53 protein-coding genes, 1 tRNA gene and 1 pseudogene (2 of these 55 running past the window's edge) are annotated in these 56,764 nt (G+C 69.6%); 30 read left to right on the forward strand and 25 right to left on the reverse strand.

What is annotated here, in order from left to right; translation table 11 throughout:
* The 8 genes from AB0C30_RS16240 to AB0C30_RS16275 form a co-directional block, all read left to right on the forward strand.
* Positions 1-12 carry the 3' portion of a uracil-DNA glycosylase gene (locus tag AB0C30_RS16240; protein ID WP_357943966.1) on the forward strand. Its footprint begins 783 nt before the window's first position, so 12 of the gene's 795 nt are visible here — the last part of the coding sequence; its start codon lies off the left edge, out of view; it ends in the stop codon at positions 10-12.
* Between the two features lie 95 nt (positions 13-107).
* Positions 108-1,424, forward strand: coding sequence for an NAD(P)/FAD-dependent oxidoreductase (locus AB0C30_RS16245; protein ID WP_357943968.1), 1,317 nt, complete (start codon positions 108-110; stop codon positions 1,422-1,424).
* Between the two features lie 79 nt (positions 1,425-1,503).
* Positions 1,504-2,016, forward strand: coding sequence for an ACT domain-containing protein (locus tag AB0C30_RS16250; protein ID WP_357943970.1), 513 nt, complete (start codon positions 1,504-1,506; stop codon positions 2,014-2,016).
* A 26-nt stretch (positions 2,017-2,042) separates the two neighbouring features.
* Positions 2,043-2,537, forward strand: coding sequence for a peptide deformylase (locus AB0C30_RS16255; RefSeq protein ID WP_357943972.1), 495 nt, complete (start codon positions 2,043-2,045; stop codon positions 2,535-2,537).
* 49 nt (positions 2,538-2,586) lie between these two features.
* Positions 2,587-2,659 (forward strand) — tRNA-Leu (locus tag AB0C30_RS16260).
* A 170-nt stretch (positions 2,660-2,829) separates the two neighbouring features.
* Positions 2,830-3,618, forward strand: a complete 789-nt coding sequence (locus tag AB0C30_RS16265; RefSeq protein ID WP_357943974.1) for a Bax inhibitor-1/YccA family protein — start codon at positions 2,830-2,832, stop codon at positions 3,616-3,618.
* Positions 3,619-3,785: 167 nt separating this feature from the next.
* A complete protein-coding gene (locus tag AB0C30_RS16270; RefSeq protein ID WP_357943976.1) occupies positions 3,786-4,019 on the forward strand; it encodes a DUF4287 domain-containing protein in 234 nt (77 codons plus the stop codon).
* Positions 4,020-4,080: 61 nt separating this feature from the next.
* Positions 4,081-4,491 (forward strand): PPOX class F420-dependent oxidoreductase, encoded by a 411-nt coding sequence (locus tag AB0C30_RS16275; protein WP_357943978.1) that lies wholly within the window; start codon positions 4,081-4,083, stop codon positions 4,489-4,491.
* A gap of 104 nt (positions 4,492-4,595) precedes the next feature.
* On the opposite strand, the gene AB0C30_RS16280 is transcribed toward AB0C30_RS16275, so the two are convergent.
* The 3 genes from AB0C30_RS16280 to AB0C30_RS16290 form a co-directional block, all read right to left on the reverse strand.
* A complete protein-coding gene (locus tag AB0C30_RS16280; protein WP_357943980.1) occupies positions 4,596-5,813 on the reverse strand; it encodes an acetyl-CoA C-acetyltransferase in 1,218 nt (405 codons plus the stop codon).
* Positions 5,814-5,882: 69 nt separating this feature from the next.
* Entirely contained in the window at positions 5,883-7,226 is a 1,344-nt protein-coding gene (locus tag AB0C30_RS16285) for a PQQ-binding-like beta-propeller repeat protein (protein WP_357943982.1), read from the reverse strand.
* 58 nt (positions 7,227-7,284) lie between these two features.
* Positions 7,285-8,268 (reverse strand): SGNH/GDSL hydrolase family protein, encoded by a 984-nt coding sequence (locus AB0C30_RS16290; RefSeq protein ID WP_357943984.1) that lies wholly within the window; start codon positions 8,266-8,268, stop codon positions 7,285-7,287.
* 129 nt (positions 8,269-8,397) lie between these two features.
* Here AB0C30_RS16290 and AB0C30_RS16295 point away from each other — a divergent pair, with 129 nt between their 5' ends.
* Positions 8,398-9,768 (forward strand): cystathionine beta-synthase, encoded by a 1,371-nt coding sequence (locus AB0C30_RS16295; RefSeq protein ID WP_357943986.1) that lies wholly within the window; start codon positions 8,398-8,400, stop codon positions 9,766-9,768.
* Positions 9,769-9,779: 11 nt separating this feature from the next.
* Here the strand turns inward: AB0C30_RS16295 and AB0C30_RS16300 are convergent, their stop codons facing one another.
* Positions 9,780-10,637, reverse strand: coding sequence for an NAD(P)-binding domain-containing protein (locus AB0C30_RS16300; protein ID WP_357943988.1), 858 nt, complete (start codon positions 10,635-10,637; stop codon positions 9,780-9,782).
* A gap of 66 nt (positions 10,638-10,703) precedes the next feature.
* Here AB0C30_RS16300 and AB0C30_RS16305 point away from each other — a divergent pair, with 66 nt between their 5' ends.
* Positions 10,704-14,327 carry a BTAD domain-containing putative transcriptional regulator gene (locus tag AB0C30_RS16305; protein WP_357943990.1) on the forward strand — a complete coding sequence of 1,208 codons (3,624 nt, stop codon included), beginning with the start codon at positions 10,704-10,706 and terminating at the stop codon, positions 14,325-14,327.
* Between the two features lie 276 nt (positions 14,328-14,603).
* Here the strand turns inward: AB0C30_RS16305 and AB0C30_RS16310 are convergent.
* Positions 14,604-15,437: pseudogene (locus AB0C30_RS16310) on the reverse strand (histidine kinase dimerization/phosphoacceptor domain-containing protein); the annotation flags it as partial.
* Positions 15,438-15,458: 21 nt separating this feature from the next.
* Here AB0C30_RS16310 and AB0C30_RS16315 point away from each other — a divergent pair.
* On the forward strand, positions 15,459-15,668 hold the full coding sequence (locus AB0C30_RS16315; protein WP_357943992.1) for a hypothetical protein: 210 nt from the start codon (positions 15,459-15,461) through the stop codon (positions 15,666-15,668).
* A 118-nt stretch (positions 15,669-15,786) separates the two neighbouring features.
* A complete protein-coding gene (locus tag AB0C30_RS16320; RefSeq protein ID WP_357943994.1) occupies positions 15,787-16,926 on the forward strand; it encodes a cystathionine gamma-synthase in 1,140 nt (379 codons plus the stop codon).
* Positions 16,927-16,955: 29 nt separating this feature from the next.
* Here AB0C30_RS16320 and AB0C30_RS16325 read toward each other — a convergent pair whose 3' ends face one another.
* Positions 16,956-17,390: a hypothetical protein gene (locus AB0C30_RS16325; protein ID WP_357943996.1), complete on the reverse strand. Its 435-nt coding sequence runs from the start codon at positions 17,388-17,390 to the stop codon at positions 16,956-16,958.
* 10 nt (positions 17,391-17,400) lie between these two features.
* Positions 17,401-17,526, reverse strand: coding sequence for a hypothetical protein (locus AB0C30_RS16330; RefSeq protein WP_357943998.1), 126 nt, complete (start codon positions 17,524-17,526; stop codon positions 17,401-17,403).
* A 140-nt stretch (positions 17,527-17,666) separates the two neighbouring features.
* Here AB0C30_RS16330 and AB0C30_RS16335 point away from each other — a divergent pair, with 140 nt between their 5' ends.
* The gene (locus AB0C30_RS16335) at positions 17,667-18,089 is read left to right on the forward strand and encodes a DUF6292 family protein (RefSeq protein ID WP_357944000.1); all 423 of its coding nucleotides are present in this window, start codon (positions 17,667-17,669) and stop codon (positions 18,087-18,089) included.
* Positions 18,090-18,197: 108 nt separating this feature from the next.
* Here AB0C30_RS16335 and AB0C30_RS16340 read toward each other — a convergent pair whose 3' ends face one another.
* The 3 genes from AB0C30_RS16340 to AB0C30_RS16350 form a co-directional block, all read right to left on the reverse strand.
* Positions 18,198-20,153, reverse strand: coding sequence for a hypothetical protein (locus AB0C30_RS16340; protein ID WP_357944604.1), 1,956 nt, complete (start codon positions 20,151-20,153; stop codon positions 18,198-18,200).
* Between the two features lie 30 nt (positions 20,154-20,183).
* Positions 20,184-20,918 carry a hypothetical protein gene (locus AB0C30_RS16345; protein WP_357944001.1) on the reverse strand — a complete coding sequence of 245 codons (735 nt, stop codon included), beginning with the start codon at positions 20,916-20,918 and terminating at the stop codon, positions 20,184-20,186.
* A 63-nt stretch (positions 20,919-20,981) separates the two neighbouring features.
* Positions 20,982-22,373, reverse strand: coding sequence for a sigma 54-interacting transcriptional regulator (locus AB0C30_RS16350; RefSeq protein WP_357944003.1), 1,392 nt, complete (start codon positions 22,371-22,373; stop codon positions 20,982-20,984).
* A 171-nt stretch (positions 22,374-22,544) separates the two neighbouring features.
* On the opposite strand from AB0C30_RS16350, the gene AB0C30_RS16355 reads away from it, so the two are divergent.
* Positions 22,545-23,729: an FIST N-terminal domain-containing protein gene (locus tag AB0C30_RS16355; RefSeq protein WP_357944607.1), complete on the forward strand. Its 1,185-nt coding sequence runs from the start codon at positions 22,545-22,547 to the stop codon at positions 23,727-23,729.
* 45 nt (positions 23,730-23,774) lie between these two features.
* On the opposite strand, the gene AB0C30_RS16360 is transcribed toward AB0C30_RS16355, so the two are convergent.
* Both AB0C30_RS16360 and hppD read right to left on the reverse strand, forming a co-directional pair.
* Complete coding sequence (locus tag AB0C30_RS16360) at positions 23,775-25,187, reverse strand: M1 family metallopeptidase (RefSeq protein WP_357944005.1); 1,413 nt, start codon at positions 25,185-25,187, stop codon at positions 23,775-23,777.
* A 168-nt stretch (positions 25,188-25,355) separates the two neighbouring features.
* Positions 25,356-26,465 (reverse strand): 4-hydroxyphenylpyruvate dioxygenase, encoded by a 1,110-nt coding sequence (hppD, locus tag AB0C30_RS16365; protein WP_357944007.1) that lies wholly within the window; start codon positions 26,463-26,465, stop codon positions 25,356-25,358.
* Positions 26,466-26,568: 103 nt separating this feature from the next.
* Here hppD and AB0C30_RS16370 point away from each other — a divergent pair, with 103 nt between their 5' ends.
* The gene (locus tag AB0C30_RS16370) at positions 26,569-27,048 is read left to right on the forward strand and encodes an Lrp/AsnC family transcriptional regulator (RefSeq protein ID WP_357944009.1); all 480 of its coding nucleotides are present in this window, start codon (positions 26,569-26,571) and stop codon (positions 27,046-27,048) included.
* A gap of 125 nt (positions 27,049-27,173) precedes the next feature.
* A complete protein-coding gene (locus tag AB0C30_RS16375) occupies positions 27,174-29,300 on the forward strand; it encodes a transglycosylase domain-containing protein (RefSeq protein WP_357944011.1) in 2,127 nt (708 codons plus the stop codon).
* Positions 29,301-29,356: 56 nt separating this feature from the next.
* Here the strand turns inward: AB0C30_RS16375 and AB0C30_RS16380 are convergent, their stop codons facing one another.
* A complete protein-coding gene (locus AB0C30_RS16380; protein WP_357944013.1) occupies positions 29,357-31,327 on the reverse strand; it encodes a thioredoxin domain-containing protein in 1,971 nt (656 codons plus the stop codon).
* A gap of 142 nt (positions 31,328-31,469) precedes the next feature.
* Here AB0C30_RS16380 and AB0C30_RS16385 point away from each other — a divergent pair, with 142 nt between their 5' ends.
* Positions 31,470-31,823: a Uma2 family endonuclease gene (locus tag AB0C30_RS16385; RefSeq protein ID WP_357944609.1), complete on the forward strand. Its 354-nt coding sequence runs from the start codon at positions 31,470-31,472 to the stop codon at positions 31,821-31,823.
* Positions 31,824-31,925: 102 nt separating this feature from the next.
* Entirely contained in the window at positions 31,926-33,077 is a 1,152-nt protein-coding gene (locus AB0C30_RS16390) for a hypothetical protein (protein WP_357944015.1), read from the forward strand.
* 9 nt (positions 33,078-33,086) lie between these two features.
* Here AB0C30_RS16390 and AB0C30_RS16395 read toward each other — a convergent pair whose 3' ends face one another.
* From AB0C30_RS16395 to mca, 3 genes are all read right to left on the reverse strand, one after another.
* Positions 33,087-33,380: a GNAT family N-acetyltransferase gene (locus AB0C30_RS16395; RefSeq protein ID WP_357944017.1), complete on the reverse strand. Its 294-nt coding sequence runs from the start codon at positions 33,378-33,380 to the stop codon at positions 33,087-33,089.
* Positions 33,381-33,545: a hypothetical protein gene (locus AB0C30_RS16400; protein ID WP_357944019.1), complete on the reverse strand. Its 165-nt coding sequence runs from the start codon at positions 33,543-33,545 to the stop codon at positions 33,381-33,383.
* A gap of 64 nt (positions 33,546-33,609) precedes the next feature.
* Complete coding sequence (gene mca / locus AB0C30_RS16405; protein WP_357944021.1) at positions 33,610-34,494, reverse strand: mycothiol conjugate amidase Mca; 885 nt, start codon at positions 34,492-34,494, stop codon at positions 33,610-33,612.
* A 134-nt stretch (positions 34,495-34,628) separates the two neighbouring features.
* Between mca and AB0C30_RS16410 the strand changes: the two genes are divergently transcribed.
* From AB0C30_RS16410 to AB0C30_RS16450, 9 genes are all read left to right on the forward strand, one after another.
* Positions 34,629-35,051, forward strand: coding sequence for a DUF4307 domain-containing protein (locus tag AB0C30_RS16410; protein ID WP_357944023.1), 423 nt, complete (start codon positions 34,629-34,631; stop codon positions 35,049-35,051).
* Between the two features lie 105 nt (positions 35,052-35,156).
* Positions 35,157-35,657 carry a transcription elongation factor GreA gene (gene greA, locus AB0C30_RS16415; protein ID WP_225296428.1) on the forward strand — a complete coding sequence of 167 codons (501 nt, stop codon included), beginning with the start codon at positions 35,157-35,159 and terminating at the stop codon, positions 35,655-35,657.
* 119 nt (positions 35,658-35,776) lie between these two features.
* Positions 35,777-36,925 carry a C40 family peptidase gene (locus tag AB0C30_RS16420; protein WP_357944025.1) on the forward strand — a complete coding sequence of 383 codons (1,149 nt, stop codon included), beginning with the start codon at positions 35,777-35,779 and terminating at the stop codon, positions 36,923-36,925.
* Between the two features lie 69 nt (positions 36,926-36,994).
* Positions 36,995-37,516 (forward strand): hypothetical protein, encoded by a 522-nt coding sequence (locus AB0C30_RS16425; RefSeq protein ID WP_357944027.1) that lies wholly within the window; start codon positions 36,995-36,997, stop codon positions 37,514-37,516.
* 249 nt (positions 37,517-37,765) lie between these two features.
* Positions 37,766-39,559 carry a phosphoenolpyruvate carboxykinase (GTP) gene (locus AB0C30_RS16430; protein WP_357944028.1) on the forward strand — a complete coding sequence of 598 codons (1,794 nt, stop codon included), beginning with the start codon at positions 37,766-37,768 and terminating at the stop codon, positions 39,557-39,559.
* A 335-nt stretch (positions 39,560-39,894) separates the two neighbouring features.
* On the forward strand, positions 39,895-40,728 hold the full coding sequence (locus tag AB0C30_RS16435; RefSeq protein WP_357944030.1) for an amidohydrolase family protein: 834 nt from the start codon (positions 39,895-39,897) through the stop codon (positions 40,726-40,728).
* Positions 40,729-40,747: 19 nt separating this feature from the next.
* Positions 40,748-41,263, forward strand: coding sequence for a hypothetical protein (locus tag AB0C30_RS16440; protein ID WP_357944032.1), 516 nt, complete (start codon positions 40,748-40,750; stop codon positions 41,261-41,263).
* An 82-nt stretch (positions 41,264-41,345) separates the two neighbouring features.
* Entirely contained in the window at positions 41,346-42,107 is a 762-nt protein-coding gene (locus tag AB0C30_RS16445; protein WP_214639665.1) for an isoprenyl transferase, read from the forward strand.
* Between the two features lie 207 nt (positions 42,108-42,314).
* On the forward strand, positions 42,315-43,634 hold the full coding sequence (locus AB0C30_RS16450; RefSeq protein WP_357944034.1) for a PhoH family protein: 1,320 nt from the start codon (positions 42,315-42,317) through the stop codon (positions 43,632-43,634).
* A gap of 15 nt (positions 43,635-43,649) precedes the next feature.
* Here the strand turns inward: AB0C30_RS16450 and AB0C30_RS16455 are convergent, their stop codons facing one another.
* The 3 genes from AB0C30_RS16455 to AB0C30_RS16465 are packed head-to-tail and all read right to left on the reverse strand — an operon-like array spanning position 43,650 to position 46,238.
* Positions 43,650-44,162 (reverse strand): hypothetical protein, encoded by a 513-nt coding sequence (locus AB0C30_RS16455; protein WP_357944036.1) that lies wholly within the window; start codon positions 44,160-44,162, stop codon positions 43,650-43,652.
* Positions 44,155-45,567, reverse strand: a complete 1,413-nt coding sequence (locus AB0C30_RS16460; RefSeq protein ID WP_357944038.1) for a HAMP domain-containing sensor histidine kinase — start codon at positions 45,565-45,567, stop codon at positions 44,155-44,157. The genes AB0C30_RS16455 and AB0C30_RS16460 overlap by 8 nt, the downstream gene beginning before the upstream one ends.
* A complete protein-coding gene (locus tag AB0C30_RS16465; protein ID WP_357944040.1) occupies positions 45,564-46,238 on the reverse strand; it encodes a response regulator transcription factor in 675 nt (224 codons plus the stop codon). The genes AB0C30_RS16460 and AB0C30_RS16465 overlap by 4 nt, the downstream gene beginning before the upstream one ends.
* 353 nt (positions 46,239-46,591) lie before the next feature.
* Here AB0C30_RS16465 and AB0C30_RS16470 point away from each other — a divergent pair, with 353 nt between their 5' ends.
* Positions 46,592-47,227: a lytic transglycosylase domain-containing protein gene (locus AB0C30_RS16470; protein WP_357944042.1), complete on the forward strand. Its 636-nt coding sequence runs from the start codon at positions 46,592-46,594 to the stop codon at positions 47,225-47,227.
* Between the two features lie 70 nt (positions 47,228-47,297).
* Complete coding sequence (locus AB0C30_RS16475) at positions 47,298-49,295, forward strand: glycosyltransferase family 2 protein (RefSeq protein WP_357944044.1); 1,998 nt, start codon at positions 47,298-47,300, stop codon at positions 49,293-49,295.
* Here the strand turns inward: AB0C30_RS16475 and AB0C30_RS16480 are convergent.
* The 5 genes from AB0C30_RS16480 to AB0C30_RS16500 are packed head-to-tail and all read right to left on the reverse strand — an operon-like array spanning position 49,285 to position 55,337.
* On the reverse strand, positions 49,285-50,418 hold the full coding sequence (locus tag AB0C30_RS16480) for a tannase/feruloyl esterase family alpha/beta hydrolase (RefSeq protein ID WP_357944046.1): 1,134 nt from the start codon (positions 50,416-50,418) through the stop codon (positions 49,285-49,287). The genes AB0C30_RS16475 and AB0C30_RS16480 overlap by 11 nt on opposite strands.
* A complete protein-coding gene (locus tag AB0C30_RS16485) occupies positions 50,418-51,416 on the reverse strand; it encodes an alpha/beta hydrolase (protein ID WP_357944048.1) in 999 nt (332 codons plus the stop codon). The genes AB0C30_RS16480 and AB0C30_RS16485 overlap by 1 nt, the downstream gene beginning before the upstream one ends.
* Positions 51,413-52,684 (reverse strand): MFS transporter, encoded by a 1,272-nt coding sequence (locus AB0C30_RS16490; RefSeq protein WP_357944050.1) that lies wholly within the window; start codon positions 52,682-52,684, stop codon positions 51,413-51,415. The genes AB0C30_RS16485 and AB0C30_RS16490 overlap by 4 nt, the downstream gene beginning before the upstream one ends.
* Before the next feature lie 30 nt (positions 52,685-52,714).
* A complete protein-coding gene (locus AB0C30_RS16495) occupies positions 52,715-54,577 on the reverse strand; it encodes a helix-turn-helix domain-containing protein (protein WP_357944052.1) in 1,863 nt (620 codons plus the stop codon).
* 7 nt (positions 54,578-54,584) lie between these two features.
* Positions 54,585-55,337: an SDR family NAD(P)-dependent oxidoreductase gene (locus tag AB0C30_RS16500; protein WP_357944054.1), complete on the reverse strand. Its 753-nt coding sequence runs from the start codon at positions 55,335-55,337 to the stop codon at positions 54,585-54,587.
* Between the two features lie 260 nt (positions 55,338-55,597).
* Here AB0C30_RS16500 and trpD point away from each other — a divergent pair, with 260 nt between their 5' ends.
* A complete protein-coding gene (gene trpD, locus AB0C30_RS16505; protein WP_357944056.1) occupies positions 55,598-56,635 on the forward strand; it encodes an anthranilate phosphoribosyltransferase in 1,038 nt (345 codons plus the stop codon).
* Between the two features lie 37 nt (positions 56,636-56,672).
* Here trpD and AB0C30_RS16510 read toward each other — a convergent pair whose 3' ends face one another.
* Positions 56,673-56,764 carry the 3' end of a class II fumarate hydratase gene (locus AB0C30_RS16510; protein ID WP_357651720.1) on the reverse strand. Its footprint extends 1,300 nt past the window's final position, so only the last 92 of its 1,392 coding nucleotides appear in the window; its start codon lies beyond the right edge, outside the window — the gene reads right to left on this strand; its stop codon occupies positions 56,673-56,675.

Below are 56,764 nucleotides of genomic sequence, written 5' to 3' on the forward strand. Positions count from 1 at the left end.
CTGGGGGTGTGACGCGTAGCACCACCTGGGGATTGGCTTTATGGGGTGCCCTTGACGTAGCCTTGTGAATAGTTTCACAAGCGCTCCCATGGGATGGGGAACCGAGGATGAACAAGCACATTCTGATCGTCGGCGGCGGTTACGTCGGCCTCTACACGGCATTGCGGCTACAGCGCACGCTCCGCTCGGAGCTGCGCGACGGCAACGTGCGCATCACCATCATCGACCCCCACTCGTACATGACCTACCAGCCGTTCCTGCCCGAGGCGGCGGCGGGCAACCTTTCCCCGCGGCACGTGGTCGCCCCGCTGCGCCGGGTTCTACCCAAGGTGCGCGTGCTCAACGGCAGCGTCACCGCCGTCGACCACGACGAGCGGTCCGTCACCTTCCAGCCGGTCGAGGGTGAGCCGCGCGAGATCGCCTACGACGTGATCGTGATGGCCGCCGGCTCGATCTCGCGGACGCTGCCGATCCCCGGCCTGACCGACATCGGCATCGGGTTCAAGAACGTGGGCGAGGCCATCGCGCTGCGCAACCGGGTCCTGCACCTGCTCGACGTCGCCGAGTCGACCGATGACCTGGAGGCGCGCCGCCGGGCGCTCACGTTTGTCGTCGTCGGCGCGGGCTTCGCGGGCGTCGAGGCGCTGGCCGAACTCGAGGACATGGCCAAGGACTCGACCCGCTACTACCGCAACATCAAGCCCTCCGACATCCGCTGGGTGCTGGTGGAGGCCACGAACCGGGTGCTGCCCGAGGTCGGCCCCGAGATGGGCAAGTGGACGCTGGAGCAGCTGCGCGAGCGCGGCATCGACGTGAAGCTCGACACGCGCCTGGAGTCCTGCGAGGGCGGCCACGTGGTGCTCTCCGACGGCTCGAAGTTCGACGCCGACACCCTCGTGTGGACCGCGGGCGTCAAGCCCAGCCCGGTGGTCAACGGCGGCGGCCTGCCCCTCGACGAGCGCGGCCGGATCAAGACCACGACGAAACTGACGGTCGCGGGCGTCACGGACGCCTTCGCCGCCGGTGACGCGGCGGGTGTCCCCGACGTGACCAACCCCGGCCAGTATTGCGCGCCCAACGCTCAGCACGCCGTACGTCAGGCCAAGGTGCTGGCCGACAACCTGGTCCGCCATCTCCGGGGTCAGGAACTGGTCGACTACCGCCACAAGTATGTCGGATCGGTCGCCGGTCTCGGCCTGCACCAGGGGGTCGCGAACGTCTATGGAGTCAAGCTTCGCGGATTCCCTGCGTGGTTCATGCACCGCACTTACCATCTGTCGCGGGTGCCGACGCTGAACCGCAAGGTCCGTGTCGTCGTCGACTGGACTCTGGCCCTGTTCTTCAAGCGGGAGACCATCTCACTGGGCGAGATGGAGCACCCGCGCGACGGGTTCAGAGCCGCCGTGGCGACGACCCGCCGCTAGCCCGCGTACAGCAGCGCCCCGGTGCGGCCGCATCGGGGCGTTTCGGCATTCTCGGTCTCAATCGAGAGGGGATCCACGAGTGGGGCTCTCAGCGGTGACGGTGCTCGGCGTGGACCGGCCCGGCGTGATCGCCGCGGTCACCGGCTCGCTCGCCGACTGCGGGGCGAACATCCAGGACTCGACCATGACGCTGCTCGGCGGCCATGTCGCGATGATGCTGCTGGTCTCGGGCGACCTGAGCGCCGACGAGCTCACCAAGCACCTGTGCGCGCCGGACCTGGTGGTGACCGCCTCGGCCGTCGAGGCCCGCCGCTACTTCGGCGGCCGGCCGACCGGGCTCGGCTATGTCCTGACCGTCCACGGGCCGGACCGGCCGGGCATCATCTCGGCCATCAGCGCCGAGCTCGCCTCGGTGGGCGGCAACATCACCGGCATGAGCACCCGGCTCACCGGCCGGCTGTACGTCCTCATCGCCGACGTCGAGCTGCCCGAGGAGGTCGACGTGGCCGGGCTGATGCGCGGGCTGGCCACGGTCGGCTCGGGCCTCGAGTCCGAGATCACCTTCCGGCCCGTTGAACCGGACCTGTTGTGACCCCGCCGGACGGGATCGCCCGCGGAGTGCTCGACGCTCCGCACCCGCTCCTGTCCGCCCGGGCCCGGCAAGTGGATCCCACCGACCCCCGCGTGGTGGCCGCGGCGGCCGATCTCCTCGCCACTCTGCGCGGCGAGCCGGGGACCGCGGGTCTGGCCGCCCCCCAGATCGGGCTGAGTTGGCGGCTGATCGCCTTCGACGCCGCCGGGCACCCAAGAGGTAGGTCGTGGGCCGGCGAGCTCGTGGTGGTCAATCCACGGCTCGCTGAGGCGTCTCACTGGTGCGTCGGGCGGGAGGGCTGCGCCTCGATCGCGGGTTTGACCGCTGACGTACGGCGAGCGACGCGTATCACAGTGCTCGGCAGCTTGCCTGGCACGGGAGATCCCGTCACCATCGAGGCGGATGCATTCGAAGCTAGGTGCATTCAGCATCAACTGGACCATCTCGACGGCGTTCTGTTCCTGGACAGAGTGTCAGGAGCCCTATCACTTCACCGCAGACTTCACAGTTGTGACGCCTGATACGAAGTTGTGCTCCTCGGAAGCATGGTCCGTTTCGTATGATTGCGGCGCCCCCGTAGCCCAAAGGCAGAGGCAAACCCCTTAAAAGGGTTGTAGTGCGGGTTCGAATCCCGCCGGGGGCACCCGCATCTACCAGAGGAAATGCCTCGCTAAACAACCCTCAGTAACCGCGGGAACTCAGGAACGGATCCGTTCGTTGTCCTCCTGCTGAAGTCTCGAAACCACATAGATCTGAGTGCGTGTTGACCTAGGTGACGCCGCGTCCAATAAGCTCGGCGCACAGGAGGCAGCGATGGAGAGCAAGAACCCCGTTTTCAACCGGTCCCGGCAGGCCGGCGGGTGGCAGGGCGCGACGCCCACCCCCGGGCAACTGCAGAACATGTACGACTCCCCGTCGTACGCGCCCCCGGCACCGTCCGCCTACCGGACGATGACGATCGACGACGTCGTGGTGCGCGGTTTCATGACCCTGGGCACGCTCGTCGTGGCCGCGGCCGCCGCCTGGTACCTCAACGTCCCCCTGGGCGTGGCCGTCGGCGCGGCCATCGTGGCGCTCGTCCTGGGGCTGATCGCCTCGTTCAGGATGAGCACCAACCCGGCGTTGATCCTCAGCTACGCCGCGTTCGAAGGGATCTTCCTCGGCGCGCTCAGCAGCGCCTACGAATCCCTCTACAACGGGATCGTCCTCCAGGCGGTGCTCGGCACCGCGTTCGCTTTCGGCGGAGTCCTGACCGTCTACGCGCTGCGCGTCGTCAGGGTGACACCGAAGTTCGTTCGGTTCGTGGTGGCCGCGGGCTTCGCGGCCATCGGTCTGGTGCTCGTCAACCTGATCGCCGGGATCTTCATCCCGGGCGGCCTCGGGCTGCGCACCGACTCCCCGATCGGGTGGATCTTCAGCGTCGCGATGATCCTGCTCGGCTGCTTCTTCCTGCTGCTCGACTTCAACTCGATCGAGGAGGGCGTCCAGCAGGGCGCTCCGGAGAAGTTCGCCTGGCAGTGCGCCTTCGGGCTAACGCTGAGCCTGGTGTGGATCTACCTCGAGGTGCTCCGGTTCATCAGTATTTTCACGCGTAGCGACTGACCGTTCGCCTCCCGGACCCCGTCTGGACCCCGCCGATCCGGCGGGGTCCTTCTCTTTGCGCGACCGAAAATCTACCCGCCGTTACAAAAACCTCGGAGGTTGGGGCTTGTCATTCGGGGGGACGTGTTGCAGTGTCGAGCAAAGGACCTTAATCCGTGGAGGTGCCCATGTCCTTGAACCACTCACCGGAGACGCAGACGAAGCTGATCGCAAGGGTCCCAACGATAACGGGACGCGAACTCCCCGAGTGGTTTCAAGCCATCGACAACGGCCCGTCCTTCCTGAGGTGTGACGAGCGGGCCAACTGGCTCGCCGACGAGCACGGGCTGTCCCATGGCTACGCCGCCGCCATCGTGCACGAACACGAGCGGTACCGCCATAACCGTATGGGCTTCCTGTAGAGCCCACACGCCGACCCGACCCGCGCCCGTGCCCTCGGTACGGGCGCGGAATCATGGGTGGATGGACCTAGACAAGGCACGCGACTTCCTGCGAGACAACCACCGCGCGGTGCTCCTCACCAAGCACGGCGACGGCCGCCCGCAGATGTCCCCGGTGACGGTGGGCGTGGACGACGAGGGCTACCTCGTCATCAGCACCAGGGAGACGGCCGCCAAGACACGCAACATCCGGCGCGACAACAAGGTGACGATCTGCGCCTTTACGGACGCCTTCTACGGAAACTGGATCCAGGTGGAGGGCGAGGCGGAGATCATCTCCCTCCCGGAGGCCATGGATCACCTGATCGCCTACTACCGGGGGATCTCGGGCGAGCACCCTGACTGGCCGGACTACGAGGCGGCGATGGTCCGCGACAAGCGGGTCCTGGTCCGCGTGACCCCGACCAAGGCGGGCCCGGACCGCCACGGCTGAGGCCGGTCCGCACTGCCCCGGCTGACGCGAGCTTCTGGGTGGGCGCCAACCCGTATGGCGGTTGGCGCCCACCGGCCCGGGCGTCGAACGCCCGGTCGTGAGACTTAGGAAAGGCGTTCGAGGACCATCGCCATGCCCTGCCCGCCGCCCACGCACATGGTCTCCAAGCCGATCGACTTGTCGTGGTGGCGGAGGCTGTTGATCAGCGTGGAGGTGATGCGCGCGCCCGTCATGCCGAAGGGATGCCCGACGGCGATCGCGCCGCCGTTGACGTTGAGGCGGTCGAGGTCGATGCCCAGATCCCGGTAGGACGGGATGACCTGCGCCGCGAACGCCTCGTTGATCTCCACCAGGTCGACGTCGTCGATCGCCATCCCCGCGCGGGACAGCGCCTGCTTCGACGCCTCGACCGGCCCGAGGCCCATGATCTCGGGGGACAGGCCGGTGACGCCGGTGGAGACGATGCGCGCCAGCGGCGTGATGCCCAGCTCGGCCGCCCGCGTGTCGCTCATCACGATGACGGCGGCGGCGCCGTCGTTCAGCGGGCAGCAGTTGCCGGCCGTGACCGTGCCGTCGGGGCGGAAGACCGGCTTCAACCCGGCCACCCCCTCGTACGTGGTCCCGGCCCGCGGCCCGTCGTCCTTGCTGACCACGGTGCCGTCGGGGAGCGTCACCGGGGTGATGTCCTTTTGCCAGAAGCCGTCGGCCAGCGCCTTCTCGGCCAGGTTCTGGGAGCGGACGCCGAACTCGTCCTGGTCGCGCCGGGTGACTCCCTTGATCTGGGCGAGGTTCTCGGCGGTCTGGCCCATCGCGATGTAGACGTCGGGGATCGTGTCGTCCTCGCGCGGGTCGTGCCAGCTGTGCCCGCCCTCGGCGGAGGCCTTGCTGCGCCCGATGGCGTCGTTGAAGACCGGGTTCTGGGTCTCGGGCAGCGAGTCGGAGTTGCCCTTCACGAACCGCGACACCATCTCCACGCCCGCGGACACGAACACGTCGCCCTCGCCCGCCTTGATCGCGTGGAAGGCCATCCGGGTGGTCTGCAGCGACGACGAACAGTAGCGGGTGACCGTGGTGCCCGGCACGTTGTCGAGGCCGAGCAGCACCGACACCACGCGGGCCATGTTGAAGCCCTGCTCACCACCGGGCAGGCCGCAGCCGAGCATGAGGTCGTCGATCGTCGTCGGGTCGAGCTGCGGCACCTTGGCGAGCGCGGCCTGGATCATCTGCACGGTGAGGTCGTCAGGGCGTATGTCCTTCATCGAACCCTTGAAGGCCCGCCCTATGGGCGAGCGAGCGGTAGCGACGATCACAGCTTCAGCCATCTTCATCCTCCTGTGTCGGCCTTTAGAACTATATTCCAGTCCTGGTGGCGGAGCACGGTGGGTGGGGCGTCAGCCGTACATGCCGGGCGCCGTGGCCGTGCCGTCGTTGACGGCGTGGACGGCGCCCTTCTCGTCACGCCAGAGGCGCCAGCCGCCCTGGCTGCCGGTGAACCAGGGGGGCGGGGTCGTCGTGGAGGCGAGCCGCTTGCCGGTCGCGAGGTCGTACTCGCAGGCGGCGGCTATCGAGTAGAAGCCGGGGGCCTGGCCGCGGAGCGGGAGCGGTTTGGGGTCCGTGACGCAGAAGGACCAGCCGCGCTGGTCCTCGACCGGGACCGGCTCGCCCGTCGTCAGGTCGAAGGCGGCGCCCTTGGCGTCGTGCTTGAGGAAGCCGAGCTTCTCCATGCGGTCGGGGAAGGCCAGCCACCAGCCGGAGCCGGGCACCTCGGAGGCGGGGATCTGGCCGATGACCCGGCCGCTCTCGGCGTCGAGCCGGGCGAAGCCGCCGTAGGTGCCCTGCCGGTCGACCGGGCGTACGACGGGAGCGTAGCCGGGGCTGCCGCTGGGGTAGACGCGGACGACCGAAGGACGCATCCAGTTGATCGTGCCGTCGCCGATCTTGATGGAGAACAGGCCGAAGGTGGAGGCCTTCTTCGTCCGCGGGTTGGTGTAGGGGGCGACGTAGCCGATCAGGTTGTCGCTGGTCGCGCCGAAGGCCCACCCGCCCGACATGTCGATGCCAGGGCCGAGCGCCTGCTCGATCGGCTGCTGCCACTGCAGCTTGCCGGTCTTGAGCTCGTACGACTCGATCATGGGGTTGGCGGCCAGGCGGAGCAGCAGCACCCGGTCGGGATCCGACCACTCGACCTCGGCGATGCCGGGCAGCTTCCACATCTGCTTGCCGCTGACCGGGTCGAGCACCACCACGCGGGCGGTGGAGAGCGCGGTGTGCTCCGGCAGGCAGATGTAGGGCCCGCAGCGCTGGGGGCCGAACGTCGAATGCACCGGCCGCGCCCACTTCTGCGCGCCGGTGCGCGCGTCGCGGGCGACGACGGTGGCGTTCCAGCGGCCCTTCTTGACCGGGTCGACCGCCACGACGACAGCCTGGCCGGGGGCCGTCTCGACGATGGCGGGCGCGGAGACCCCCATGCCGGGCAGGCGGCCCGCCATGGTGGCCGGCTGGGCCCAGAGTTTGTTGCCGTGGGTGAGGTCGACGGCGACGGTCTCCAGCGAGCCGTCGGGCTTCATGGAGGTGGTCGTGACGACCCCGCCAGCGGCGGACATCCGGCTGACCGCGTCGATCTCGTCGTTGTGCCAGGTCGGGAAGTGGACCGTGGCCGCGCCGCTGTCGGAACAGCCGGCCAGGGCCAGGATTCCGGCGAGAGTGAGGGCGGCGTTCGCGAGGGGCCGAAGCACGAGCAATCCACTCCAAAGGGACGAGGAGTGACGGCTTCGGTTCGGAGGGTGACCGGGATCAGGCGTCGTTGGGCGACTCTCCCAGCCGGCGGCGGAACAACGTCGCCCACTTGCCGTGGAGACCCGTCGCCCGCCCGGCGACCGTGGTCGCGGAGACCTCGGTGCCGGGCTCCTCCGCGGCCGTAGCCGCCGCGAGGTAAATCGGTTGCAGTCCTTCGCCGCGCGCGGGTCGAGGCTCTGGCCACAATCCCAACGCAGCGCATACAGAAGGTAGCACTGCGTAAGCTGCCTGTGCGTAACCTCGGGCAGATGGGTGAAAACGATCGGGTCCGAACATCTCGCCCGGATTTGTCGCGAAATCCGGCCCCAGGACGTCGGCGAACGAGACCGTACGTCCGCCCGCGTCGACCACCGCGACCGTCTGGGCCGCGGCCAGCTGGCGGCTCCAGCGCCGCGTCACCCAGCGCAGCGGCTGCGCGATGGGCCGTACGGTGCCAAGGTCGGGACAGGTGCCCACGACCACCTCGGCGCCCGCCTCGCGCAGCCGGCGCACGGCCTTGCTCAGGTGGCGTACGGCAACCGCGGGCGGGGTCTGGGTGGTGACGTCGTTCGCGCCGACGAAGATCACGGCCAGCTGGGGCTCCGCCGTCAGTGCCCGGTCGACCTGGTCGGCGAGTTCGGCCGACGGGGCTCCCGACTTGCCGACCACGCGGAGGCGTACGGGGCGCTCGGCGACGGAGGCCAGGCCGTGCGCGAGCAACACGCCCGGGGTTCCGGCCGGATCGGTCATCCCCAGGCCGACGGAGAGGGAATCGCCCAGCAGGACCATGGAGACCGGGGTGCCGGGGAAGTCGCCGTAGACGCCGTCGGACGGCGGCCCCTCCATGCCGTGCGGACGGCCGATCACCTTCCTGGCCAACAGGCTTTCGGCCATCAGCAGGCCGTACGCGGTGGCGCCGAGGGCCGTCAGCCCGCCACCGCCGAGTGCCGCCGCCGTCGCGATCTTGCGCGCTGCCCGCGCCGTGCCCGCTGCCCAGACCACGTGCGTGCTCCTCTCGGCCGAACACGGCGGTAGCGTTTGCCTTGAAAACTAGCCGAGTGCCCGCCACCCCCACGGGAGCTCGGCCCTCGGCAAGCTGACCAAGCTTCGGCAAAGAAGGTGAACACCTCGGTGCGCGTTTACGATTCCCTGGTCGAGCTCATGGGCAACACCCCGCTCGTCAGGATGCACAAGGTCTCCGCCGGCCTACCCGCCCAGGTGCTCGCCAAAGTCGAGTACTTCAACCCGGGCGGCTCGGTCAAGGACCGCATCGCGGTCCGCATGATCGACGCGGCGGAGGCGTCGGGGGAGCTCCGGCCCGGTGGCGTGATCGTCGAGCCGACGTCCGGCAACACGGGCGTGGGTCTGGCCATCGTGGCCCAGCAGCGTGGCTACAAGTGCCTGTTCGTGGTGCCCGACAAGGTGGCCCAGGACAAGATCGCCGTGCTGCGCGCCTATGGCGCCGACGTCGTGGTCTGCCCGACCGCCGTGTCGCCCGACCACCCCGACTCTTACTACTCGGTGTCCGACCGGCTGGCCCGTGAGGTGCCCAACGCCTGGAAGCCCGACCAATACTCCAACGTCAACAACCCCGACTCCCACTACTACTCGACCGGTCCCGAGGTGTGGGAGCAGACCGAGGGCCGGGTCACCCACTTCGTGGCGGGCATCGGCACCGGGGGCACGATCAGCGGCGCCGGCCGCTACCTCAAGGAGATCTCCGACGGCCGCGTGAAGATCATCGGGGCCGACCCCGAGGGTTCCGTCTACTCGGGCGGTTCGGGCCGTCCCTACCTGGTGGAGGGTGTCGGCGAGGACATCTGGCCGGCCACCTACGACACGAAGATCTGCGACGAGATCATCGCGGTGTCCGACAAGGACTCCTTCAACATGACCCGGCGGCTCGCCCGCGAAGAGGCCCTGCTGGTCGGCGGCTCGTGCGGGATGGCCGTGGTCGCGGCGCTGGAGGTGGCGGCCAAGGCGGGGCCCGAGGACGTGGTGGTCGTCCTCCTGCCCGACGGCGGGCGCGGCTACCTGTCCAAGATCTTCAACGACGACTGGATGGCCGACTACGGCTTCCTGACCACTTCGTCCGAGGAGGGGCTGGTCCGTGACGTACTGGCTCGTAAGGGGGCGGGCCTGCCGGAGTTCGTGCACGTGCACCCGCACGAGTCGGTCGGTACGGCCATCGCCATCATGCGCGAATACTCGGTGTCGCAGCTCCCGGTGATGAAGGAGGAGCCGCCGGTCATGGCGGCCGAGGTGGTCGGCTCCATCGTCGAGCGCGACCTGCTCGAAGCCCTCTACCGCGGCCGGCTCTCCTCCGAGGACACGATCGCCGAGCACATGTCGTCGCCGCTGCCGATGATCGGCAGCGGCGAGTCGGTGGCGCGCGCGGTGGAGGCGCTGGAGAAGGCGGACGCCGCGGTGGTGCTGGAAGAGGGCAAGCCGGCCGGGCTACTGACCCGCCAGGACCTGCTCGCCTTCCTCGCCAACCACTAGGGCCTTGACCACTAGGGCTTTTTGATCGACTCGATCACGGTGCCGAGCCCCTCCGAGCCGCGTCCCTCGGCGTCGGCGCGTTCGAACAGCTCCCTGAGGGCGTTCGGCACCGTGGTCTCCAGCCCGGCGTCCTTCAGCGCGTGGACGGCGTGGCCGATGCCGACCGCCTGCATATGCAGGGAGTTGAGTTCACCCGGATACACCCGGGCCTCGGCCTCCTCGGCCAGGATCTTGGCGAAGCCCATCGGCCCGTCGCCCCCGAGCTGCGTGAACGTCTCCCTGGCGAACGGCAGGAAGTCCCGGGGCGGCACCCCCGCCGTGCCGAGCAGCGCGAGCGCGTGCATGTAGCTGGTCAGGCTGGACCAGAAGATCAGCAGCTGCGCCTGGTAGTACATCATCGCCAGGCCCTGGTCCTCGCCCACATAGGTGATCGTGGCCAGCGCCTTGAGCGTCTCGGCGTGCCGGTCGACGGCCTCCTTCGGGCCGCTGTAGAAGGTGTACGCCATGGGCAGGCCGATGCCCGGCGGCGGCACCATGATCCCTCCGGTGACGAGCGTGCCGCCCCGCCCGGCCACCCACTCCGCCGCCGCGCGCAACTCCTCGGGCGTGCCCGAGCTGAGGTTGACCAACACCTTTCCGTCCAGCCGCGCGTCGCTCAGACTGTCGTACATGGCCTGGTAGCTCACCTGGCTGATGACCAGCAGCTCGCCTTCGGCCGCTTCGTCCGCTCGCCGGGCGCCTCTGGCCACGAGCGGGTCCGTCTTGCTCTTCGTACGGTTCCAGACGGTCACCTCGTGACCCGCCGCGAGGAACGTCTCCGCCATCTTCGACCCCATCGGGCCCATTCCGATCACTGTCACTCGACTCATGAGCCCCACCATCGAACGTCCCCCTACGGAAATCCTTCCGTCTCACTACGGGTTGTCTCTGACGTGGTGAGTTTCGGGGTGCTCGGGCCGCTGGCGGTCTGGACGGACGACGGCCGCCCGATCCAGGTGACGGAGCCCAGGATGCGGGCGTTGCTGGCCGACCTCCTGGCTCACGGGGGTGGGCCGGTCTCGATGGACCGGCTGATCAACGACCTGTGGGGGGAGCGGCCCTCCCGCAATCCCGTCGGCACCCTCCAGGCGCGCGTCTCCCAGCTCCGCCGCGCCCTGGGCGACCCCGGCTCGATCGTCCACACCCCGGCCGGCTACCGCCTGGCGTTCGCCGACCCTTCTCGGGCCGGGGGCCGACGGGAGGTGGGACACTCCGGTGCCGCGCTGGGTGAGGGGCGCTTCGGTGTCGCGCTGGACGCCGACCGGTTCCGTGAGCTCGTCGGCGAGCGTGCCGCGGATCCGCGTGAGCGGGCCGCCCAGCTTCACGAGGCGCTGAGCCTGTGGCGCGGTCCCGCGTACGCCGACCTCGCCGACGAGGAGTTCCTCCGTCCGGAGATCGCGCGTCTGGAGGAGCTGCGCCTGGCCGCCCTCGAAGAGCAGGCGGAGGTACGGCTAGCCCTGGGCGAGGACGTGGACCTGGCCGACCTGGTCTCCCGGCACCCGTTGCGCGAGCGTCTGCGCGCCCAGCACATGACGGCCCTGTACCGGGCCGGTCGGCAGAGCGAGGCCCTGGCCAGCTACGGGGAGCTGCGCGAGCGGCTGGCGGAGGAGCTGGGCCTGGACCCCACGCCCGAGCTGGCGGCACTTCAGGAGGCGATCCTTCGGCAGGATCCTTCGCTCGTCCGGCAGGACCCTCCGCCCGCTGCCCAGCCGCCCCGTTCCAACCTGCCGTCGCCGCTCACGGAGCTGATCGGCAGGGACGCGGAGGTCGCCCAGGCCCGCGACCTGCTGGACGTCGCCCGCCTGGTGACGCTCACCGGACCTGGCGGCGTCGGCAAGACCCGCCTCGCCTTGGAAACCGCCCGTTCCCTCCTCGACGAAAGCACCGCCTTCCCTGACGACAGCACCGTCTTCCCCGACGCAAGTGCTGCCCTCCCCGACGAGAGCTCCGCCTTCCCCGACGGGGTGTGGCTGGTCGAGCTGGGCGGGATCACGGACGTGGCCGCAGCGGTCGCGGACGTGCTCGGCGTACGCGACGACGACGCCGCGCCACTGCCGCCGAGGCTGGCGACCGCCCTGGCCACCAAGCGCGCGGTGCTCGTACTCGACAACTGCGAACACCTGGTGGAGGAAGCGGCGGAGCTGATCTCCGCACTGCTACGGGCCGCTCCAGGGCTGCGGATCCTGGCGACCAGCCGGGAACCGCTCCGGGTGACCGGTGAGCGCATACATGCCGTACCGCCGCTGACCGAGCCCGACGCCGTACGCCTCTTCACCATCCGCGCCGGAATCAAGCCGAACGAGCCGAACGCCACCCCCACAGACGCGACCAGCAGGTGGAGTGAGTCGAACGAGGTGGGTGAGGCGGTCGCGACCATTTGCCGGCGGCTCGACGGCCTTCCGCTGGCGTTGGAGCTGGCCGCGACACGCGTGCGGGCGTTGGGTGCGCGGGAGGTGGCCGAGCGGCTCGACGACCGGTTCCGCCTGCTCAGCTCTGGCATGCGTGACGCCCCCTCACGTCAGCGCACGCTTCGGGCGGTGATCGACTGGAGCTGGGACCTGCTGTCCGACCACGAGCGGGTCGTGCTGCGGCGGCTGGCCGTACACGCGGACGGGTGCGCGCTGGAGTCGGCCGAGGAGGTCTGCGCTGAGCCCGGCGTGGACGTGGTGGACGTGCTGGCTGGTCTGGTCGATCGCTCGCTGGTGGTGGTGTCCACCGGGCCCAGGTACCGGCTGCTGGAGTCCGTCGGGGTCTACTGCGCCGAGCGTCTCGCGGAGGCGGGTGAGCACGGGAGGATCGCCGCACGTCACGCCCGCTACTACACGGCGCTGGCCGAACGGGCGGACCTGCGCGGCCCGGGTCAGAGGCAGTGGCTCGAACGCCTGGACGCCGAGACCGCCAACCTGCGGCTCGCCTTGTCGGGTCCGGAGCCGCTCCGCCTGGTCAACGCGCTGGCCTGGTACTGGTTCCTACGCGGCCGCATGGGCGAGGCCCGCCGCTCCCTGTCCACCGCCCTGTCCAAAGCCGCCCCGGCGCCCAGTGCCGCTCTGGCGTCCAGAGTCCCCTCGACCTTCGGAGCCGCTCCGGCGTCTAGCGCCACCTCGGCGTCCGGGGTCGCCCCGATGTCCGGGGCCGCTCCGACGTCTAGCGCCGTGCCAGGGTCCGGGGTCGTGTCGGGGTCCGGAGCTATCTCGGGGTCCATAGCCACCTCGGCTGTGCCCGTCACGGATCTGACCGCCGGGCGGGCGGCTGTGGCGTCGGTGTGGTTGGCGGGGATGGCGTTGTCCGTCGGGGAGGTGGCGCCGCCGGTGCGGGTGGCCGGGCTCGACGCCCGAGGGCGGGCACTGGCCGACTGGTTTCTGACCCACGTGCGCTGGGCGTACGGCGATCATGGTGCGCACGAAGCGGCGGCGAGCCGGGCGCTGGCCGCGTACGAGGCGCTCGGCGACCGCTGGGGGATCGCCGCCGCGCTCAGCCTGCGCGCGAAGCTGGCCGTCGGGCGGGGGGACCTGGCCGCGATGGAGCGGGACGGGCGGCGGAGCCTCGAGCTGTTCGGCGAGCTGGGTGACGCGTGGGGGCGGTTGGAGGCCATGGACGCGCTCGACCGGCTGGCCGAGATACGGGGTGACTACGCCGAGGCCGCCAGGTTGCGCGAGGAGCAGTTGCGGCTGGCGGAGGAGCTCGGCTTCGAGGTCGCGTTCAAACTGGCCGGGCTGGGCCGTGTGGCGCTCCTGGCGGGCCGGTACGAGCGAGCCGACCACTACCACGAGCGGGCCAGACTGCTGGCCGTGGAGCAGTCCTACAAGGCCGCGGAGGAGCATGCCGTGCTCGGGCTGGCACTGAGCGCCAGGCGGCAGGGCGACTACGTACGGGCGGAAGGGCTCCTGACGCCGTGGCTCGGCTGGCTGCGTGAGGTGCGGGGGACGCCCGGCATCGCGTTCGTCCTGGCCGAGCTGGGGTTCGCCGCCGAGCAGCGCGGTGACGCCGCGACGGCGCTGGCCAGGCAGCGGCAGGGCTACGAGGCGGCCCAGGCCACCGGGGACCCGAGAGCGATCGCGCTCGCCCTGGAAGGGCTGGCGGGCGCGCTGTCACTCACGGCCGAGCAGACCGGGACGGGGCAATCGGCCGAGCGAACCGGGACGGGACAACCGGCTGAGCAGACCGGGAGGGGACGCCAGGCCCGATGGGGCCTTCCCGAGAGGCATCGGGAGCCCGAGGGGTACCGGGAGGCGGCCGGGATGCTCGGCGTGGCCGCCGCGCTCAGAGAGGCGGTGGGCGTGCCGCTGCCCGCCCCCGAGCGGGCCGACGTCGACCGGATCATCGCCAGGCTGCGCGCGGCGATGGGTGCCGAGTTCGACCCGGCGTACGCCTCAGGACGTGGGAAACTCCGCGACCACTTCCCAGGCCCCGTCGGAACCGGGCCCGGCGTACAGGCGGCCGCCCAGCGCCTCCACCCGCTCGGCCATCCCGACCAGCCCGAACCCGCCGCCCAGGCGCGAGAGCCGGGGGTCGGAGGCTGAGCCGAAGTTGCGGATGCGCAGCAGCACGAGCTGGTCGAAGCGGCGCAGCTCGGCCTCGACCCAGCTGGCGCCCGGCGCGTGCTTGCGGATGTTGGTGAGCGCCTCCCGCAGCACCCGGTGGACCGTCGTCATGACCTCCGGCGCCAGAGTGTGGTCGTCGATGCCGGACCCGATCTCGAACGCGACGCGCGGCCCGTTCTCCGAGAACCGTTCCGTCAGCAGCCGTAGATCGGCAAGCGACGTGCCGGGGGTCCTGGCGGCCTCGTCCTCGGCCCGCAGCACGGTGACCAGGCGTCGCATCGAGGTGAGCGCGTCCGTCCCGGCACTGGCGATGGCGTCGAGGGCGGGCAGCACGGCGTCGGGCTTCAGGTCGGCGACCGTGCGGGCGGCCTGGGCCTGTACGACGATGCCGGTGATGTGGTGGGCGACCAGGTCGTGCAGCTCTCTGGCCAGCTCCAGGCGCTCCGCACGCCGTACGGAATGGACGGCCTCCTTGCGGCGCTCCTGCTGGAAGCGGAGGTAGCCGCCGACGGCGGCGATCATCGTCCACGCGGTGAAGAGGATGAACGAGAAGGCCAGCTTGTTCTGGGGATCGCGCGAGGCGCCTTCCGCCATGAGGACGACCAGCGCGGTGCCCCCGAACACCGCGGCCCGCTTGACCGGCTCGACGTGGCGCAGCACGCCGATCGTCAGGATCATCAGCGCGCCGGTCTCCGCCGCGCCGGGCACGCCCACGAACCCGCTGATGGCGATCACCAGCGAGGAGACGAGCGAGAGGGCCAGCATGACGACGAACGTCTCGACCCGGAAACGGCGCCGCAGGATGGCGGCCGCGACGCCCACGACCCCGCAGATCGGCACGAGCCACTGGACGCCGCCCCTGGTGGCGGCAATGGCGAGGTCCATGAGGAGCATCATGGCCAGCCAGCCGATCGCCGCGATGTCGCTCAGCCGGCGGATCCAATAGACGACGTGCTTGGCTTCCCCCACCCCTAGGAGCCTAAGCCGCAAGTCGGATGGCAGGCATCGACCGTTCGGCTGAGGAGGCTCGCCGAGGACCGGCCCTTCAGTGGAGGCGGCGGCAGGGGGCCGTCGACGATGCTGGTACATGTCCGGAAGGGGGACGGGAAAATGATTGTCCTTGGATTCGTACTGCTGGGTATCGGGTTGGTCGTGGGTCTGCTGCTGGCGCTGGCCGACCCGGTGCTGCTCTCCCGCATCAACGGGGAGCACGCGGAGGGCGGCAGCGGCCGCCATATCCAGGTGCCCGTACGCGACGCCGACGTTATACCGCTGGCGTCGCGGGCAGGCGGCGACAGGAAGAAGCCTCAGGCAGCCTGAGACCGGCTCGCGCGGGGCATGACGCGCGAGCCGCGCGGGCGCGGTTGGGGACGGCGCCCGCTTCGGCCCGCGGTCCGTTGGGGAACGGACCGCGGGCCGCTTCCGTTACCGTGGGCCTATGACGAACGGTTTCGAAACCCTGGCGATCCACGCAGGTCAGGAGCCTGACCCGCTTACCGGCGCGGTCGTGCCGCCGATCTATGCGACGTCCACCTACAAGCAGGACGGTGTGGGTGGCCTGCGTTCCGGATATGAGTACAGTCGCTCGGCCAACCCGACCAGGACCGCGCTCGAAGAGGCGCTGGCCGCGGTCGAGGGCGGCGCGCGCGGGCTGGCGTTCGCGTCGGGCCTGGCGGCCGAGGACACCCTGCTGCGAGCTCTCTGCAAGCCGCAGGACCACGTCGTCATCCCCAACGACGCTTACGGGGGCACATACCGGCTGTTCGCGAAGGTCGGCGAGCGCTGGGGCCTGCACTACGACCCAGTGCCGCTCGGCGACCTCGACGCCGTGGCCGCGGCGATGACCCAGAAGACGCGGATCATCTGGGTGGAGACGCCGACGAACCCGCTGCTCGGCATCGCCGACCTCGCCGCGCTCGCCCAGCTGGCCCACGACAACGGGGCGCTGCTGGTCGTCGACAACACCTTCGCCTCGCCCTACCTGCAGCAGCCGCTCGCGCTGGGCGCGGACGTGGTCGTGCACTCCACCACCAAGTACGTCGGCGGCCACTCCGACGTGGTCGGCGGCGCGCTGATCGCGGCCGACGAGTCGGTCGGCGCGGAGCTGGCCTTCCACCAGAACGCGATGGGCGCGGTGGCCGGGCCGTTCGACGCCTGGCTGACGCTGCGCGGGCTCAAGACCCTGGGTGTACGGATGGACCGGCACTGCGACAACGCCGAACGGATCGTCGATCTGCTGCTCGCGCACCCGCGCGTGACGCAGGTGCTCTACCCGGGTATGGGCGACCACCCCGGGCACGAGGTGGCCGCCAAGCAGATGAAGCGGTTCGGCGGCATGGTGTCGTTCCGCGTCACGGGCGGCGAGGCCGAGGCCGTCGAGGTGTGCAACCGGGCGAAGCTGTTCACGCTGGGCGAGTCGCTGGGCGGCGTCGAGTCGCTCATCGAGCACCCGGGCAGGATGACGCACGCCTCGGCGGCCGGCTCGCCGCTGGAGGTGCCCGCCGACCTGGTGCGGCTGTCGGTCGGCATCGAGACGGTCGACGACCTGCTCGCCGACCTCACGCAGGCGCTCGGCTAGGAGCCCGGTACGACCATCAGGACGCTCGGTTAGGAACCCGGTACGACCATCAGGAACAGGATCACCAGCCAGATCAGGGACAGCAGCCCGCTGATGGCGGCGATCCTGCCGTTCTGCACCTTCGCGTCGTCGTCCGGGGTCTCGGTCTCGAGGACCTTGACGGCGGCGCGCAGGTCGCGGTCGATGATGACGAGCAGCACGACGGCCACGATGAACAGCGTCATCGAGGCCGTCATGTACCACTTGCCGAGCACGCCGCCGCCGATCGACATGCCGACGGCCAGCCCGAAGATCAGCACGCCCAGCGAACCGATGCTGTAGATCCGGGTGGTCCGCTGGATGTTCTGCAGGACGGGCACGTTCTTGCCGCGGATGGCTCGCGGAGCGGCCATGGTGGCCGCTGTGAGCGGGCCGATCGTGAAGATCGCGAAGCCGATGTGCAGCCAGAGAAGCAGGGGCGACATGCGTAGGAGACTAGTCCCCGACGATCTCGCCCGCGGACTCGACACTCTGTTTACCCTCTGAGGAGCAGCGCATGATCAGCTCGGTGGCCGCGATCGCGACCACCATGAGCACGATCAGAAGAATCATGGCAATCATGGAGCCCCCCTCCTTCCCCGTGTCGGACGTAAATATCGTCCGTAATGACTAGACGCTCTGGCAACGGAATAAGTTCAGCGCGGGTATGGTTGACCACCGTCGCTTTTTCCTTACCGTCTGGGCACAAGGGGGTGCCGTCCGTGGCCATCAGGCATGTCGAGCCGTATACCGACGAGTGGCTGCAGCAGCCGACCGGCTACGTGCAGCGGGTCGTCGACCTGCTCGGATCCGAGGTCGCCGACTGGTGGGAGGGCCCCTGCGAGCCGCGTGGCGCGACCGTCCGACTGACGGACGGCAGCGCGCTGGTGTGGGACGAGGAGAGCGGGTGGCGGCTGGGCGGCTTCGTCTCCGGCGGCCGCGGCGAGCACACCCAACTCGACGGCGTCCGTTACCTGGGCGGCGGCCTGCTGCCCCGGCCCGAGCGCGTGCCGTCGGCGCTGAGCGATGCCCGCACGGGTGTGGGCGCCAGCTCCGCCTGGCGCCCCTGTTACCGCTCGTACCGTAACTGCCGGGACGGCTTCGACGTCGCCCTCGACTTCTACGCGTCTCTCGTCGACGCCTGAGCGGCTGACCGCCTGAAGTCGCGGGCCGGTCGTAGGACATCAACGCCGTCGTACGACATCAAGCCCGCGTTCAGACAGCCAGGCCCCGTTCGGACCTTGAGCCCGCGTTCAGCGGGACCGGCGTACCCGTAGGAAGTCGCTCACCACATACTCGCCCAGCCGATCCGCGCTGGGGGAGAACACGCGACCGCCGTTGCGCCGCGCCACCTCGTCCACGAACTCCTTGAGGCGGTCGTCGCCGGCCAGCATGAAGATGTTGAGCGTCGCCCGCCGCCGGGTCATCTTGTCCACCTCGGCCAGCGTGAGCTCCAGCGTCTCGGGCGACGGCGGCCACTCGAAGGCCGAGTGCCCGTTGCGCATCAGGTGAGCCGTCGGCTCGCCGTCGGTGACCACGAGCACGACCGGCTCGAAGTCGGGATGGCGGTCCAGGTGCCGGCCCGCGATGAGCAGGGCGTGGTGCAGGTTCGTCCCCTGAACCATGTCCCAGTCGAGCCCGGCCAGCTCGTCCGGTTGCAGCACCCGAGCGTAGTTGGAGAACCCGATGATCTGCACCGCGTCCTGCGGGAACTTGGAGGCGACCAGCGCCTGAAGGGCGAGCGCGGTCTGCTTGGCCGCCGCCCAGGTCCCGCGTAGGGCCATCGAGTAGGACAGGTCGACCAGCAGGCAGACGGCCGCCGCGCTGCGCCGCTCGGTCTCGGCCACCTCGAAGTCGTCGACGGAGAGGTGTACGGCGCCTGATTCGGACTGGACGCCGCCGTTGCGGACGCCGTTGACCAGCGTGCGAACCACGTCGATCGGCTGCTCGTCGCCGAAGCGCCAGGGCCGCGACGAGCCGGTCAGCTCCCCGGCCGAGCCCGCGTCGCGCTGGTCGTGGTCGCCGCGCCGGCCCGCGTCGAGCGAGGCGAACACCCGGCGCAGCGCCGTCTCACCGAGCCTCCTGACGGCCTTGGGGGTGAGCTCCAGCTTGCCCCGGCGGCGCAGGAGGTAGCCCTGCTCCTCCAGCTCGCGTTCGATCCGCTTGAGTGCCTCCAGGTCGTCGACCGCCGAGCGGCCGAGCGCGCGGCGGACCGCGGACTCGTCGACGTCGTCGAGCCTGGCGCCCGGGTAGTCCTGCCGGAGCGAGGTCTCCAGCTGTGAGAGGTCGGCCAGCTCCTCCAGGGCGGTGACGGCGTCGCCCATGCCCAGCGGCTCCTCGCCGGTCAGCCGTTCGGGGGTGTCCCAGGCCAGGTCGGGCCGGCGGGCCTGGAGGGACTCGCCGAGCCGGCGCATCTCGTCGGACAGCCCCGCCTGGTCGAGCGTCTGGCTCATCAGGTTGGCCAGCTCCTCGCGCTGGGCCGGGGTCATCGAGGCGAGCATGCGCTGGGTCGCGGCGGCCCGCCGGGCCAGGACGTCGACCAGCTCGTCGAGGTCGCGCGGCTTCTCCGGGAAGAGATCGCCGTATTCCTTCATGAACGCATCGAAGTCCTGCTGGGTGTGCTGACCTCTGGCGTCCTTGTCGAGCATGTCGTTGAGGTCCGACATCATCTGCCGGACGCGCTCCATCGCCGCCGGGTCCGGCTGGGCCAGCGCGTCACGCAGCCCTCTGAACTGGCTGTCGAGCACTTCGCGGCGCAGCAGGTCGCGCAGCTCATCGAAGGTCTGCCTGGCGGCGGCCGAGCGCCACTCGTAGGGGGTCAGCTGCTGGATCGCGCTGGCCGTGTCGTCGGGCAGCGAGTCGAGCTCGCTCTCGCGCAGCCGCGCGTCGTCGGACGGGTCGGGGAACAGCTCGGCCCGCTCCTGGCCGATGGCCTTGTCGAGGAGCGCCCGCGCCCGCTCCAGCGTGCCGTCGAGCCGGCCGCTCTCGCGCAGGTCCCTGCGGCGCCGTCGTACCTCTCTGAGCATGTCGTCGAGACCCCGGCGGTCCTGGGCTCCGGGCAGCCCGCGCTTGAGCAGGTCGCGCAGGGCGTGCACGGGAGTGGAGCCGGACAGGATGGCGTCGCCCATCTCGTCGAGCGCGGCGCGCACGTCGTACGGCGGGGCGAGGGGGTCGGGGCCATCGTTGTACTCGCCATAGCGGTAGGCCATCACGAACACACGCTAACCCGAGAACGAGGGCTACGCGTCCCCGAAGACCTCACGCACACCGGAGAGTTCGTTGACGTCCGGCACGTAATCGACCTGTACGAGCACCGGATGCTTGACCGTCTTGAGGGCTTTGGTGAAGTCGCGGCTCTGGCACGCCTTCTTGCCGAGGCCGTGCTTGTCGGCGTTGACCGGCTTGCCGGCCAGCCAGCCGTCGCCGCAGCGCTTGGTGGTCCTGGCGAACGACATCAGGTTCGTGTAACCGAGCTTGAACGTCCTGCCCGCCCCGGTGAACAGGACCGTCGTGTCGTCGACCCGCTTGACCGTGCCTCGGGCCGTGCGCGGTGAGGGCCACTTGGCCAGCACTTCATTGATCTTAACGGCCTCGGCGCCGCGATACTCGACGCGGACCGGCGCGGGCCCGGCCGCCAGCTTGTCGGTCAGGGCGTCGGCCTGGCAGACGGTGGTGCCCAGACCCTTGCGGTCGATCGCCACGCGCCCCTCGGTCTCCTTGAGGTCGCAGGCGACGGTCACCCGCCGGAACGCCGCCTTGGCGTAGTCGAGCCGCAACTCCTTCGCGCCGGAGACGGCCTTGAACGTGTGGAGCGGCTTGCGGTACGTGGCGGTCATGGGCGTGATGCGGATTTCGGTCGCACCGGCCGCCCAGGCGTACCCGTACACGATCTTGGTGTCCGCGGCATCGGCGGGGACGGCGAGAGCGCACAAGGCGGTGGCGCTCAGGGCGGTGGCACAGACAAGCAGACGCATGGGCGGTCTCCCCCGACGGCGTGATCAATTCATCACGTTCGACGTGTGAGACCGCCCGAATGTTCACGTCCGGTAGACGGAGACCCCGTCCACGTCGTCCTTGGACAGGCGGCGCATGAGATACAGGCCCTCCAGGGCGAACTCCAGCGCGGCCGCCGCGTGTCCCGGCGACTCCTCGCCCTCGCCCATGCCCAGCCGCGACATGACCTTCGCCAGTCCGCTGACCGGGCCGATGCGGCGCAGCAGTTCGGCGGCCGGGATCAGCTCGCCGGACTCCACCTGGTTGCCCTCGGCGAACTTGTCCGTCAGCGGCGACAGGTCCATGCCGCCCAACCGGCTCCTGAACGTCTCGGCCGTGGCCCGGCGGAGCAGATGGGAGAGGATCTCGGTCTCCCTGCCCTCCTCGCTGACCTCGAACTCCACCTTGCCGCGCAGGCTGTGGACGACGCTGGTCAGGTCGCAGACGCGGGCGACGGCCTGCTCCTCGCCGGCGATCGCCCCCCTGCGTACGGCGGAGGCCATGGCGGTCTCGGCGGCCGCGATCGAGAACCGCGCCGACACGCCGGAGCGGGCGTCGACCGCGGTGGACTCGCGGACCAGGCGGGTGAACCGGGCGATCACCTCCACCAGGTGCTCGGGGAGGTCCGCCCCGATGTCCGGCATGGACTCCTGGCGGATGAGCACCAGCTCGTCCTCGACCGTCAACGGGTAATGGGTACGGATCTCGGCGCCGAAGCGGTCCTTCAGCGGGGTGATGATCCGGCCCCTGTTGGTGTAGTCCTCGGGGTTGGCGCTGGCGATGAGCAGGATGTCGAGCGGCAGGCGCAGGTTGTAGCCGCGCACCTGGATGTCGCGCTCCTCCAGCACGTTCAGCAGCGACACCTGGATGCGCTCGGCCAGGTCGGGCAGCTCGTTGACGGAGAACACGCCCCGGTTGGTGCGCGGCACCAGCCCGTAGTGGACGGTCTCCGGGTCGCCGAGCGTCCGGCCCTCGGCGATCTTGATCGGGTCCACGTCGCCGATCAGGTCGCCGACGGAGGTGTCGGGGGTAGCGAGCTTCTCGCCGTAGCGCTCGTCGCGATGCTTCCACGCCACGGGCAACTCGTCGCCCAACTCTCGCGCGAGCGTGATGCAGCGCGTACAGGCCGGTGCGTACGGATGGTCGTTGATCTCGCACCCGTCGACCACCGGGGTCCACTCGTCCAGCAGCCCGGTGACGGTGCGGATGAGTCGGGTCTTGCCCTGGCCCCGCTCACCGAGCAGGACGAGGTCGTGCCCGGCGAGTAGCGCCCGCTCCAAGTGGGGCAGGACGGAGTCGTCGAAGCCCACGATGCCTGGAAAACGGGGCTCACCTGCCCGCAACTTGGCCAGCAGGTTTTCGCGGACCTCTGCTTTCACGGTGCGATGAACGTGACCGCTCTCTCGCAGCTCGCGGATATTTAGAGGCTGATGCACGGGAACGAGACTACGTCCCCTGGGACCACTGCGGCAGACACTTTCGCATCTGGCGGAGATTTCGGATCTTGACTATTGCGTGACGGTTCGTGCGCGTGCTTGTTCCTTTTATGGGGAGAATCGGTTCCTAGGGAACTTCGACCCGCTGAGGAGGCGAGATCCGTGGCTGTGATGACGAGCCGCTTCGCCGACGGCCTCGCCGTGGGTTCCGACCTGGTGGAGGCCGCGGAGCGTGCTGTCGGTCAGGCCCTGTCGAGGCTCAGCGGCGAGGCGGACCTGGTGTGCTTCTTCATCTGCGGCGACGATCCGGACGAGGTCGCCAGGGCGGGGGAGTGCGCGATGAGGCTGGCCCCCGAGGCCCACGTGATCGGCTGCAGCGCCACCGGCGTGATCGGTGACGGGCAGGGGATCGAGCTGACGTCCGCCGTGAGCGCGTGGGCGGCCACGCTGGACGGGGCCGAGCTGACCACGTTCGCGCTGGAGACGCTGACCGCCGAGGACCGGTTCGTGGTGGTGGGGCTGCCGGAGCGGACACCTGATGATCACGTGGCGATCCTGCTGGCCGATCCGTACACCTTCCCCACGGACGCGTTCGTGGAGCGTTCCGTGGACGTGCTCGGTAATCTGCCGCTGATCGGCGGGCTGGCCAACGGGATGCGGGGCCGGGGGTCGGTCCGGCTCTTCGCCGACGGCGAGATCTACACCGAGGGCGCCATCGGCGTGCTGCTCAGCGGCTCCGTACGGGTCAGCACAGTGGTCAGCCAGGGCTGCCGGCCGATCGGCCCGACCATGGTCGTCACCCGCTCCGAGGAGAACCTGCTGCTGGAGCTGGCCGGCCAACCGGCCCTGGCCCGGCTGGAGGACATCGTCAGCGAGCTCGACGAGGACGACCGCGAACTGGTCGCCGCCGGCCTGCAGATCGGCGTGGCCATGGACGAGTACGCCGAACGGCACGAACGCGGCGACTTCCTCATCAGAGGCGTGATCGGCATCGACCCGGAACGCGAGGCCGTGGCCATCGGCGACGTCGTGGACGTCGGCAGGACCGTACGCTTCCACGTGCGCGACGCGGCCACGGCGGACGAGGACCTCTACGACCTGCTCGACGCGCACCGGGAGGAGCTCGGCCGGATCGACGGCGCGCTGCTGTTCTCCTGCAACGGCCGGGGGTCGGCGATGTTCGGCACCGCCGACCACGATCCGGTGGCGCTGCGCGACACGCTCGGGCCGATCGGGCTCGCGGGCTTCTTCGCCGCGGGCGAGGTCGGCCCGGTGGGCGGCCAGAACCACGTGCACGGCTTCACGGCGTCCGTCCTGGTCTTCTCAGCGCCCGCGGGCACGCCCGGCGCCCCGTGAGCCTCGCGCTCAGGCGATCGGGCAGTCAGGTGATCGGGCAGGCGGTCAGGCGGCGGGTTTGGTCGGCTGGAAGAGCCAGGCGTCGAACAGCGGCGTGAGATCCTTGCCGGAGAGCTTCTCCGCCAGCGCGATGAACTCGTCCGTCGTGACGTTGCCGTATTTGTGGTCGGCCGTCCATGTCTTCAGCAGCGTGAAGAAGGTCTCGTCGCCGATGGCCTTGCGCAGGGCGTGGAGGGTCAGTCCGCCCCGGGTGTAGACCGAGTCGTTGAACAGGTCTTTGGGCTGGGCCCGGCCCGGGGGATATTTCCACATCGGCTCGCTCGCGGCGCGGTTGTAGAAGGTCTGGAAGAGCCGGTCGGCGGTGTTGGTGCCCTTGTGCTCGGCCCAGAGCCACTCGGCATAGGTGGCGAAGCCCTCGTTGAGCCACAGGTCGCGCCAGCGCTTGATGCTCACGCTGTCGCCGAACCACTGGTGGGCCAGCTCGTGCGCGATGATGCTCTGGTCGGGCTCGAAGCCGCCGTAGAGCGGCTTGGTCTGGTTTTCCAGGGCGTAGCCGGCCGAGAAGTCGTCGACTATGCCGCCCGTGGAGGAGAACGGGTAGGGCCCGAAGACCTTGCTCCAGTAGTCGGTGACCTCGCCCGAGATGTTGTAGAGATCGTCGAGCGAGGCGCGGTGCTTGGGATCGACCGCCGCGAAGTTGGGGATGCCGCCCGGCGTGCGGCCCTTGCGCAGCTCGAACTTGCCGATCGTGGCCGTCGCGAGATAGCTCACCATCGGATGCCGCTCGCGCCACCGGAAAGTGGTCTTGCCGTCGGTGGTCGTGGGCTCGCCGACCTGCTCGCCGTTGGCCAGCGCGGTCACGCCGTCGGGCACGGTGATCGCGAAGTCGTAGGCCGCCTTGTCGGCTGGGTGGTCGTTGACCGGATACCAGGTCTTGGCGCCGTCGGGCTCACAGGCCACGAAGGCGCCGTCGGGCGTCGGCACGAAGCCGAACGTGCCGAGGTTGGTGGAGTCCTTGATCGGCTTGGGCACGCCGGAGTAGGTCACTTTGATGGTGAAGTCGGCCTTGTTGGCCAGCGGCGTGGTGGGCAGCACACCGAGTTCGGTGCCGTTGCGCGAGAAGATGGCCTTCTCCCCGTTGACCGTGACCTCGCTCACGTCGAGGCCGGACAGGTCGAGGTCGAACCGCGAGAGCGCCTGCGTGGTCGTGGCCTTGATCGTCGCCACGCCGTCGAGGTGCTTGCTGCTCGGCGTGTAGCCGAGCTCGAGGCTGTAGTGGGAGACGTCGTAGCCGCCGTTGCCGTCAAGGGGGAAGTCGGGGTCACCGATGCCGGACGCGCCCGTGTCTCCGCTCACCGGCCGGGCCGCTGTGGGCGCTATGGCGCCGTTGGACGGCGCGCAGGCGAGGATGCTCAGAAGCGCCACGAGCGAAGCGGCCCTGCGCTGGTCAAACCCCATAGGCTGCGCTCTTCCCTTCGCTAAGTGACAGGAATTCTACGCGGAGTCAGGCATGGACCACGACCGTCTTCGCGGCTTTGGCATGCGGAGCCTGCTGGCGCGGGCCGAACGAATCCAGCCTAGGTCGAGCAGACTCCCCCTGCGCCGTCAGGGCAACGGCGGCGCGAGCTAAAGGTTGCCCCTTCGCTCCTGCTCCCGCTCGATGGCCTCGAACAACGCCTTGAAATTGCCCTTGCCGAAGCCGAGCGAGCCGTGCCGCTCGATGAGCTCGAAGAAGACCGTGGGCCGGTCCTGCACCGGCTTGGTGAAGATTTGCAAAAGGTAGCCGTCCTCGTCGCGGTCGACGAGGATCTTGCGCTTCTTCAGCTCCTCGATCGGCGCCCTGACCCGCCCGATGCGCGAGCGCAACTCGGGGTCGTCGTAGTAGGAGTCGGGGGTGTCCAGGAAGCTCACTCCGGCCGCGCGCATGTGGTCGACCGTGGTCAGGATGTCGTTGGTGGCCAGCGCGACGTGCTGTACGCCCGGCCCGCGGTAGAACTCCAGATATTCGTCGATCTGCGATTTCTTGCGACTTACGGCCGGCTCGTTCAGCGGGAACTTGACCTTGCGGCTCCCGTCGGCCACGACCTTGGACATCAACGCCGAGTACTCGGTGGCGATGTCGTCGCCGACGAACTCCGCCATGTTGGTGAAGCCCATCACGTGCTTGTAGAACTCCACCCACTCGTCCATCCGGCCCAGTTCGACGTTGCCCACACAGTGGTCGACGGCCTGGAACAGTCGTCCGGACTTGGTCGTGGGCGGGGCGACGAGCGGCTCGGCGGGCACGTACCCGGGCAGGTAGGCGCCGCTGTAGTTGGCCCTGTCGACGAGCGTGTGCCGCGTCTCGCCGTACGTGGCGATCGCCGCGAGCACCACCTTGCCCCGCTCGTCCTCCAGCGTGTACGGCTCCGCCAGCCCGCGGGCCCCCTGCTCCACGGCGTGCCGATAGGCGGCCTCCACGTCCGGCACCTCGATGGCCAGGTCGATCACCCCGTCACCGTGCTCGGCGACGTGGCGGGCCAGGTCGGTCCCCGGCCGGATCGAGGCCCGGAACTCGAACCTGGCGCTCCCCGAGGTCAGGACATAGGCCGCCTCGTCGCGGCTGCCGTTCTCCGGCCCGCGATAGGCCACCAGTCGCATGCCGAACGCGGTCGAGTAGTAGTGAGCCGCCTGCCTGGCGTTGCCCACGGCGAACACCACGGCGTGCATCCCGTTAACCGGAAAGACATCAGTCATAGCATCAATATTTGGATTCCCTGGACGAGTTGAGCAACAGTTACTTTTTTGACTAGACAATATGTACGGCCCACCCCCATGTAGAGGAGGAGATCTGTACACCATGACGATCGACCAACTGGACGCCCGGCTGATCGCCCTCCTGGCCGCCGAGCCGCGCCTGGGCGTACTGGAGTGCTCGCGCCGGCTGGGCGTGGCCCGCGGCACCGTGCAGGCCCGGCTCGACCGGCTGATCGCCAGAGGGGTGATCACCGGGTTCGGACCCGACATCTCGCCGGTGGCGCTCGGCTACGACGTCACCGCGTTCGTGACGATGGAGATCAGGCAGGTCGCCGGGCACGACCCGGTCGCGCACCGGCTGGCCCACATCCCCGAGGTGCTGGAGGTCCACACGATCACCGGCGGCAGCGACCTGCTCTGCCGGGTGGTGGCGCGGACGAACGCCGATCTGCAGCGGGTGATCGACCAGATCGTCGAAGTTCAGGGTGTTCTCAGGACTTCTTCGATCATCGCCCTCGACACACCTGTTCCCTACCGCGTTTTGCCATTGGTGGCGAATGTTCCCCAGCGCGAAACGCGCTAGCCGTACTATCGCGGGAGGGGACGAGGCACCGTTATCGATCGCTTAACCTTGACATTCGCCCAGCTGACGGGGGTCTGGTGAGGCGCGATAGGGGGTTGTGGGTGCGGATCGGTGGTGAAAAAGGCATGCGAAAGCGGCGAATCCTTAAACGGCTGTTGATCGTTTTCGGCGCCGGGATCCTCTTGGCCATAGGGCTTTTCGCCGTCGCGTGGGCGATGACCCCGATCCCCGACAGCACCCAGAAGGACGCCACGGCCCAGGGGTCGGTGATCTACTACCGCGACGGCAAGAGCGTGCTCGCCAAGAAGGGCATCGACCGCAGGAACGTTCCGCTGGACAAGGTTCCCCAGCACGTACGTGACGCGGTGATAGCAGCCGAGAACCGCTCCTTCTACCAAGACGGCGGCGTCTCGGTCAAAGGCACCGCGCGAGCCGTGTGGTCCACCATCTCCGGGCAGCAGCTCCAGGGCGGCTCGACCATCACCCAGCAGCTGGTCCGCAACTACTACAGCGGCCTCAGCCAGGAACGGTCCATCACCCGCAAGTTCAAGGAGATCATGATCTCCATCAAGGTCGACCAGTCCAAGTCCAAGGACTGGGTCCTTGAGCAGTACCTCAACACGATCTACTTCGGCCGCGGCGCCAACGGCGCCCAGGCGGCCGCGCAGGCGTACTTCGGCAAGGACGTCGGCAAGCTGAGCGTGGCCGAGGGCGCCTACCTGGCCGCGGTGATCCAGCAGCCCAGCCGCTTCGCCGACCCCAAGGGCGCCGACCTCGACGCCGCCGAGGCCCGCTGGCAGGCCGTGATCGACGCCATGCGGCAGACGGGCAAGCTCACCGCCGAGCAGGCCGCCGCCCAGACGTTCCCGGCGCTCAAGGCGCCGAAGAAGCCGTTCGAGCTCAAGGGCCAGGCCCAGTACATGCTCGACCAGGTCACCGCCGAGCTCAACCGGCGCGGCTACACCGACGAGGACATCAACGGCGGCGGGCTGAGAATCGTCACGACGTTCGACAAGAAGCTCATGCTCGCGGCCGAGAACGCGGTCAAGACCGTGCTGCCCGACTCGACGCCCAAGAAGGTCCGCACCGGGCTGGCGGCCGTCGATCCGGCCACCGGCGAGGTCGTCGCCTTCTACGGCGGCCGCCCCGACCGCTCCGAGTACTACGACAACGCCTTCTCGGCCAAGGTGATGGCCGGCTCCACGTTCAAGCCGTACACGCTGGCCGCCGCGCTCAACAACGGCTTCGACCTGTCCACCAGGGTCAACGGCAACTCGCCGATGCGCGTGGCCTCGGCCAGCAAGCCCATCCCCAACGACAGCGACCGCTCGTACGGCGAGATCAACCTGATCAGCGCCACCCAGAACTCCGTCAACACCGCCTTCGTCGACCTCGGCCAGAAGGTCGGTCTCGACAAGGTGGCCGCCACCGCGGTCGCGGCGGGCATCCCGGAGGCGCAGCTCAAGCAGCACGAGTCGGCCGCCACGTTCCCGCTCGGCGTCGCCTCGCTGAGCGCCGTGCAGAACGCCTCCGGCTTCTCCTCCTTCGCCAACAAGGGCGTCCACATGGAGGCGCACGTCGTGAAGTCGGTGACCGCCCCCGGCAGCAAGAAGAACGTGATCAAGGGCGCGTCCACCCAGGTGGTCAGCGAGCAGGCCGCCGCCGACACCACGTACGCGATGCAGCAGGTCGTCAAGTACGGCACCGGCGCCGCGGCCAGGCTGTACGACCGTCCGGTGGCCGGCAAGACGGGCACCACGGACAACTCCCAGGCGGTCTGGTTCAACGGCTTCACGCCGCAACTGGCCGTCGCGGTCGACATGTTCCGCGAGGACAACAAGCCGGTGGAGATCCCCGGCTACGGGGTGCAGTTCGGCGGCCAGTTGCCCGCGCAGATCTGGCGGGCGTTCATGACCGAGGCCATGGCGGGCAAGCCGGTCATGGAGTTCCCCGAGCCGTCGGACTACGGCTATGGCTCCGACGACTGGGGCCGCACCGACCAGCGCCAGGACATGCCGCAGGAACCGCAGCACACCCAGGCACCCGACCCGTGGTCCTCGCCCACTCCTGAGGTCACCGAGCAGCCGAGCACGGAGCAGCCCACCACGCAGGGCCCCGACACGCAGCAGGACCCGCCCCGGCAGAACGACACCGGCGGCCCGCCCACCGGCGAGCCGGACGCCCCTACGACCGGCCCCGACGAGAACAACACCGGCCGGTGGAGCGACACCGGCCGATCACCGGTCGGCTAGGCCTCGGCTGAGCCGGTCATGGGCCGGCTAGGCCGATCGTCGGCCGGCTGGGCCGGTCATCGGCCGGCTAGTTCGGCCCGCAGCTCCTCGGGTGTGGTGACGGGCATCCGGCAGGTGAAGCCCCGGCACACGTACGCGGCGGGGGCGCCGCCGACTGGTCCGCGGCCTTCCAGCAGCTCGGGCCCGCCCGGCGGCACTCCTTCGCCGTCGCCCAGCGCGACCACCAGACCGGGAACGTCGGCCAGCAGCGCCTCGCGGTGCAGCGCCCGCGTACGCGGATCGTCCATCGGCCCGACGACCGCCACTTCGACGGGACCACTGAGCGCCGCCCGCGCCACGGTCAGCCCCCAGCCGGCGAACCGCGCGTGCCCGGTGGCCAGCACGGACACCGTGCCCAGCGCAGCGTAGGCGGCCTCACGGTGCCGTGTGGACCCCGTCAGCGCCGAGTAGGACAGCAGCGCCCCGGCGGCGGCGTACTGTCCCGACGGGGTCGCGTTGTCGGTGGGATCCTGTGGCCGCTGGAACAGCCGTTCGGCGTCGTCGGCCGTGTCGTAGAACCCGCCCTCGCCGTCCTCGAACCGGTCGAGCACGGTGTCGAGCAGCGAGCCCGCCAGCCGGTGCCAGCGCGTCTCCCCGGTCACGCCGTAGAGGGCGATCAGCCCCTCGGCCAGGTTCGCGTAGTCCTCCAGGACTCCGGCGTTGCGGCCCGCCCGCCCGTCGCGCGAGGTCCGCAGCAACCTGCCGCCGTCCATGTGCACGTCTTCGAGCAGCTCCGCCGCCCGCCGGGCGGCCGCCACCAGGTCCGGCCGGTCGAACACCGTGCCGGTCTCCGCCAGGGCGGCGATGGCCAGGCCGTTCCACGAGGCCACGACCTTGTCGTCACGACCCGGCCGGACCCGCCGCTCCCTGGCGGCGAGCAACCGCGCCCGTACGTCGTCGAACCGCGCCGCATCATCCGCGTCAGGGTCGGTGAGCAGCTGCAGCACCGACGTGCCGTGCTCGAACGTCCCCCGCACCTCGAAGAGCCGCGTGGCCCAGTCCCCGTCCTCCTCGCCGAGCACCTCACGCAGCTGCTCCGGCGTCCAGACGTAGAACCGGCCCTCCTCGCCCTCACTGTCGGCGTCGAGCGCCGAGGCGAAACCGCCCTCGGCGGTACGCAGCTCACGCAGCAGCCACTCGGCCGTCTCCAGCGCCACCCGCCGGGCGAGGGGCGTCCGGCTCGCCTTCCACCAGTGCGTGTAGACCCGCAGCAGCAGCGCGTTGTCGTACAGCATCTTCTCGAAGTGCGGTACCACCCAGCCCGCGTCGACGCTGTAGCGCGCGAAGCCGCCGCCGAGCTGGTCGTACATCCCGCCGCGCGCCATCGACTCCAGCGTGCGGCCGCTCATCTCGGTCTCGCCGGAGCGCAGCAGGAACTCCAGCACCATCGACGGCGGGAACTTGGGCGCGCCGCCGAACCCGCCGCGGACCTTGTCGAACGACTCCCGCAGATTCCGTACGGCCAGCGCCAGCGTCTCCTCGCCGGGCAGCGGCCCGGTGGGCAGCGTCGTGTGCGCGTTGAGCGCCTCGACCACCTTCGACCCCTGCTCGGTCACGCTCGCCCGGTCACCGGCCCACGCGTCGCGCACACCACGCAGCAGCCGCTGGAACTGGAGCCGCGGGAAGTAGGTGCCGCAGTAGAAGGGATGGCCCTCGGGCGTGGCGAACACCGTCATCGGCCAGCCGCCCTGATGGATCATGGCCTGGGTGGCGCTCATGTAGACGGCGTCGACGTCGGGCCGCTCCTCGCGGTCCACTTTGATGTTGACGAAGTGCTCGTTCATCAGCCGCGCGGTGTCGGCGTCCTCGAAACTCTCGTGCGCCATCACGTGACACCAGTGGCACGCAGAGTAGCCGACCGACAGCAGAACGGGTACATCGCGCCGTCGCGCTTCCTCGAACGCCTCCGGCGTCCAGGGCCACCAGTCGACCGGATTGTCAGCGTGCTGAAGCAGATACGGCGACGTTGCATCAGCTAGCCGGTTCATACGATTCAGCCTCTCACAATGCCCATCCCGTCGGTGAGGCCCCGCACGGGCTCTGCCCCGCTCAGTCGGCAAGGCAATCGCGCTCTTCCGAGATCAGGCGCCTCGGCATCGCAGACAGTAAACTGAGCTCGGCAGCGCTGAACTGTCGAGGCTCCTCGAAGGAGGCACACACCTCACCAACCGCCGTCCGGACGTCATCGTCTACCGGGCGGAGACCATCGACCTCACGCCCACCCGCCCCGAACACGTACTCCTGGTAGTCGAGGTCGTATCGCCCGGCTCAGAGACCACCGACCGAATCGTGAAGGTGGACCAGTACGCCAAGGCCGGCATCCCCTTCTACTGGCGTATCGAACAGGCCGCAACCGGTGTCCCCATCATCTACACCTACGTTCTCGACCCGGCCACCAATGCCTACAGGGACGGCGAAATGTTCACCGGAGTGATCAAGACTGCCGCCCCCTTCTCCGTCACCGTGGATCTGGGAGCCACCTGACAACCAGCATTCGCTTGGGCGGCATCATCAACAGCCGGCCGACGGAGATCGGTCACGCGCACACGCGTGTGGTGGGGACGGCGGGGGCGTAGGTTACGGAGCGTGGATCTGGACTTCGTGTGCACGCATGCCGGCCGCCCCGCCGCCGCCCTCACCCGCAGGGACGTGGCCCGCGCCTTGCTCGCCGTGCCCTCCGGGGTGGCGCTGGTGGCGCTGCCCGACCTGCGGCGCGCGTTGATGGCCGCGGGCAACCCGCTCTCCCTGGCGTTCTGGGAGTCGGCCAGGGCGACACTGGGCGCGATCGAGTCGGGTGTCGCCACGGTCGGCGACGTGCAGCGCTGGGTCGAGTCGACCGGCACCGAGCCCATGCTGATGACGCCCGGCTACTTCGTCTGGCCGGAGGAGGACGAGCGCGGGCCGGTGGCCGAGGAGATGTTCTCGCTGCTCGTGCGGTATCTGGAGGAACGCGTCAGCGCGGGGGAGATCGATCCCGACGCGCTGGTCGCCGGTGACTCGGGGGCCCGCAGGACGTACGAGGAGCTTCAGGAGCGCTGGCTGAGCGAGCCGCAGCCCGACGGCCGGGTGCCCGGGTTCGCGGTCAGTGATGAGCAGGACGAGGAGCTGTTCGCCGCCTGGGACGAGGAGGAGGCGTTCGCGCTGGCCGAGCTGCGGCGGATCGTCGGCGAGCTGCCCAAGCCGCCCGAGCTGCCCGCCGACGAGCTGCGGCGGGCCGGGACACTGCTGCGTGAGCTGCTGGTCCTGCCCGGCTATCCGGCGAACGTGCTGCGGGCCTGCGCCGGGCTTGACGACCGGCCGATGCCCGAGGACGACGGCGAGCTCTGGCTGTCGGTGGCGGCCGGCATCGCCGGGCCCATCTCCGACCTGTCGGAGGCCGGCGACAGCCTGGAGGAGTTCGCGGACCTCGACGGCGACCTCAGCCACGAGGACACCGTGCTGGCCAACCTGTGCGCCATCCAGCACGCCGACTGGCTGGCCGCGGTGGCAGCCCTGACCAGGCTGGGGCCTGGCGTGCTCGCCTCGCCCGAGCGGCTGGCCCGGCTCATCGCCGAGTCGGAGGACATCGACATCGACGACCAGGACGCCGACGACCTCGACGCGACCGAGCGGCTGTTCGTGCCGGTGGTCACCTTGTGGGGCTATCTGGGCATCGTCGACACCGAGGACGTGCTCACCCCGCTGGGCTGGTGGGGCCTGCCCAAGGCCCTCGAACGCGCGTGGTCCCCTAGCGACTGACGCGCCTGGTCACTCAGCGGCTGAGCCGTCGACCAGGTCCTTGTACTGGGGGTGGCGCTCGATGTACTTGCCGACGTACGGGCAGAGGGGCACCACCCGCAGGCCGGTGTCCCTGCTCGCGTCGAGCGCGTGCCCGACCAGCTTGCCCGCCAGGCCCTGCCCCTCATGCTCGGGCAGCACCTCGGTGTGCGTGAAGACGATCTTCGTGGGCAGCAGACGGTAGTCGGCGAACCCGGCGACCGTGCCGTCCACGAGAATCTCGAACCGGCTCTCCGCCACGTTGTCGACTATTTCGACCGGCATCTATTCGGCCTTCTTGTCGTCGATGTCGGCCGCCCGGGGCACCTGGATCTTCGACATCTGCTTGTTCATCGATTTGATCAGGACGTACAGGGCGACCCCGATGAGGGCGACGACGACGAAGCCGAGCAGGCCCGGACTCACATCACCCGCTGCGAGAGTTATCACTCCTCCAGTCTGCCACCGGGGGGTCATGCTCCGGTCAGTGGCAGGCGGCAGGCGTGGATTCGGGTCAGTGACAGGCGGCGGAGACCTCGTCGGCGTGGATTCCGGCGAACAGATCGTCTTCCGGCAGCTCGGTGTCGACCAGGGAGCGCGCCAGGTGGTAGTCCTCGGTCGGCCAGATCTCCTGCTGGAGCTCGCGCGGGCAGACGAACCAGAAGCCGTCGGGGTCCACCTGGGTGGCGTGCGCGAGCAGCGCCTCGTCGCGCAGCTCGAAGTAGTCGGCGCAGGGCACCCGGGTCGTCACCGGCCACTTGGCGGGCCGGTCCTCCCAGCGGGAGATCCAGTCGGAGTAGGGGGAGCCCATGCCGCGCGAGGTCATCGCGTCGTGCAGCGCCTCGAACCGCTCCTTGGTGAAGCCCATTTGGTAGTAAAGCTTCAGCGGCTGCCACGGGTCGCCGGTGCCCGGGTAGCGGTCGGGGTCGCCGGCCGCCTCGAACGCCTCCACCGAGACCCGGTTGGTCATGATGTGGTCGGGGTGCGGGTAGCCACCGTCGTCGTCGTAGGTGACGATGACGTGCGGCCTGAACGCGCGCACGGCGGCCACAAGGGGCGCGGAGGCGTCTTCGAGCTTCTGCACCGCGAAGCAGCCCTCGGGCAGCTCCTCCTCCTCGTTCTCCGGCAGGCCGGAGTCGACGAAGCCCATGAACTCCTGCTGAACTCCAAGAATCTCCCGCGCGCGGGCCATTTCCGCTTTGCGGACCTCGCCGATGTTGTCGACGATCTCCGGCCGGTCCATCTTGGGGTTGAGCACAGAGCCTCGCTCACCGCCCGTGAGCGTACAAACCAGCACGTCAACGCCTTCACGGACGTAGCGCGCCATCGTGGCGGCGCCCTTGCTCGACTCGTCGTCGGGGTGGGCGTGGACGGCCATCAGCCTCAACGGTGCACTCACGGGCTCGATGTCTCCTCAGTTGGACCGATCACTTGCCCAGAGAGGTTAGGTTCAGCTGGGCGGTCGCGAGGGCGTGACCCCCGCAGGGAACAATTGTCTCGGATAACGCTGAGGGAGTGCAGGGAGATTCCGCCATGGCCACCGAAGATGTCGAGAGCCGTCCAGTTCTCGGCACACCCGACGACTTCCCCGACCGTCCTGAGCGCCGGGGCCGCTTCGTCGTGCACGTCGTCATCGGCGTGCTGGTGGCCATCATCGCAGGTGGCTGGGGCTACGTGATGTGGTCGATGACCGGCGGCAACACCGGGGCCATCCCCCAGGTGGTGTCGTTCCAGGCCAATCGCCCGGACGAGGCCGAGATCACCTTCGAGGTGAGCAAGCCGGCCGACCGGGTCGCCGTATGTCGTATCAGGGCCACAGATGTCAACCACGCAGAAGTGGGCAGCAGGGAAGTAAGAATTCCGGCTGGTGGGGGTACTAAGCAGCTCAAGGAGCGCCTGGACACGAGTGCCCAGGCCACGTCCGTCCACATCCAGTACTGCAATCTCGTAGAATGAGACGTTTGAGGAAGCGTACGAGCTGTTGAGTTGTTAGCCTTTCGCAATTCAACCGCACGCAACCTCTAGTGATCTCAGGGCCCCCTAGGCAAGCAAGGAGAACCCGTGGCCGACTCTCGCGATGAGAACGTCACATGGCTGACGCAGGAGGCGTACGACCGTCTCAAGGCGGAGTACGAATACCTCTCGGGCCCAGGGCGCGTCGACATCGCCAAGAAGATCGAGGCCGCCCGTGAGGAAGGTGACCTGAAGGAGAACGGCGGCTATCACGCGGCCAAGGATGAGCAGGGCAAGATGGAGGCCCGCATCTTCCACCTCCGGCAGATCATCGACAACGCCCAGGTGGGAGAGGCACCGAAGACCGAAGGGGTCGTCGGCCCCGGCATGACCGTGACGATCCGGTTCGTCCGTGACGACGATGAGGTGACCTTCCTGCTGGCGTCCCGTGAGGAGAGCGGCGCCCCGATCGACGTGTACTCGCCGAAATCGCCCCTTGGCGCGGCGATCAATGGTAAAAAGATCGGCGAAAAGGCGACCTACTCCATGCCCAACGGTCGCCAGAACACCGTCGAGATCCTCGAGGCCGTTCCGTACATCGGCAACTGACTTCCGAAGACACAACCCGCCGGGCCCACGACGGTCCGGCGGATTTTTCGCGTTCCTCCGGTATCCGGCAGGATCTCAGCTTCCTGGTCCGCTCCAGGAAGCGGCGTGACCACCACAAGTTGGTCCCGTTCATCGTGGTTTCGCTCGTCGCGGTGCTGACCGTCGACCTGCTGCTGCTCGCGCAGGTGGGCCAGCGGCAGGTGGGCGGCCAGCTGCCCGCGGCCGCCGTACGACCGCAGTACCGCCCCGCGCCCCAGCAGACCCTGGCGGCCGAGGCCGGCAAGACCGCGCAGCCGGTGAAGCCGCTGGGCCAATTACACAAGCCCAACCTCTTCGTGGTCACCCGCAAGCCGCTGACCAACGAACTGCTGCGCAAGGTGGCGCGGCTGCGAGGGGTGACCGCGCTCGAACTCGCCGACGCGGCCTCGATCATGCTCGACGACAAGCGGGTGCAGACGCTCGCGGTCGATCCCTCCACCTTCCGCGCCTACACGCCCAAGGTCACGGCGGCCTCCGACGCGCTGTGGAACAACGTGGCGGCCGGTGACGTGGCGGTCTCGTTCGTGCTCGGCAGCGACGGGGGCCTCAGTCTGCACAGCCGGGTGCGCGGGCCCGCCGGGCCGCTGCGCATCGGGGCCTACGCCACGACCGGCTTCGGGGCGGTCGACGCCGTCGTCTCCCGCGAGGTCGGACGCACGCTCGGCCTGCCACGCGACAACGCGCTGATCGTGAGCGCGCCCAAGGCCAACTCCGACAAGCTGCGCAAGGCCCTGCTCAAGGTGCTGCCCAAGGGCACACAGACGGCCATGGTCAACCCGGTGCTGCCCCCCGCGCAGGCCAAGGCCCGTACCTGGGCGGCCGGCTCGTTCATGAGCGGCGAGCAGATCACCGTCGCGCTCAGGGCCGCCGCCACCAAGCTGGGCAGGCCGTACGTGTGGGGCGCGGAAGGCCCTGACACGTTCGACTGCTCGGGCCTGGTCCAGTGGGCCTTCGCGCAGGCGGGCGTGCGCATGCCGCGGGTGACGCACCAGCAATGGATGGCCGGGCCGCAGGTGCCCCTCGCCCAGATCCAGCCAGGTGACCTGATCTTCTGGCGCCTGGACCCGACCAATCCCGGCTACATCTCGCACGTGGCGATCTACTGGGGCGACGGCAAGATGGTGGTGGCCCCGCGCACCGGCGACGTGGTCAAGATCGCCCCGATGAGCACCCGGAACCTGGCCGGGATCGTCAGGGTCAGCCCGACGCTCGCGGCCCGCGTTCGCTGACGGCTTCATTCATCAATAGACAGCCCTTCCGTACGTGCTTTTTCCCCGCAACCGTGTAATTCTAATTACATGGCAAGTGACGAAGCAGCGGCCCAGATCAAGGGCTGGTTCACCGGGCGGTTGCCCGAGGAATGGTTCACCGAGGCGCCGGAGATCGTCCGGGACCGCGAGGAGATCGCGGTGCTCGGCACACTGCCGGAGCCCAGCTCCGAGGGATCGGACGCCGAGCGGGCGGCCCTGATCGAGGGGCTCATCGGACGGTTCAGGGAAGAGACGCGCGAGCGCCGCATCGAGATCGCCAAGGAGGCGGAGCGGCGGTTCCGGCAGAAGGTGTCCTGGGGCGTCGTCTGCGGCGACACCACTGTGATGTTCACCACTCTTTCGGTGCCCGTCATGACACGCCTGCGACAGCAGGAACGCCAGGTGCTCGACACGCTCGTCGCCGCGGGTGTGGCCCGCAGCCGCAGTGACGCGCTGGCCTGGTGCGTACGACTGGTCGGAAAGAACACCGACACCTGGCTGTCCGAACTGCGAGACGCGCTGCAACACGTCGACCGAGTTCGCTCCGCCGGGCCGGACGTCAATTCCTGAGAGTACGCAGGAGAAACTCTCCGGCGAATGGACTAAACCTCTTGCGAAATTGGTTTAGACCAACTCCATTCGCCGGCAGGGAGCGAGTCACTTTCTTTTGAAACCGCTTCTTCGGGGTAGGCTCCCCCAATCATCGAGGCCGCAGCCTGCGGCGACGGCCGGATCCAGGCATAGGTCTATGCCAATTGGCTTTTTCGCGCCGTCGTCGTGAATGATGTTTGGGCCCTGAAGAGTGGAGGAGCCGCCGCCGTGTCCGTTTCCGTGGAAGTACCCGCCCCGACGAGCAATGCCGAATTGGTCGCCTGGGTGAACCAGATCGCCGCATTGACCCAGCCCGACCGGATCGAGTGGTGCGATGGCTCGGAGGAGGAGTGGACGCGCCTGACCAACCTGCTCGTCGAGCAGGGCACGTTCACGCGCCTGGCCAAGCGGCCCAACAGTTTCTACGCCAAGTCCGACCCGACCGACGTGGCCCGGGTCGAGGACCGCACGTTCATCTGCTCCGAGCGCGAGGAGGACGCCGGGCCGACGAACAACTGGGTCGCGCCCGCCGAGATGCGCCGGACGTTCGACAAGCTGTTCGCCGGCAGCATGCGCGGCCGGACCATGTACGTCGTGCCGTTCTGCATGGGCCCGCTGGGCGGGGAGATCTCCCAGCTCGGCGTCGAGATCACCGACTCGCCGTACGTGGCCGTCTCCATGCGGGTCATGACCCGCATGGGGGAGCGGGCGCTGCGCCTGATCGAGGAACGCGGCGAGTTCGTCAAGGCCGTCCACTCCGTCGGCGCGCCGCTGGCCGACGGCCAGGAGGACGTGCCGTGGCCGTGCAGCTCGACCAAGTACATCAGCCACTTCCCGGAGAGCCGCGAGATCTGGTCCTACGGCTCCGGCTATGGCGGCAACGCGCTGCTCGGCAAGAAGTGCTATGCCCTGCGCATCGCCAGCGTCATGGCCCGCGACGAGGGCTGGCTGGCCGAGCACATGCTCATCCTCAAGCTGACCCCGCCCTCGGGCGAGACCCGCTACATCGCGGCCGCGTTCCCGAGCGCCTGCGGCAAGACCAACCTCGCCATGCTCCAGCCGACGATCCCCGGCTGGAAGGTCGAGACGGTCGGTGACGACATCGCCTGGATGCGGTTCGGCGACGACGGCCGCCTCTACGCCATCAACCCCGAGGCCGGCTTCTTCGGCGTCGCGCCCGGCACCGGCGAGGTCACCAACGCCAACGCGGTCAAGACGCTCTGGGGCAACAGCATCTTCACCAACGTCGCGCTGACCGACGACGGGGACGTGTGGTGGGAGGGGCTCACCGCCGAGCCGCCCGCGCACCTGACCGACTGGAAGGGCCGCTCGTGGACGCCGGAGTCCGACGAGCCTGCCGCCCATCCGAACGCGCGCTTCACCACCCCCGCCGCGCAGTGCCCGACCATCGCCCCCGAATGGCAGGACCCCAAGGGCGTGCCCATTTCGGCGATCCTGTTCGGCGGCCGCCGCGCCACCGCGGTGCCGCTGGTCACCGAGTCGCTGAGCTGGGAGCACGGCGTCTTCCTCGGAGCCAACGTCGCCTCCGAGAAGACCGCCGCCGCCGAGGGCAAGGTCGGTGAGCTGCGTCACGACCCGTTCGCGATGCTGCCGTTCTGCGGCTACAACATGGGCGACTACTTCGCCCACTGGCTGGAGATCGGCCGCCGCAAGAACGCCAGGCTGCCGCGCATCTACTACGTGAACTGGTTCCGCAAGAACGCCGACGGCAAGTTCATCTGGCCCGGCTTCGGCGAGAACAGCCGCGTGCTCAAGTGGATCGTGGACCGGCTCAACGGCGAGGCCGAGGCCGTGTCCAGCCCGATCGGCCTGCTGCCGGACGCGCTCGACGTCGAGGGCCTGGACCTGGCGGAAGAGGACCTGCGTACGCTGCTCACGGTCGACCGCGAGGTGTGGCGGGAGGAGGCGGCGCTGATCCCGGCCCACTTCGACAAGTTCGGCTCGCACCTGCCCAAGGAGCTGTGGGAGGAGTACAACGCCCTCCTCGACCGGCTGAGCTGACCCACCGGAACCGATCTGCGCCAACCGGCAGCCACCGGAACCAATCGGCACCGACCGCGCCGGCCGTCACGAAGACGGCCGGCGCGGTCGCGCGTCCGGCCGGGCGGCGCGCTCAGTCGGGCGTCAGGCCGGGCGGCGCGCTCAGTCGGGCGTCAGGCCGGGCGGCGCGCTCAGTCGGGCGTCAGGCCGGGCGGCGCGCTCAGTCGCGCGTCAGGCCGGGCGGCGCGCTCAGTCGCGCGTCAGGCCGGGCGGCGCGCTCAGTCGCGCGTCAGGCCGGGCGACCGCATGGCTGCTGCCTCTTGATCTGATATATCCAGACATCCTAGGTTTGCCGGGTGATAGTGGATGCGCACCAGCATTTCTGGAATGTCGAGACCGGCTGGTACACCTGGCTGACCCCCGACCTAGGCCCCCTGCACCGCACCTACGCCCCCGAGGACCTCCAGCCGGAGCTCGCCGCCACCGGCATAGAAGCCACGGTCCTGGTGCAGGCGGCCGACTGCTACGAGGACACCGACGCCATGCTGGCCCAGGCCGAGGCGCACGACTTCATCGCCGCGGTCGTCGGCTGGGTGCCGCTGGAGCGCCCGGAGGAGGCCGCGGCGGCCATCGACCGCTACGGGAGACATCCGAAGTTTGCCGGTGTCCGCCACCTCATCCACGACGAGCCCGACCCCGACTGGGTGGTCCAAGACCGCGTCCTGGAGTCGCTGGGGCTGCTGGCCGAGGCCGGTCTGACCCTCGATGTGCCGTCGTTGCTGCCGCGCCACCTCGACCACGTCGTCACCCTCGCCGAGCGGCATCCGAACCTGAAGATCGTCATCGACCACCTGTCCAAGCCGCGGATCAAGGACCACGAGTGGGAGCCGTGGGCCGCCCAGCTCACCCGGGCCGCCGCGTGCCCCAACGTGTACGCCAAGGTCTCGGGATTGGTCACCGAGGCGGATCACCAGGAGTGGACCGTGGAGGACCTCAGGCCGTACGTGGAGCACGCGGTGGAGGCGTTCGGGCCCGAGCGGCTGATGTACGGCAGCGACTGGCCTGTGGCCCTGCTGGCGGCCGACTACCGGACGGTCTGGGAGGTGGCCACGGCCCTGCTCGGCGGCACAGATCGCGACCAGGTATTCGGTGGCACAGCTGGGTATTTCTACGGGTTTGCCGGGGTTTGACGGGGGATACCCTCTTGACATGGGAGGACTCCGCTGTGTTGACGGCTCATACCTGACCGTCACGCCCGTCGCGTGCACGGACAGCGTCGGCATGCCGTACGAGATCACCCTGGAACTCCGCCGCGACGGCGCGCCATACGGGATCGTCGGCGAGCGCTGCGGCTGGCTGCTGGAACGGCTGGCGCGCGGCGTCAGCCGGGCACGCGAGGAGCAGGAGCAGGGCGAAGCGGGCAAATGGCCGGATCCTGATGACAGGTTCCCCGGCGACGAAGGCGGGAGCGAGCTGTTCTCGTTCCGATATCGCGCGAGGTCCGGCGCGGTGAACGGCGGGGAGCTACGCTGCCAGCTCAGGACCATCCCCATCTGGCTACCCGCCCAGGGCGAGTGGCGGGTGACCCGCAGGGCCTACGTCGAAGCCTGGGGCTCCAGCGGCGTGGGGATGCGGGCGGTCCTGACATCGTCCGAGTTGGCCGCGTTCGTACACGGTCTGGTCGACGAGGCGGAGGACTGCCTGGGCGGCCGGGATTCCGGTTGAGGGGGCAGGCGGGGGTGAAACGCGGTGATAATTGCCTGTTGGGTCATTCGACCATAGGCACGGCACCGATGGGGAGGACTCCGTGGGCCTGCGCGATCTGGTCTACCGGCTGTACGAGCACCGGCTGGAGACCAAGCTGTCGAAGGACAGCGTCCCCCGGCACGTCGGGGTCATCATCGACGGCAACCGGCGCTGGGCGCGGGCCATGGGCATGCGTGATGTCGCGAGTGGTCACCGCAAGGGTGCCGACAAGATAGCCGAGCTGGTCACCTGGTGCCGCGAGACCGGCGTCGAGGTGGTCACCATCTGGATGCTGTCCAACGACAACCTCAACCGGCCGAGCGAGGAGCTGGAGCCGCTCCTGCGCATCATCGAGGACGTGACGCGGGAGCTGGTGGAGGCGGGCTGGCGGATCAGCCCGGTCGGCGCGCTGGATCTGCTCCCCGACCGGACGGCGAATGTCCTCAAAAACGCAAAAGAAGTCACATCGCACCGTCCCGGCCTGATTGTGAACGTTGCAGTTGGGTATGGAGGAAGGCGTGAGATTGCCGATGCGGTGCGCTCACTCCTCCAGGAGCACGCCAGCAAGGGTGCCAGCATCGAGGACCTCGTCGAGGTACTCGATGTCGAGCACATCGCGGAGCATCTCTACACTCGCGGCCAACCCGACCCGGATCTTCTCATCCGGACCTCAGGCGAGCAACGCCTGTCGGGCTTCATGCTGTGGCAGAGCGCTCACTCAGAGTTCTACTTCCATGAGGCATACTGGCCCGACTTCCGCAGGGTGGACTTCCTGCGGGCGCTGCGCGACTACGCCGCGAGACACCGACGTTACGGTTCCTGACGGGACAACTGGGTATCCAGGACGTAACGTGATAAGTGTCCGGTCACAGGCCGGACACTCCGGAGAGGGCCCGCCTTTGCACCAACACCTGCCGCGGGGGGCCGGAATCCGGCGCCGCCGACAGGTCTTGGTCGGGGACGCGGGTCCGGTCCGGTTCCCACCTCGTCTGCAGGGTGCCCGTTTCGATGGGCGCCCGGGGGAGAACGTGTGGCAGTGTCCTCGAGCAACCCTTCGATCAACCCGGCCAAGCGCACGTATGTGCTGGACACCTCGGTCCTGCTAGCGGACCCGGCGGCCATGACCCGGTTCGCTGAGCACGACGTGGTCCTCCCGATCGTGGTCATCACCGAACTGGAGGGCAAGCGACACCACCCCGAACTCGGCTATTTCGCGAGGAAAGCTTTGCGCTACCTCGACGATCTACGAGTTCAGTACGGCCGGCTGGACGAGCCGATGCCCACGGGAGACGGCACGATCAGGGTTGAGCTCAACCACAGTGATCCATCCATCTTGCCCGTCGGGTTCCGCCTTGGCGACAATGACACCCGCATCCTGACCGTGGCGCGCTCGCTCGCCGCCGAGGGCTGCGATGTCGTGCTGGTCTCCAAGGATCTGCCCATGAGGGTCAAGGCCGCCTCGATCGGCTTGTCCGCGGAGGAATACCGCGCCGAGCTGGTGGTCGAGTCGGGCTGGACCGGGATGGCCGAGGTCCAGGTGACCACGGAGGATGTGGGAACGCTCTTCGAGCACGGCACGGCGGATCTGGAGGAGGCCAGAGACCTGCCGACGCACACAGGCCTGCGGATGCTGTCGGCCAAGGGCTCGGCACTCGGCCGCGTGCTGCCGGACAAGTCGGTGCGGCTGGTGCGTGGCGACCGGGAGGTGTTCGGCCTGCACGGCCGCTCCGCGGAGCAGCGCATCGCGCTCGACCTGCTGATGGACCCGGAGATCGGGATCGTCTCGCTGGGCGGGCGCGCGGGCACCGGCAAGTCGGCGCTGGCACTCTGCGCGGGCCTGGAGGCCGTGCTGGAGCGCCGCCAGCACCGCAAGGTCGTCGTCTTCCGCCCCCTGTACGCCGTCGGCGGCCAGGAGCTCGGCTACCTGCCCGGCTCCGAGGGCGAGAAGATGGGCCCGTGGGCCCAGGCGGTCTTCGACACCCTGGGCGCGGTCAGCTCGCCCGAAGTGATCGAGGAGGTGCTCGACCGCGGCATGCTGGAGGTGCTGCCGCTCACGCACATCCGCGGCCGGTCGCTGCACGACGCGTTCGTGATCGTGGACGAGGCGCAGTCGCTGGAGCGCGGGGTGCTGCTGACCGTGCTGAGCAGGATCGGCGCCAACTCCCGGGTGGTGCTCACCCACGACATCGCCCAGCGTGACAACCTGCGGGTCGGCCGGCACGACGGTGTCGTGGCGGTGGTGGAGAAGCTGAAGGGCCATCCGCTGTTCGCGCACGTGACGCTGACCAGGTCGGAGCGCTCGCCGATCGCCGCACTGGTGACCGAGATGCTGGAGGACATCACCCTGTAAGGCCCTTCAGGTAGGTCACTTCAGGTCGCCGCAGATGAACCGTCCCTCCGTCTTGGAGGGGCGGTCGTCCGGGTACTGGTGGACGATCTTGACCTGCTCGAACGCGGCGTCCTGCTGGGCCGTACAGACGATCTGGGCCTTGGCCAGTTTGCTCAGCGTGCCCTCGCCCCTGATGAAGACGGTCAGCGTCGAGGTGCGCGGCAGCTGGACCTCGTCGCGCTGGATGGGGTTCAGCGAGTCCTCGATGCGCTCGAAGGTGAAGCCGCGCAGGGCGGTGTCCCGGTCGCCGAGCGGCATCCCGGAGGCGTCGAACAGGGCGGTGAGCAGGCTGCTGACCGTGTCGGAGTCGACGTCGGCGGGCTCCAGCGTCAGCTTGCCGTTCTTGAGCAGGTAGATGGTCTTCGACGGCGGCGGCACCTCGATGACCGGCGGCGCGGCCCGTTCCTCGACGTCCGTGGGGGAGATGCCGCAGGCGGCCACCGCGAAGAGAGCGAGGAGCGCGGCTACGAGGGCCCGACGGTCAGCCATGAGGCAGCCAGACCGTGAAGAGCGTGCCCGGCTCCTGCCGGCGCACCGAGATGGTGCCGCCGTGCAGGTGTACGTTGGCCCGCGCGATGGCCAGACCGAGACCGCTGCCCTGGCTGCGCGCCCGCCCCGCGCCGGCCTTGAAGAAGCGGTCGAATACATGGGGCATCGCCTCGACCGGGATGCCCTTGCCGTGGTCGCGTACCTTGACCTCCAGCCCGTTCTTGGTGGCCCTGGCGTTGACCACCACGGGCGGCAGTCCGTGCTTGAGCGCGTTGCCGACGAGGTTGGCCACGATGACGTCGAACCTCCTCGGGTCGAGATTGACCGTCAGGATGCGGGAGGTGTGCACCTCCACCTGCTCGCTCCAGCCGCGTACCTCCAGGCAGTCGTGGATGGCGTCGCACACGTTGACCGGTTCCAGGTTGAGCGTCGCCGTGCCCGCGTCGAAGCGGCTGATCTCGATGAGGTGCTCGACCAGGCCGCGCAGCCGCTCGATCTCCCGCAGCACCAGGCGTACCGCCTCCGCGGGCTCGCTGGGCAGCCGCTCGGCCTCCTCGGAGAGCATGTCGGCCACGGCGGTCATCGCGGTGAGCGGGGTGCGCAGCTCGTGCGAGACGTCGGCGACGAAGCGGCGCGACAGCGCCTCCAGCGCGCGCAGCTCCGACACGCTGAGCTCCAGCGCCGCCGCCGCGTCGTTGAACCTGGAGGTGAGCTCGGCCAGCTCGTCCTGACCGTGTACGGGCAGGCGCGTGTCCAGGCGGCCCTGACCGAGCGCCTGCGCGGCGGCGCTGAGCCGCCTGACGGGCAGCAGCACCTGCCTGGCCGACAGCAAGGCCACGACCAGGGCGATCATCAGGATGACCGCGCCGCCCTGGGTGAGCTTGCCCCTGAGCGTGGACAGCTGGCGCTCGTCGTCGCGCAGCGGGAAGAACACGAAGGCCCGCAGGCCGGTGGCCTCGGGTCCGGCGTCGGTGCTGCGGTAGACCTCGGCGCCGACGATGAGCCAGAGCTCGTCGTGGATGAGGGTGCGCTGGGTGACGACGTTCCGCTTGGCGCGGCCGTACAGCTCGTTGGGCACGTCGTTCATGTTGAGCGGGCCTTCGGCGTAGGCCAGGTTCTTGTACTCGACGACGACGCTGCGGCCGGGGCCGTTGAGGGACTGGGCGACGTTCTCCAGGTTCTTGGTGGTGGGCGGGGCCTCGCCCTGCCGGAGCGTGCCGACCGGGAAGGTGATGCGGCCCAGTTCCCTGGTCACCAGGTCGATGGAGGTGTCCTCGGCCCGTTTGATGAGCGCCGACTTGGCCAGCTCGAAACCGATGGTGGCGACGAGGAAGGAGGCGGTGACGGCGACCAGGGTGAACGTGATGACCAGGCGCGCGCGCAGCCCGGTGGGCAGCGGGATCACGGAGGGCTGAACCGGTAACCGAACCCGCGCACGGTGTGGATGAACACCGGCTCCGCCGGTCTCGGCTCGATCTTCGCGCGTACCCGCTGCACGCAGGCGTCGACCAGGCGCGAGTCGGCCACGTGCGTGTGGTCCCAGACGGCCCGCAGCAGGTAGCGACGGTTGAGCACCTGGCCGGGATGCCGTACGAGCTCCAGCAGCAGCCGCAGCTCGGTCGGCGTCAGGTGGATCTCCTTGCTGTCCAGCGTGACCTTCAGCGCGCCCCGGTCGATCATGAGGTCGCCGAAGGAGATCCGGTCGGAGGCGGCGGACTCGGCCCGGCGCAGGATGGCGCGGATGCGGGCGTCCAGGACCCGGGGTTCGACCGGTTTGACCACGTAGTCGTCGGCGCCGGCCTCCAGCCCGACCACCACGTCCAGGTCGTCGCCGCGCGCGGTGAGCAGGATGACCGGGAGCTGGTCGAGCCGGCGGATGCGCCGGCACACCTCGACCCCGTCCATGCCGGGCAGCATGACGTCGAGGATCGCGATCTCGGGGCGGCGGGACCTGACGTGCTCGAGGGCTTCCTCGCCGGTCGCGTACGAGGTGACGGAGTGCCCCTGCCTGGTCAGCGCCAGCTCTAGAGCCGTGCGGACGGAGGGGTCGTCTTCGACGAGGAGGATGCCAGCCACGCGGACATTATTCTTCCCAGCTGCGACTATCTGCGTTCTGTCATGAAACTGTGACATGGCGCGCACAAGACCCAAAACAACGCCAGGCACGCTAGAAGCGGCCCTCCCTTCGGTGACGGGCGCCCGAAGGGCGGGCCGGATGATGTGACGAAAATCACACCGCTGGTAAATCTGTGCGCCAACCAGCCCGTTAGTAAATGTGGCGCCAATCGGATATCCCGTTTCGGTTGCGAACCACCCCCCATGACAGGGCAAGCTCATGGGTCGTGAGCCCTGGTCCGCAGTTGAGTGAGCGCCCCGCGCCGGAAACCCCCCGCTCGGCACGTCGACCGGCCCGTTCGTCCTCGCGGACAGTGAAGCGCGTGGTGGTCATCGGGTTGTCCGTCGTGGTCGTCTGTGGCGGCGGTGCCTTCGTCGCCTACCGAGCGATCCAGAACGCCAACACGCCGCCCACGCCCATCTCGGCGGAGGACTTCGGCCGGATCGCCAGCGGCGACCTCTACGCGCCCGACCCCGAGAGCGACGCGCTCAAGGAGGCGGGGGTCAAGGCGTACCAGGCGCGCAAGCTCAAGGAGAGCCGCCAGGGCGGCAAGGCCGACGACCTCGACTGGATCGTGGTCAAGAAGAAGTCACCGGGCGGCGACGGGTTCCCGCCCGCCGACTTCCCGCCGGGCAGCAACCCCTCGCCGGGCAGTAACAAGGCCGTCGCCAAGCAGATGTTGGCCGGGGCGGGCTTCGGCGCCGACCAGTGGGGCTGCCTGGAGCGGCTCTGGCAGAAGGAGAGCGGCTGGAACGAGCGGGCCATGAACCGCTACTCCGGCGCCTACGGCATCCCGCAGTCCCTGCCCGGCAGCAAGATGGCCAGCGCGGGCGGCGACTGGCAGACCAACGCGGCCACGCAGATCAAGTGGGGTCTCGGCTACATCAAGGGCCGCTACGGCACGCCCTGCGGCGCCTGGGGGCACTCGCAGGCCAGTGGATGGTATTAACGAGCCATCTTTTCTTCTGCAATCGGCAAGCCGCCGCGCCCCATGAGATAGGTCGGCGCACGCTGACCACATGGGTGTGAAGGTCAGTGTGATCGTTAATGTCCACAACCCGGGAAGCCGCGCCGACGCGTGCATCCGCTCCGTCCTGGAGCAGAGCATGCCCGCGGACGACTATGAAGTGATCTTCGTGGACGACGGTTCCATGGACGGGATCGCGGAGCGGCTCGACACGGTCGCCGCGGTCCGCAGGAACGTCCGAGTGCTGCACCTGCCACACACCGGCTCACCGATGCGAGGACGCAACGTCGGCATGGCCGCCGCCAAGGGCGACTACATCTACCTGATGGACCAGGGCGACCGGCTGGAGCGCGGCGCCCTGCTGAGCATGCACGAGCGGGCCGTGGAGACCGACGCCGACGTGCTGGTCGGCCGCCTGGTGCGGGACGTGGGGCCGCCGGTGACCGCGTTCGTGCGCAGCAGGGGACGGGCCGACATCCTGCGCGACCGGCTGCTCAGCCTGCTCACCCCGCACAAGCTCTACCGCCGCGCCTTCCTGGAGGAGCACGAGCTGGGCTTCGCCGTGCCCGGCGGGCAGGTGGCCGAGCAGGCATTCGCCGTACGGGCCTACCTGCAGGCCAAGGTCGTCGCCGTGCTGGCCGATCAGATCTGCTGCCACATCGGCGAGCGCGAGGAGGTCGTGGAGGACCCGCGCACCACCGTGGCCGAGCTGCGGATCCTGCTCGCCGACATCGACGCCTACGTGAGCGACGGGCGCCAGCGCGACCGCATGTACGGCCACTGGCTGCGCACCACCGTGCTCAAACCGTTGCTGAGCAGCCGGTTCTTCGCCTCGTCCGTGGACCGGGGCATGCACTTCAGGTTGATCAGGCAGCTCGTGCTCGACAGCTTCCCCGAGCGCCTCGACCGCTACCTGCCGGTCCAGCTGCGGGCCGTGGCCACCTTCGTCCGTACCGGACGGCTGGACCAGCTCGTCGTCCTGGCCAACTCCTCCGGGCGGGCCGGGCTGCGGGCGGACCTGAGCGAAGTCCGCTGGGACGCTCAGGTGCTGGTGCTCGGCCTGTCCGTGGAGGTCCTGGGCGGTGACGGGTGGCCCACCAGATTCCGTACGGACGGCGAGCGGCTGCTCTGGCAGCCACCCCGATCGGTCGACGCCAGGCTGCTGCCCGACAGCGTCCTGGACGTCACCGCCGCCATCGAGCGGGCCCGCATCGAGGTGTACGTACGGCACAGCGAGACGAGCGTCATCCACTACCTGCCGGTCGCCTACCGGGTCGAACGGGTCCAGGACGGGCGCCGCCACGTCCGCGTGCGGATCGTCGGCGAGGCCAGGGTCGACGTGACGGCCGCGGCGCACGGCGAGCCGCTCAAGGCCGGCCAGTGGGAGGTGCACGTCCGCATGTTCGGCGGCGCGCACCAGGCCAGGAGCCGGGTCCGCCGCCCGGACGGCCCGCTGAACTGCCTCGGCGTGCTCGCCCAGCGGCCCAGGATGCGCCTGGTGGTGCCCTGCTGGAGCGACGCGGGCGAGCTCGGGCTGGCCGTCGAGCCGCGCTCGTTCTCGGAGTCGATCGCGCTGGTGTCACCCGGAGTGATCATCCGGCGGCAGGAGGGGCACCTGTACGTCGTGCTGCCCGTGCCGTACGTGCCGCCGAGCGGCGGTCCCGCGCTGGAGCTGGTGCTGCGCAACACCGCGCGGCGGCCACGCGAGGTGAGCGCGCCCGCGCTGGTAGAGCCGGGGGTGCCGGGCAAGATCGCCGGCCAGTTGGTGGCCAAGGTGCCGGTCAAGCGGATGATGCCGGGAAAGGACAGTCTCGGCCCCGGAGCCTGGCTCTCCTCGCTGCGTACCGCCGACGACGAGATCGGCCTGCGGTTCGGGCTGGAGGTGCGCAGGGGCAGGATCGAGGTGCGGCCGTCGGCCGCCGTGGACCCCGAGCGGCGCTCGGCGATGGGCACGGACACGCTGCTGCACCGGATCGGCCGGCGCCTGCCCGGCGCGCGGCACATCGTCCGGCTGGCGCGCGCGGGCAGGCATCGCTACCTCAGGGACTGACCCAGTCCTCCAGCTCGGTGAAGGAGTCTCTGAAGACCGGCAGCATCGGCTTCAGCTTGTCGGGGTAGACGTCCACCAGGCTGTCGAGGTGATTGCCGCCCTCGACCCGGTGATAGCGGAACGGCCGGTGCGGGCCGACCATCTTGGCGTAGACGTCGGAGTCACGCGAGATCGGCAGCAGCGAGTCGAGTGTGCCGTGGATGGTGATGAGCGGCTTGGTGATCCGGCCGGTCAGCGCGATCTTGGCGACGGCCGCGTACGGCTTGCGCGCGTTGTAGTCGTAGTCCGCCGGGGCGCCCTCGTAGGAGGGGTCGAGCTCCTTCTGGTAGAGCCGCTGGGTGATCTCCCAGTAGTACTGCCGGTGGAAGGGCCAGAGGAACTCCGAGCCCGCGGCGAAGCCGGCCTGCTCCGGAGACCCCTTCAGTGCCTGGGGCAGGAAGTTGAGCAGGTTGTCGCCCTTGACCCGCCAGAGCGTGCCCTCCCAGTCGACGCCGCCGTCGTAGAGCCAACCGCGGTTCTCCAGCTGCCAGCGGACGAGGTAGCCGCCGTTGGAGATGCCGGCCATGAACGTGCGCCGGGGCTGGCGGCCGTACCGCTGTCTGACGACGGCCTTGGCGGCGACCGTGAGCTGGGTGACGCGCTCGTTCCACTCGGCGATCGCGTCTCCCGGGCGGCGGCCGTCGGCGTAGAACTCCAGGCCGGTGTTGCCCTTGTCCGTGGCGGCGAACGCGTAGCCCTTCGACAGGACCCAGTCGGAGATCGTGAAGTCGTTGGCGTACTGCTCCCTGTTGCCCGGGGTGCCGGTGACGACCAGGCCGCCGTTCCAGTTCTCGGGGAGCCTGATGACGAACTGGGAGTCGTGGTTCCAGCCGTGGTTGGTGTTGGTTGCCGAGGTGTCGGGGAAGTAGCCGTCGATCTGGACGCCGGGGACGCCGGTGGGGTTGACGGTGGCCGCCGAGTGCAGCCCGGCCCAGTCGGCCGGATCGGTGTGGCCCGTACCGACGGTGCCCGCCGTGGTCAGGTCGTCGAGCCGGGCGCTGATGGTGTGCTCGGCGCCCGGCACCGTGATGCCGCTTTGGGCGGGTGTCAGCAGGGCGGCCACCAGGGTTAACGCGACGAACATCAGGACTCCGCGAGATGGTCGGCCAGCAGGCGCTGGAAGTCGGCGGGACGCTCCAGGTGCGGGCTGTGGCCGCACTCCGTCAGCACGGCCTCCCGGTAGCGGCCGTAGCGGTCGAGCACGGCCCTGGTCTGGGTCACCATGGGCTGCGCGGTGGTGCCGGGCGAGCCGGGCACCACGCCCAACTGGCCGAGGTGGGCCAGGTCGAACAGCGAGGTGTCGGAGACGATCACGTCGTCGGCGCCCCTGATCCACAGGATGGGCGGCTTGGGGTCGATCTCGTGCAGGTCGTCGAGCCGGAAATGGGTGGGGGCCAGGGCGTTGAGCACGCCGTGCTTGCCCGGCGCCACGCCCGGCCACTGCGCCGAGCCGGCGGAGTCGCCCGGGTAGTGGGCCTCGCCGACGCGGGTGGTGAGCATGGAGCGGACGTAGAAGTCCTCGTCGGGGACCGGGTTCTTCACATACGTGGTCCGGAACACCGAGCGAGGGGACGTGGGGGATTCGTCCGTCATGTCGCCCGCCTTGAGGCGGGACACGAAGTCGGGGTTGGCGGCCCCGGCACCCGCTCCGGTGCCGTCCGCGTGGGTGAGCCGGCCGTCCGCGCCCTCCGTGCCGCCGTAGCCGTACGGCGATACGGGGTTGACCAGCGTGACGCTCCTGACCGCGCCGGGACGGTCGCGCAGCAGCCGCAGGACGATGCCGCCGCCCATGCTCCAGCCGACCAGGTGAACCCGCTCCAGGCCCAGCCGGTCGATCAGCTCGATCAGGTCGTCGGAGTAGTCGCGCAGGCCCCGCGTGGCGTCCACGGGCTCGGGGTCGGTCTCGCCGAACCCGCGCAGGTCCACCGCGAGCGGCCGGTACGCCTCGGGCAGCGCGGCCATGGTGTCCCGCCAGAACGCGCCGGAGGAGACGTTGCCGTGCACGAACAGCACGGGCTCGCCGCTGTCCCTGCCCGCCACGGTCAGGACGTGCTGGGTGAGCCGGGGCGTAGTGACCTTCACGCGTTCACCTTCTCGGCCAGGTCGCGGCCCTGGGTCTCCCTGGCGGCGTAGACGGCGACCAGGGTGAGGACGGCCGCCAGGCCGAGGTAGACGGAGATCGGCAGGCCGCTGCCGTAGCTCTTCAACAGCGCGACCGCGATGATCGGGGCCAGCGCCCCGGCCACGATGGCCGACAGCTGGGCGCCGATCGACACTCCGGTGTAGCGCATCCTGGTGCCGAACAGTTCGGCGAAGAAGGCTGCCTGCGGGCCGTACATCATGCCGTGGAAGAGCAGGCCCACGGTGATGGCCAGCGTGATCGCCAGGAAGTTGCCGGTGTCGACGAGCGGGAAGAACGCGAAGATCCACAGTCCGATGCCGGCCGCCCCGGCCAGGTACATCGGGCGGCGGCCGATCCGGTCCGACAGCGCGCCCCACATCGGGATCGTGACGAAGTGGATGGCCGAGGCGATCAGCACGGCGTTGAGCACGGTGGTGTTCTCGATCTTGTTCGCTTTCGCGTAGGTGATGACGAAGACCGTGAGCAGGTAGAACGAGATGTTCTCGGCCAGCCGCGCGCCGATCGCGACGACGACGTCACGCCAGTGGTGGCGCAGCACCCCGATGATCGGCGCGGTCTCCTCGGGCTCGGCCTGCTGGAACACCGGCGACTCGCTGATCGACAGCCGGATCCACAGGCCGATCAGCACCAGCACGCCCGACAGCAGGAACGGCACCCGCCAGCCCCACGCCAGGAACGCCTCGTCCGACTGCGTGGCGGCCAGCACCGCCAGTACGCCGGTGGCCAGCAGGTTGCCGCCGGGCGCGCCGGCCTGCGGCCAGGAGGCCCAGAAGCCGCGCCGCGCCGCGTCGCCGTGCTCGGAGACGATCAGCACCGCGCCGCCCCACTCGCCGCCCAGCGCGAAGCCCTGCACCAGCCGGAGCAGGGTCAGCAGCAGCGGTGCGGCGGCGCCCACGCCCGCGTACGTCGGCAGGCAGCCGATCAGGAACGTGGCGGCGCCCATCAGCAGCAGGCTGACCACCAGCAACTGCTTGCGGCCGAGCCGGTCGCCGAAGTGGCCGAAGATCAGGCCGCCGAGCGGGCGGGCGACGAACCCGACGGCGTAGGTGAGGAACGCGAGGAGCGTCCCGGTCAGGGGGTCGGCGGTGGGGAAGAAGAGCTTGTTGAAGACGAGGGCGGCTGCCGAGCCGTACAGGAAGAAGTCGTACCACTCGATGGTGGTGCCGATCAGGCTCGCGGCGACGATCTTCTTGATGGAAGTGGCCATGCCGTCACGCTAGGGAGTGACCGGCGTCACTCATATGGCGTCGCGACCCACAGTCTGTGGTGCGGATGTGTGGCCGAGCCGGTGCAGGCGGAGGGCGAGCTGGATCTCCAGCGCCCGCTCCGGCTCCAGCCAGCCGTCGCCCAGGAGCTTGCCGACGCGGTCGAGCCGTTGGGTGACGGTGTTGACGTGGATGTGCATGGCCTCGGCCGTACGGGAGGGCGAGCCGCCCGAGCCGAAGTAGGCGGTCAGCGTGTCGGCCAGGACGGTGCCCCGGCGGGCGTCGTACTCGACCACCGGGCCGAGCACCGAGCCGACGAAGCCGCGCACGTCGCGGCCGTCGCCGACCAGCAGGCCGACGAAGCCCAGCTCGCTCGCGCTCGCGCCGTCACCCGCCCGGCCCAGCGCGATGAGCGCCTCCGCGCAGCGCCGGGCCTCCTGGTAGGCCGCGGCCACGTCGCTCTTGCGTGAGGCTCCGGCCGTGGCGGGCGTGTGCAGCGACGTGCTCAGCTCGGCCGCGACGCGCTGCGCGATGGCGCCCGCGTCGCCGCCGGGAAGCAGCAGCACGACCTCATCGGCCCGCCCCGCCGCCAGCCCATGGCGTACGGCGGCCTGCGACGACGCCCAGAAGGCGGCCCGCTCGCGCTGCCCGTCATGCCGGACCACGACCACGACGTGCGGCGCGGTCAGGTCCACGCCCAGCCGCCGCGCCCGGTCGGCCAGGCCGGGGGAGCCGGGCCTGGAGATCAGGTCGTCGAGCAGCTCGCCCCGCACCCGGCCCTCCGCCTCGGCCACGCTCCTGCGGAACAGCAGCAGCAACGCGCAGACCAGCGCCGCCCGCTCCAGGATGCGCTCGTCGGCGTCGTCGCTGCGCAGGATCAGCGTGCAGAGCGGCTCACCGCCGACGTCCACCGAGGCGATCAGCAGATCCGCCCTGCGCACGGTACGGCCCAGCGCCCTGGACGCCTGCGCGGCCTCGAACACGCCCGCGTCCAGCTCGCCCACGTCTCCGGTGATCGGCCGGCCCAGGTCATCGAGTACGGCCAGCGAGCCGCCGAGCACGTCCGTCACCACGGCGGCCACGTCCTCGATGCCGCCGCCGCGCAGCACCAGCGAGGTCATCCGGTCGTGGGCCAGCGCGGCCCGCTCGACGGCCTGGCCGTGCTCCCTGACGGTGCGGTGCGCGGTGGACAGCTCTTCGAGGGCGTTCCTGGTCTCCTGCAGCAGCCTGGCGTTGTCGATCGCGACGGCCGCGTGCGCCGCCAGGCTCGCCAGCAGCGACACCTCTTCCTGCAGGAACGGCCGGCGGCTGCGGTTGGCCGCGAACAGCACGCCGATCACCCGCTGCCCCAGCCGTAGCGGCACACCGAGGATCGCGACCAGGCCCTCCTCGGTGACGGCCTCGTCGATGTGGTTCTTGTGGTGGAAGCGGGCGTCGTCGAAATAGTCGGCGGTCGCGTACGGCGTGGCGCTCTGCGCCACCAGCCCGCCGAGCCCCGCCCCCATCGCCAGCCTGAGCGCCCGGAACTTGGCCGAGATCGAGCCGTCGGTCACCTGCATGTACGTGTCGCCGCGCGCCGGATCGTGCAGCGTGAGGTAGGCGGTGTCGGTAGCGAGCAGCTGCCTGGCCCGGTGCACGATCGCCTCCAGCACCGCGTCCAGGTCGCGCAGCGCGGCCAGGTCGTTGGCGGTGTCGTAGAGGGCCGACAGCTCGGCTTCACGCCTGGCCCGGCGTCTCAGGAGGTCGCGCACCTTGAGGGCATCGACCTTGGCCAGCTCCAGCTCCTCGACCGTCGCCGCGTCGGCACCGGCGGCCCTGGCCTGGATGATCGGCCCCTCGAACTCGACGGCCGACGCCTCCCTGGCCAGCAATTCGAGGAATTGTCTGCTCATCATGGCGTCTTTAGCGTGCCGTCCAGCCGCCGTCGAGGGGCACGGAGACGCCGGTGATGAACGACCCGGCGGGGCCGCACAGGTAGGCGACCAGTTCGGCCACCTCGTCGGGCTCGATCAGCCGCTTGATCGCCGCGGGCTGCAGCATGATGTCCTCGACCACCTCGCCCGGGTCGATGCCGTGCATCTTCGCCTGGTCGGCGATCTGGCCCTCGACCAGCCCGGTCCGTACGTAAGCGGGACACACGCAGGTGGAGGTCACCCCATGGGGCGCCCCTTCGAGCGCGAGGGCCTTGGAGAACCCCTCCAGCCCATGCTTGGCCGCCGTGTACGCCGACTTGTACGGCGAAGCCCGCAGCCCGTGCACCGAGGAGATGTTGACGAACCGCCCCCACCCCCGCGCGTACATGCCCGGCAGCACGTGCCGCGCGATCCGGAACGGCGCCTCGACCATGACCCGCAGCATCGTGGCGAACACCTCGGGCGGGAACTCCTCGATCGCCGCCATGTGCTGGAACCCCGCGTTGTTGACCACGATGTCGACGGGCCCGTCCGGCAGCACGCCGACGAACTCCGGATCGCTCAGATCGGCCACCACCGGCACCCCGCCGACCTCGGCGGCCACCTTCTCCGCCGACTCCGCGCTCCGGTCGACGACCAGCACCTTCGCCCCGCCGGCGGCCAGCCGTCTCGCGCAGGCGGCCCCGATGCCGGCTCCGCCCCCCGTGACCAGCGCCGTCCGCCCCGTCAGCTCGTTCGCCATGTCTTCGAGCCTAAGCGCTCGCGGGCCGAGGGCGGCATGGGTGTCCACGACATAGATCGCTGGCCCCTTATGTGGTGTGTCCCGGCGGCCATGGCACCCGCGTGCCTGATACGGTTTCTCCCATGCACGCGTATTCGTACTCCTGGTGGCCCGCCTTTTAGGCGGTCCTCCTAGCGCATACGCATCCCGGCCGCCTCGACGAGGCGGCCGTCGTCATGTCAGGACCCCCTTGTCGAGCACCTCAGACGAAAGGGCGTCCAGTGACAACCTGGCCAGCGCTGCTCAGCACCCTCCTCGACGGCACCTCGCTCACCTCGGGCCAGGCCGCCTGGGCCATGGACCAGATCATGTCGGGCGCCGCCACGGACGCCCAGATCGCCGCGTTCGCCATCGCCATGCGCGCCAAGGGCGAGACCGTGGCGGAGGTGTCCGGCCTGGCCGACGGCATGCTCGCCAGATCGGCGGCCATCAGGATCCCCGGCGACCCGGTCGACCTGGTCGGCACCGGCGGCGACCGGGCCAACACGGTCAACGTCTCGACCATGGCGGCCATCGTGGCGGCGGCGGCCGGAGCCAAGGTCGTCAAGCACGGCGGCCGGGCCGCCTCCTCGGCCACCGGAGCCGCCGACCTGCTGGAAGAGCTCGGCGTGGTCATCGACCTGTCGCCGGCCGGTGTCGCACGGGTCGTGGAGGAGGTCGGCATCACGTTCTGCTTCGCGCCCACCTTCCACCCGGCGCTGAGACGCACCTCGGGGGCGCGGCGGGAGCTGGGGGTGCCCACGGTCTTCAACTTCCTCGGCCCCCTCACCAACCCCGCCCTGCCGGCCGCCCAGGCGGTCGGGGTCTTCCACCCCGACCTGGCGCCGGTCATCGCGGGCGTCCTCGCGGAGCGCGGCGGCTCCTCGCTCGTCTTCCGCGGTGACGACGGCCTCGACGAGCTGACCACCTCCGGCCCCTCGGCCATCTGGCTCGTCCGCAAGGGCACGGTCACCCCGACCCGCTTCTACCCGGCGGACCTGTCGATCCCACGAGCCCGCCCATCGGACCTGGCCGGCGGCGACGCGGCGCACAACGCGGCGGTGGCACGGGCGGTCCTCGCGGGCGAGCGGGGGCCGGTCCGCGACATCGTCCTGCTGAACGCGGCCGCCGCCCTGGTCGCGGCCGACGGCACACCGCCCGCCGCCGACCTCACCGGGGCCCTGGCCCACGCCTACAAGCGGGCGGGGGACGCCGTCGACTCAGGGGCCGCCGAGACCCTGCTCACCCGCTGGGCCCAGGCCACCCACAGGGCGGCCTGAGGCCCGTCGTCACTCGGCGAGCGTTCTGAGGTCGTCGTCACTCGGCGGGCCGGGTCATGGAGAGTACGTCCAGCAGGGCATCGAGTTGTTCCTCCGTGAGCCGGCCGGCCGACACGTGGCCGCGTTCGA

Origin of the sequence: Nonomuraea sp. NPDC048901 (assembly GCF_040649695.1) — a bacterium.
Lineage (GTDB): Bacteria > Actinomycetota > Actinomycetes > Streptosporangiales > Streptosporangiaceae > Nonomuraea.

What these genes read in the sequence shown, in the direction of transcription:
- AB0C30_RS16245 (WP_357943968.1), top strand. Translation starts at nt 108, where the DNA reads ATGAACAAGCACATTCTGATCGTCGGCGGCGGTTACGTCGGCCTCTAC.
- AB0C30_RS16265 (WP_357943974.1), top strand. Translation starts at nt 2,830, where the DNA reads ATGGAGAGCAAGAACCCCGTTTTCAACCGGTCCCGGCAGGCCGGCGGG.
- AB0C30_RS16270 (WP_357943976.1), top strand. Translation starts at nt 3,786, where the DNA reads ATGTCCTTGAACCACTCACCGGAGACGCAGACGAAGCTGATCGCAAGG.
- AB0C30_RS16275 (WP_357943978.1), top strand. Translation starts at nt 4,081, where the DNA reads ATGGACCTAGACAAGGCACGCGACTTCCTGCGAGACAACCACCGCGCG.
- AB0C30_RS16280 (WP_357943980.1), bottom strand. Translation starts at nt 5,813, where the DNA reads ATGGCTGAAGCTGTGATCGTCGCTACCGCTCGCTCGCCCATAGGGCGG.
- AB0C30_RS16300 (WP_357943988.1), bottom strand. Translation starts at nt 10,637, where the DNA reads ATGAGTCGAGTGACAGTGATCGGAATGGGCCCGATGGGGTCGAAGATG.
- AB0C30_RS16315 (WP_357943992.1), top strand. Translation starts at nt 15,459, where the DNA reads ATGATTGTCCTTGGATTCGTACTGCTGGGTATCGGGTTGGTCGTGGGT.
- AB0C30_RS16320 (WP_357943994.1), top strand. Translation starts at nt 15,787, where the DNA reads ATGACGAACGGTTTCGAAACCCTGGCGATCCACGCAGGTCAGGAGCCT.
- AB0C30_RS16325 (WP_357943996.1), bottom strand. Translation starts at nt 17,390, where the DNA reads ATGTCGCCCCTGCTTCTCTGGCTGCACATCGGCTTCGCGATCTTCACG.
- AB0C30_RS16330 (WP_357943998.1), bottom strand. Translation starts at nt 17,526, where the DNA reads ATGATTGCCATGATTCTTCTGATCGTGCTCATGGTGGTCGCGATCGCG.
- AB0C30_RS16340 (WP_357944604.1), bottom strand. Translation starts at nt 20,153, where the DNA reads ATGGCCTACCGCTATGGCGAGTACAACGATGGCCCCGACCCCCTCGCC.
- AB0C30_RS16345 (WP_357944001.1), bottom strand. Translation starts at nt 20,918, where the DNA reads ATGCGTCTGCTTGTCTGTGCCACCGCCCTGAGCGCCACCGCCTTGTGC.
- AB0C30_RS16355 (WP_357944607.1), top strand. Translation starts at nt 22,545, where the DNA reads ATGACGAGCCGCTTCGCCGACGGCCTCGCCGTGGGTTCCGACCTGGTG.
- AB0C30_RS16360 (WP_357944005.1), bottom strand. Translation starts at nt 25,187, where the DNA reads ATGGGGTTTGACCAGCGCAGGGCCGCTTCGCTCGTGGCGCTTCTGAGC.
- hppD (WP_357944007.1), bottom strand. Translation starts at nt 26,465, where the DNA reads ATGACTGATGTCTTTCCGGTTAACGGGATGCACGCCGTGGTGTTCGCC.
- AB0C30_RS16370 (WP_357944009.1), top strand. Translation starts at nt 26,569, where the DNA reads ATGACGATCGACCAACTGGACGCCCGGCTGATCGCCCTCCTGGCCGCC.
- AB0C30_RS16375 (WP_357944011.1), top strand. Translation starts at nt 27,174, where the DNA reads ATGCGAAAGCGGCGAATCCTTAAACGGCTGTTGATCGTTTTCGGCGCC.
- AB0C30_RS16380 (WP_357944013.1), bottom strand. Translation starts at nt 31,327, where the DNA reads ATGAACCGGCTAGCTGATGCAACGTCGCCGTATCTGCTTCAGCACGCT.
- AB0C30_RS16395 (WP_357944017.1), bottom strand. Translation starts at nt 33,380, where the DNA reads ATGCCGGTCGAAATAGTCGACAACGTGGCGGAGAGCCGGTTCGAGATT.
- AB0C30_RS16410 (WP_357944023.1), top strand. Translation starts at nt 34,629, where the DNA reads ATGGCCACCGAAGATGTCGAGAGCCGTCCAGTTCTCGGCACACCCGAC.
- AB0C30_RS16425 (WP_357944027.1), top strand. Translation starts at nt 36,995, where the DNA reads ATGGCAAGTGACGAAGCAGCGGCCCAGATCAAGGGCTGGTTCACCGGG.
- AB0C30_RS16440 (WP_357944032.1), top strand. Translation starts at nt 40,748, where the DNA reads ATGGGAGGACTCCGCTGTGTTGACGGCTCATACCTGACCGTCACGCCC.
- AB0C30_RS16455 (WP_357944036.1), bottom strand. Translation starts at nt 44,162, where the DNA reads ATGGCTGACCGTCGGGCCCTCGTAGCCGCGCTCCTCGCTCTCTTCGCG.
- AB0C30_RS16475 (WP_357944044.1), top strand. Translation starts at nt 47,298, where the DNA reads ATGGGTGTGAAGGTCAGTGTGATCGTTAATGTCCACAACCCGGGAAGC.
- AB0C30_RS16480 (WP_357944046.1), bottom strand. Translation starts at nt 50,418, where the DNA reads ATGTTCGTCGCGTTAACCCTGGTGGCCGCCCTGCTGACACCCGCCCAA.
- AB0C30_RS16490 (WP_357944050.1), bottom strand. Translation starts at nt 52,684, where the DNA reads ATGGCCACTTCCATCAAGAAGATCGTCGCCGCGAGCCTGATCGGCACC.
- AB0C30_RS16495 (WP_357944052.1), bottom strand. Translation starts at nt 54,577, where the DNA reads ATGATGAGCAGACAATTCCTCGAATTGCTGGCCAGGGAGGCGTCGGCC.
- AB0C30_RS16500 (WP_357944054.1), bottom strand. Translation starts at nt 55,337, where the DNA reads ATGGCGAACGAGCTGACGGGGCGGACGGCGCTGGTCACGGGGGGCGGA.